The sequence below is a fragment of the Flavobacterium frigoris PS1 genome (assembly GCF_000252125.1).
GTDB classification, from domain to species: Bacteria; Bacteroidota; Bacteroidia; order Flavobacteriales; family Flavobacteriaceae; genus Flavobacterium; species Flavobacterium frigoris_A.
Genome location: NZ_AHKF01000018.1, coordinates 403,701 through 461,371, shown reverse-complemented (window position 1 = coordinate 461,371; position 57,671 = coordinate 403,701). Strand labels below are relative to the sequence as shown.

Here is a 57,671-nt window from a genome sequence, read left to right as displayed (position 1 = left end):
CGTGTAGATATTGGGTTAGTGCCCGAACACGATCCGGAGCCAGCAACAGTTAATATAGCAGTGAAACTACCTGATGAGGTTGTTGGTGTAAATGTAGCCAAAGCAGGGTTGGCATTTTGTGACCACGCGCCTGAACCAACGCCACCACTCCAAGTGTTACCACTATAGGTTCCTCCAGCTGTAGCTCCTGTCATTGTAATAGCATTTAATCCAGTACAAGTTGAAATAGCATTTCCTGCAGTCGAAGTAGGTGTTGTTCCCCAGGTAATAGTTCGTGTAGATGTTGGGTTGGTACCCGTACACGATCCAGAGCCTTCAACCGTTAATAAAGCAGTAAAACTACCTGATGAGGTTGTTGGTGTAAATGTTGCCAAAGCAGGGTTGGCATTTTGTGACCATGCGCCTGAACCACCGCCACCACTCCAAGTGTTGCCATTATTGATTCCTCCAGCCGTAGCCCCTGTCATAGCAATAGAAGTTAATCCAGTACAAGTTGAAATAGCACTTCCTGCAGTCGAAGTAGGTACAGCATTTACAGCTGCTACTACTGCTGTTCGTGTTGCTGTAGTACAGCCATTATTTGTAGCATCAACATAATAAGTTGTGGTAGCTGAAATAGAAGGTGTCATATAACTGTTTCCTGTTGCAAGCGAAGCCCCTCCTGTTAAATCTGCATACCAATTAATTATTCCTGCAGAAGCAGTTGCACCAAGCGTTACCATTCCTGTACCGCACCTTGTTGCAGCCGTAATTCCTGTAATCGTGGGTACGGTATTTACAGTGGCGATAACTACCGTTCTAGAGCTGGTAGTAAAACCTTTATAAGTAGCATCTACCCAATAAGAAGTTGTATTAGTCAAATAACCGGTTTTAAAGGAAGTCCCAGAAGCGAGCGAAGTGTCTCCGTATGGAGCTGAATACCAATTAGTTAAGCTATTTAATGTACCCGCTGCACCAAGAGTAACTTGACCAGTTCCACAACGGGAATTAGAAGTAACTCCTGTAATTATTGGTACAACATTCAATGTGTAATCTTCCGCTTCTCCATATGGAGTAGTACCACAGGGAGTAAGAGTCGATGTATAAATAATCTTGATTCTCATTCGCGCAGAACCCAAACTAGCGCCCACGGGAGCAACTATGTTCGCCGAAAACTTATCGGCTACCCTGGTAGTCGTAAAATTTTCTCCACTATCGGTAAAATTTCCATTTTGATTCCAATCAACCCAAACACCTACCTGACTATCTACATCCGTGATTCCATTCGTCACAATTATTGGGTAAGAATTTCCTATGTCGACATTGGTAGATAAATTTGAATAGTCGCCATATCCTCCTGAACTAACTCCTGAACTATTATTTATAGCTCCAATTTGAACGTTAATGATTCGTTCATACCTAGTATCACTCGACGCAGAAACACAACTCACGGCGGCAATTACAGCTATTCTTGTACTTGAGTCACAACCATTAGATGTTGCCTCTGCATAGTAGGTAGTTGTTGAAGAAATAGATGGAGTTATAAAACTTGTTCCTGTTCCAATTATAGTTCCACCAATAGAGCTTGTGTACCAGTTAATTGTTCCTGCAGATGCAGAAGCACCTAAATTGACAGTTCCTGAACCTACCCTGGATCCAGGAGTTGTTTCAATAATAGTTGGAATTTCTTTAATTGTTGCTAGCACGGCGGTTCTGGATGCAGAGGTGCATCCATTATTTGTCGCATCAACATAATAAGTTGTAGTTGTTGAAATAATAGGAGTAGTAAAACTTGCTCCAGTTCCCAACGGCAGTCCATCAGTTGCTGTAGCATACCATTTAATAGTACCAGCAGATGCTTTAGCGTTAAGCACTAAAGTGCCTGATCCACATCTTGACGAAGGAGTTGTTTTAATAATATATGGGCATTTTGACAATCCTATAAAATCAATTATTTGTATTTCATGAAGCATGGTGTTTCCACTTCTGTGGGACCAGTGAGCCGCCTGATTAAGAGAATTAAAATAATAATTCCTCCACCCTCTACCATATGCAGTTCCTCCACCAGTTGAGGTCGAACTTCCCAAAATAAGAGATTGTCCCAGATCAGTTAAGTCTGCAGTAGATATATCTATAACCGATTCATTTTCTGAATTCTGCGAATCTAAAAACCGAGTTACATTCATGTTGGAATTTACTAATACATGGACAAAATGTCGTTCCGATGCACCAGCGTGGCCATTAGCAAAACTCCAATTAACTTTAGTGGTTCCATTGGGTGTATACACTGGGTAGTTATCAACTATAGACTCATTGCTCCCGCTGCCACTATCACCTTTATAGGTATGCCAAATGAACGCATTGCTATAGGAACCTACGTCAAATATATTTCCCCCTGTTCCTGTGGCCGAGCTGTTCAGAGTAATTGTTCCTGAATCACTTCCACCAGTTCCAGAGTCTCCATGACCCACAGACCAATTACTACCGGTAAATTCTACAACTTCAACTCTAGCACTTACAGTATTAGTAGCTCCGCCCCTATGATAGTTGAGTGTATTCGTTCCTGAACAATACAACATCAGACTATTGGCTGCTCCTCCATTTTGGGTATCTGTTGTTTGAACAGAATAAAAAGGAATACATTTATTAATATTACCCGGTATCGTACTCATTATTAGTGACTGAACGGCTGTTCCAGCAACCGGAGTAACAGCATTTCTGTATCTTACAATAATTTCATTGGGTCCTCCAACAGAACCAAGATATTCAACAATCATAATATTAACTCTTGTTATAATATTCGCACCGGTACCTCTAGAAAATACAATGGTGTTTGCGTTTGAAAAATAAACAGAACAGGACATTCCACGAGCTTCAATACTGGCACTTGATCCAATAGGACCAGCCCCATTACGCCTATTGTTGCTAACTATTATAAAACTTTTGCTAAGATCATTTACAGCTGAAAAGTTTTTAGGAGCTGTTATTGTAAGTCCAGAACCAGGAACATCAAATTGTAAATGTTGTATCTTAAAATCAGGAGTTTGTGAATAAGAATAACCTGTTATTAAATAAGTTACTATAAAGAACAGTAATTTTTTTACCATAAGGATCGGAGCTTGATTACATCGCGTTCTAGAGAATAACGAATTAAAAGGTTTTGTTTTTAATAAATTAAGGAAGTGCTTTTAACAGTCGTAAGTATTTCAACTCCTTTTTAAAAGTGTTTAATCTGATAAAACCAATTGATTAATTCAAGCTAAACATTCTAAAACCCTAATAAATTAATACTACCAGAATAGACTCTTAAATAAGACTAAAAATAATTTTCATTATTTTAAGAATTTTTATACAAATATATAAATAAAAGCCTATTATGCTTGACTTTACAACGAGAATTGCTTTAGGATGTTGATTTTGCGCTTTTAAACCACTATTCACCTCAACTTTATTTTGAACTATCATGCCCAAGCGGTATATAACTAAAATTGCAACTGTAGCCTTCTTCAAACAAATACAAGCCCCTCCCTTAAAAAAAATAAAGCCACTCCGATTAATTTATAAATGCAAAAGCATTTAAAAACCAGAATGACTTTATGTGATTTCAATTAAGAATAACGCGAGGCTATAGACCTTCTAGATTATTTATTTCTACTATTAATTCTTCTGGAACAGGAATTTTATTTTGGGTTTTGTAATCAAAAGGAATTACCTCCTGTGTTTTTATGGCTACCAACTTTCCCTTATTCTCACTATAATAAAAGGATTTCAGTACTAATCTATCATCCTTAATTTCTTCCATTTTAGTACCAATGTGAATCGTATCTGGATAGACTACAGGAACAATATATTTAACCGACTGAAATCCCAAAATGGGAGCAAATGTACTTTGCTTTTTTTCAAGTGAAAATACACCAAGCCTTGTAAAATAGTCAATCCGAGCCATTTCACCCCATTTGACATAGACCACATTATTCACATGTTGCATCGCATCCATATCTCCCCATTGTACTTTAGCAGTTGATATGACTTTATATTCTTTCAGTTGTTCTTTCAATAAATCTTTCATTATTTTAAAATGTCTTTAAAAAGTCCGCGTGCTATTAGTATTTTCATGATTTCATTGGTTCCGGCGTAGATTCGCGCCACACGATTATCGGCATACATACGAGCAATTGGGTAATCCCACATATAGCCATAACCACCAAATAGTTGTAAGCATTCATCTACCACACTTCCGCACATATCAGTTGCCGAGTATTTAATCATCGAAGCACTTTCAGATGTTAGTTTATGATCCACTAACAATTCGATGCAGCGATCCAGAAAAGTCTGGTGTATTTGCATTTGCGTGCTACACTCTGCCAATTTAAATTGTGTATTTTGAAATTCGGCGATAGGGGTATTAAAAGCAGTACGTTGCGTTGTATATTGAACAGTACTTTCAATGGCACCCTCTGCAGTTGCTACTGCAAAAATACCGACTGTCAATCGTTCTCGGGCCAACTCCTTCATCATGATTTTAAATCCCATTTTTTCGTCACCAAGTCGACTTTCCTTAGGTACTTTTACATTGTCAAAAAACAATTCACAAGTATCTTGAGCTTTCATTCCGATTTTTTTAAATGGAATTCCTTTAGTAAATCCTTCCATTGAAGATTCCATAATAAGTAATGTCACTCCTTCCTCTTCAGTATTTGGATTTGTTTTTACCGCCACAATCGCCATATCACACATAAACCCGTTGGTGATAAAGGTTTTTTGACCATTTACTAAATAATGATCCCCTTTATCAACTGCAGTTGTACGAAGTGCTTTCAAATCACTACCGCAATTAGGCTCAGTCATTCCAATCGCAGTAATAAATTCCCCTTTGGCCATTAATGGTAGGTACTTTTGTTTTTGGGCTTCGGTTCCATAATTCAATAAATAAGGAGCTACAATGTCAGAATGTAATGAAAAACCAGGACCACTTATTCCTTTTTTTGCAAATTCTTCAATGAATAAAGCATTGAATGTAAAGTCCAAGCCTCCACCTCCATAAATTTCCGGCATATCCATACACAACAAGCCCAATTCTCCGGCACGCTTCCATATTTCCCGGCTTACCATACCCTTTTTCTCCCATTCATCTACTTGATCCAAAACTTCATTTGCAATGAATTCCTGAATCATGGCTTTCATCATTTTATGTTCTTCTGATGCATAAATTTTTCGTACTAATAATATGTTCTGTAGCATGTTATTTTATTTTATAAATTTATATTCATTTAATTATTGTAGAAAACGCGACCGCTGCCTACTTTTTCAATTCGTTCTTTTAAGCTCTCAGGTAAAGTAAATCGTTCTCCGTATTTAAGCTGTAATTTTTCACTGTATACAGCAAATGCCTTTGCTCCAACATAATCAATGTAAGACATTACACCTCCTGTATGAATGGGAAAACCTAGTCCTAAAATAGAGCCCACATCCGCATCTTTTGGCTCTCTGATAACACCTGAATCTAAACATTTATAAGAATCGATAACCATCGAAAATAATAATCGTTTCCCAATTTCCTCTTCGTTATAATCTGTATGAGTGGGATAAATTGTAGCCCATTCTTTCCAAATTGCTTTTCTACCGTCTTTGGGATAATCATAAAAACCTTTTCCTTCTTTTTTACCCGTTCTTCCATTAACTTCTATAATCGAAACTAATTTGCTCTTTAGTTGGATTTCATGAGACGTTAAATTTGGGTCTTCACTCATAATGTCCACTATCAATTTTAGGTTTATCTCATCCGAAACTGCCAAAGGTCCTACGGGCATCCCAATTTTTTTAGCCACATTTTCAATTACAGCCGGCGGAACCCCTTCAGTGAGCATTGTAATTCCTTCATTTATATATTTTCCGAAAACTCTTGATGTAAAAAATCCACGACCATCATTTACAATGATTGGAACTTTTCTAATAGCGATCACATAATCTATGGCTGCCGCCAAAGTTTTTTCGCTTGTTTCTTTGCCAACAATTACTTCGACTAAAGGCATTTTTTCGACGGGCGAAAAGAAATGCAAGCCTATAAATTTATCTGCTTTGATAGATGCTTTCGCAAGTTGCGATATGGGGATCGTTGAAGTATTGGACGCATAAATTACATCCTCAGGAATCACTTTTTCAGTTGCAATAGTCACTTGGTTTTTAAGTTTTTCATTTTCAAAAACAGCTTCAATAATCAAATCACAGTTGGCCAAATCAGTATCTGAATCTGAAGCCTGAATTTTCTGAACCAAAGCCTCTATTTTAACTTCAGTTGTCAATCCCCCTTCAAGTTTTTTCCGCTCTTGTGCTTTTACATAGTCTTTGCCACTTTCTGCTTTTGAGAGACTCACATCCTTCAAAACGACATCTAGTCCGGCTTTAGCATTAACATAGGCAATACCCGCCCCCATCATTCCAGCACCTATGACTCCTATTTTTTTAAAAGAGGTGGTCTCGTATCCCTTAGGCTTCGATTTGCCTTTTGACGCATCATTAATAAAGAGAAAGGAAGCCCGAATTATATTTTTGGTTTCCTTACTAAATAAGGTATCCACAAAATACCTTGCCTCTATTTCTAGCGCCCTATCAATGTGACAAGGAGCGCCATAATAAATAGCACTCAATACATTTTTAATATGCGGTAAATTCCCATGCGTTGTTTTATAAGCCGTGGCATTAGCAACACTAAAAAACTCACTTACACCTGATACTTGTCCTACTCCAAATGGAGTTCCTGTAACTTTAAATTTTTTATTATCCCAAAGCTGCTCGCATGTCCCTTTGGTTAAAATCCAATTTTTAGCTAACAAAATAATATCCTCTTCTGTTGTACAAACTGCATCTACTATCCCGTCCTTTAAGGCTTGTTGTGCAGTTAATTTTTTGGATTGCGTGATATATTCAACAGTTTTTTGGGACCCCATCATTCTTAAAAAACGCTGCGTGCCTCCAGCTCCCGGAAACAAACCCACAGAACACTCAACCAATCCTATCTGGCTTTTGGGATGATTACTCATAATCCTATAATGACAAGCTAATGCAACTTCGCAACCGCCTCCAAGTGCTAAACCATTTATAGCAGCTACAATAGGTTTTCCACAAGTTTCCATTTTCCTTAAATAATTATTGGTTTGCATCAACATCTCAAAACATTCTTCTTTGGACTTATCATAATTTAAAAACCATTTTAAATCGCCACCTGCAATGAAATCCTTTTTGGCGGAAGCAACAACAATCCCTTTTACGGCATTATCTTCTATAGCTTGATTTATAGTTAAGAAGAATTCCGCCATTGTGTTTTCATTCATGATATTTACTGGAGAATCTGCCACATTCCAAGTGACTATTGCAATACCTTCTTTATCAACGCTATATTTTATATGTTTACTTTTATTCATAATCTAAAGGATAATCAGTTTTTAAATGCGTTCAATAATTGTTGCTATTCCCATTCCACCTCCAACACATAAAGTTGCTAAAGCCGTACTTTTGTTTTGCCGTTCCAGTTCGTCTAAAGCCGTCCCCAAAATCATACAACCAGTTGCTCCTAAAGGATGTCCCATGGCAATAGCACCACCATTGACGTTTACTATAGAGTGATCTACTTTCAAATGATCCATCAAGCGTAAGGGAACCACTGCAAAAGCTTCATTTATCTCAAAAATGTCGATATCACCAACACTCATAGTGGCTTTTTGCAGCACTTTTTTGGTGGCGGGAATTGGTCCTTCAAGCATGATTAGCGGTTCGCTGCCAATGACAGCTCCCATTTTTATTACAGCTCTTGGTTTCAAGCCTAATTTTTCTCCAACTTCTTTAGAACCAATTAGCATTAATGATGCCCCATCAACAATTCCCGACGAGTTACCGGCATGATGCACATGATTAATTCTTTCAATTTCTAAATATTTATCTACAGCAGTTTGATCAAATAACATTTCGCCCATTTTTTTGAAAGCTGGAGATAAATCAGATAATATTTGTAAAGTGGTATTGGCTCGAATATATTCATCGTTAGCTAAATGAACCAAACCATTGATGTCTTTTACAGGAATTATAGATTTATCAAAAAATCCGTTTTTCTGGGCCATTGCTGCCCTTTTTTGGGAAGCTAAAGCAAAAGAATCTACATCGTTTCTAGAAAAACCATACTTAGTTGCTATCAAATCAGCTGAAATTCCTTGAGGTACAAATTTTCCAAAAGCAGCTTCTGGTTCCATCAGCCAAGCAGAACCATCAATTCCCATGGGAACGCGTGACATCGATTCAACACCACCAGCTATAATCAAATCAGACCACCCCGCCTTCACCATCGCTGCAGCTTGATTAATGGCCTCTAAACCTGATGCACAATATCTATTTAAAGTTACCGCAGATAACTGATCTCCATAATTAGAACATTGCGCAGCCACCTTGGCTATATTCCCTCCTTGTTCACCAGTTTGAGTTACACAACCTAGGATTAAATCCTCAACCAAGCTGGTATCTAAATTATTTCTTTCTTTTAAAGCATCTAGTAAAGTCGTTACTAATTGAACTGGACTAACGGACGCCAATGAACCGTTGTTTTTTCCAATTCCCCTTGGCGTTCTTACTGAATCATAGATATATGCTTCCATTTTCATGTATTAAAGTTACCGCATGGTAACATTAATTAAAAAATGTAACCGTACGGTAACAAATATAGTTTTATTTCTTTAATTTTGAAAAATTAAATCCTACTATTGCAAATAACCTTCAAGGTAACTATTTGAAAATCTATATGAAACAATACACCGACGAGACATTTCATTTCGATTTGTCAAATGAAAAAATACAGAGCGCAGTTACTTTTCTAAATAACAAAGGTCAATTAACGCACAAAGAGTTTGCTATAAAAGCCTATCTGTATGTACGAGATAACTGGCCTTATTACCCTTATCGATTTAGTTTAATCAATGAAGATTGGAAAGCATCGGAATTAATGGGACACAAAAGAGGTCACTGTATAGACAAAGTAGTAATTCTAATTGCAATTCTAAGAGCAGCCCATATTCCAGCGCGATTAGGATTAGCAAAAGTAAAAAACCACATCGCCGTCGATCAGATAGTAGAAAAATTTGGCTCAGATGTTTTGGTTCCGCACGGATATATAGAAATATATTTAGACTCCAAATGGATTAAAGCAACACCCGCTTTTAATAAAGAATTATGCAAACTACTTAATGTACACCCTCTTGAATTTGATGGAAAAACCGACTCGGTATTCCAAGAATTTGACCAAACTGGAAACCAAGTTTTCATGGAGTATCTCGAAGATTACGGAACTTTCAATGAAGTACCACTTCCACTGATGTTGGAATTAATGAGAGAACATTATCCCAAGATAAAAGAAAGCGGAATCACTTTGGGAAGTGTCATAAACTTAGCCACTTTATAATGAAGAAAGACAGAGCTGCAACAGAAGAAAAAATCTACAAAGCCTTTTTGAATATCCTCAAGGAAAAGGGACCACAAGGCGTTGGAATTAATGCGATTGCTAAAGAGGCTAGTGTATCAAAAGCTCTTATATACCGTTATTTTGGAGGTATGAAAGGTTTACTATTGACTTTTGCTCAAAAAGGAGATTTTTTTAAATCCCTCTTAGCAATTGACGAAAAAAAAGATAATCTGGAAAATTTAAAAAGTTTCATCAAAGAAGGAACCAAAGAGCTACGCGAAAACGTCTTAACACAAGAAATTTTGCGCTGGCAACTAATTGAAAATAATGAGGATACGAAAAGTCTATTTAAGTATTTCAATGCGCAAGTAGGAAAAACATTTGCAATAGACGAAAAAGATAAAACACTTAATGCCGCTTTTCAGCTGCAGTTAGGTGGTTATGTTTATTTTACATTACTATCAAAGTTCAACAAAACATTTATCGCCACTGATTTGACATCAGAAACTACTTGGGACAATTTTGACGAAGCCATTGCAAAAACAATAGAAATGTTCAGTAAACCATGAGCTGTTGATAAATTTGAAGAGAAAAGCAAACCAAGCATCAAAACATTTAATACCGGAAAATCCTTCCAAAGTCATTCACATGTGCAGTAATTAAACAAAAAAACATTCGGTGGGGATGTACATATCGCAAAAAAAAAGGATTCAACTTCAGAACTACATCTATAACAGAAAGGAATGGCCCGCTATTTGCATTTGCTTTTAAATATTCTAACTTAAAACATAGAAGATCACAAAGTAGACATAGAAAGATATGAATTGAATTCTTTTGTACTTTTGAGACTTCAAATCATGTTAAGACATAAACAACTACTCCCCTTTTATAAATGAAAACCTATTACCTACATAACGGAAACGAAAACGAAGGTCCTTTTGACCTTGAAGAGCTTAAATCCAAAAAAATAAGCAGAACAACTCCCGTTTGGTGCGCAGGCATGGACGATTGGAAAACAGCGTGGGAAGTAGAAGAATTAAAAAGTCTTTTACAAACAGTACCGCCTCCCATAAAACCTTTCATAACATTTCCTTCAAATACAGAAGAGGAAGAAAAACAAATGAGTCAAAAAATTTGGGGCCTAAGTATAACTAACTTCTTTATGGCTGCCGGAGTATTCGTTTTAGTTATTGTAATACTCATTACGAATAATTTGCAGGAAAATAGAAAAACCAACTTAGAGCAAAAAAATAATCAAACCGAAAGAAATAACCAACAATACAAGCTGCAACAAAAAGAAATTCAGGAGCAAAAGAACCGTATTGCCGAGCAAGAGAGTCTCGAATTAGAAAGGGCTGCGAAAGAGGAAAAGGAAGCTATATCTAACAGGATATTAGAAATTAAAAGTTTACTTTCTTCTAATTATTCAAAATTAAAGGAACTAAAAACTGAATTAAATGACGCTGCTGACTTTCAATTTTTAAGAACTAGCGAAAAAAGAATTGAAGATATCGATTCGGCACAAAATAATATTGATGATTTGACAAATGAAATTGCAGAACTAAAAAGAGAAATAGATCTTCTCTATTTGAAATTAGAAAAAATCCGCTAATTACTTAAGCTCTTTTTCGGTTGTAAAAAATACTTTAAAGCTTTCGTTAGCAAAATTCATAACCTAAAATTTCCGTTTTTAAAGTAAACCATAAAATTATAATACGTAAACCATCACTTTCCCGTGCTGGTTTTTTTTTGATTTTTTTTGAAAAAAAATAATTTTGGGCAAATAAAAAATAACCTTCCTTTTTTCTAAAAACTCAAACTACCCAAAACAAAATAAACCTAACATTTGCAACTTAAATAGTATTTAACCCCAATATAAATAGGGTCAATGCGTCACTATATTACTTTAAAAACACAAAAACCCTAAATTAAAAAGGGGTTATGTGTAAATACAGCATTATGAATATTGTCTTTTTTTTAAATAGAAATTACTATATCCATATTATAACTCTACATTTTTTGTTTATTGATAATTCCGCACCATTTTTGACAAAAAGTCTAATTATATTTATTTTTCTTAAATAAAAGTTAATAAATTCGCCATTATAAACAACAAAATACGATTTAAACGCAAGAATAGTGAGAATATTTTTGTTTTTCATCCTATATCAGTTTTATAGAAAAACCAATTAAAAAACCACTAAAAATGAGCGAGGACAACAACAAACTAACAACCGAAACCAATCAATTAACCAAAACTACATTAAGTATGAAAAAAGTAATATTAAGTTTAGCATTGGCGCTAACAGCCACTGCGACATTTGCACAAGACACACCATTAGAAATTTCAGGTTCTGGTGACCTTTATTACAAATATGATTTTTCTAAAACGGCGAACATCCCTACAAGTTTCGCTTCTGACCAAAATTCTGTTTCTTTAGGGATGATCGATATTGCATTGAAAAAAACTACGGGTAAAGCCTCTTTTGTAGGTGAAATTTCTTTTGGACCTAGAGGTCAATTTCAATCCATTTTAAATTCAGATGGAACTTACGATGAATTAGGAGCTAACTCATTCCACATTCAAAACCTATATGCTACTTATGCAGCAACTGAAAAATTAAGCTTTACAGCTGGTTTTATGGGAACATTTATAGGATATGAAGTGATCTCTCCGCTAGCGAATTTTCACTACTCGACTTCTTATTTATTTACCAATGGGCCATTTCAAAATGCAGGTATAAAAGCAAATTATGCTATATCTGATAAAGTAGGTTTAATGGTGGGAGCATTTAATGATACTTGGAACTCATATACAGCAGATGCATTTAAAGGTTTAAATGCCGTTGGTGCTCAATTGTCATTAACTCCAACTGAAAACATAAGTGCTTATATCAACTTTATGGATGGTTCAGTAAGCGGTACAATTATCGACTTAACAGCTACATTCCAACTTACTGACAAATTTTTATTAGGATTGAATGCTGCAGATTATTCAAACGAAGGTGATGTAGGGTACTCAGGTGTTGCCGTATACCCATCATATGCCGTAAACGATCACTTTGGTTTAGGTTTACGTGGTGAGTATTTTGATTACAAAGCAGGTTCTGGAGACAATTCAGTTACTGCATTAACATTCTCTGCGAATTTAAAATCTGGAGGTTTAACATTTATTCCTGAGTTTAGATTAGATAATGGTTCTGATGAAAATTTTGTTAACTCTAATGGAGCTCCAACTAAATCTGCGTCGCAAATGTCTTTAGCATTAGTTTACGGTTTCTAGTCCATCCAAAAATACAAGGGACTGTACTAAGTCAGTCCCTTACTTATTATCCAATTTTGAATAGGTTATTCCCCCTTTTAGTTTCTATAAAAAACCAAATCTTATTTAACCCTTAAAAATTAGGGGAGAGTAAACCCTATTCTCCTGAAATCAAGTTTAAAAAACAATTTTATTATGAAAAAAATCGAAGCTGTTATTCGAAAATCAAAATTTGATGATGTTAAAAAAGCATTACATCAAATCGAAGTGAATTTCTTTAGCTATTGGGATGTTACCGGAGTAGGAAATGAAAAAGAAGGTCATGTATACAGAGGAATAACCTACAGTACCACAGACATCCAAAGAAGATATATATCTGTAGTAGTTTCAGATCCGTTTTTAGAAAAAACCATTGATGCAATCTTAGAATCCGCTTATACCGGAATGGTAGGCGACGGTAAAATATTTGTTTCTGACATACAAGAAACTTATAGAATCAGGACTAAAGAAAAGGGAACAGATGCTGTAAGCTAATTCACTTTATAAACTAATAAATAAAAAAAATATTATGGATACGAATGCTGTATTAGACTTAATGTGGGTAGTAATCTGCGGAATTTTAGTGTTTTTCATGCAAGCTGGGTTCACGCTTGTGGAAACTGGTTTTGCTAGATCAAAAAACACTGGAAATATAATAATGAAAAACCTGATGGACTTTTGCATCGGTACCGTAGGATTTTGGGCTATTGGTTACACCATCATGTATGGAGATTCTATTGGGTCTTTTATAGGAAATCCAAGCTTGTTTTTTGATAGTGTCAAAGATATGCACAGTTTATTTTTTCAAACTGTATTTGCAGCTACTGCCGCAACAATTGTATCAGGGGCAATTGCTGAGAGAACAAAATTCTCAACATATCTTATCTTTTCTTTAATGATGACTGTTTTCATCTATCCAATATCTGGTCACTGGGTTTGGCAAGGAGATGGCTGGTTAACTAAGTTAGGATTTATTGACTTTGCAGGATCAACAGTTGTACACTCTGTAGGAGGATGGGCTTCATTAGTAGCTGCAATCATGGTTGGACCAAGAATAGGAAAATATACTGAAGGAAAATCAAATGCGATTCCAGGTCACAACCTTATGTTAGGATCCCTAGGTGTTTTCATCCTTTGGTTGGGTTGGTTTGGTTTTAATGCTGGTTCTCAACTAGCAATCTCAGGCGATAATGCTACAGCGGTTGCAGGTATAATTATCACTACAAATATTGCCGCTGCGACAGGAGCATTGGCTGCCATGTTTGTAACTTGGTCCGTATATGGAAAACCAGACATTTCAATGACATTAAACGGAGTATTAGCAGGTCTTGTAGGTGTAACAGCTGGTTGTGCCGCCGTTAGTCCAGTTGGAGCAGCTTTAATTGGACTTATTTGCGGGACTGTAGTAGTTTTTGCAATTGAGTTTATTGATAAAAAACTAAAGGTAGATGATCCTGTTGGAGCAGTTTCTGTACACGGAGTATGTGGTGCTTTAGGAACTTTATTAGTTGGTGTTTTTGCAACTGATGGTGGTTTACTTTATGGCGGTGGTTTCGAACAATTAGGAGTTCAAGCAATTGGTGTTTTTGCTATTGGTGCTTGGGCAATCGTAACTTCTTTCATCGTATTGTTTATATTAAAGAAAACAATGGGATTGAGAGTAACTAAAGAAGAAGAGATTGATGGTTTAGATATACATGAGCACGGTACAAATGTTTACAATAACTAAGCTTAAAACTTACTTAATTTTAATGACTAAAACCTGTAACATCTTATTTGTTGCGGGTTTTGGTTTTTATAACTCTACTAATTTTGCTACTTTTGATCAAACTAGATCTTCTAAAAGAAGATTTGAAATCACAGATTTATCTTGTCGCAAAATATCATTATCTATTGCAAACTGGTCATTTTTTTTGATTAGTAACCAAGCATTTTCCTGTTTTCCCTTCAATTTTAGCAACGTAAATTCACCTACCAGTTTATGCCCGCGCAGAGTAAAACCTAGATGTCCTTGAATTAACCCCTCTTTGAAACTGTCTTCAATATTTTCAGAGTCACCATCCAAAGTATAAGTCCCACTATCCCAAACAATAACTCTTCCTGCTCCATAATTTCCCTCAGGAATAATACCTTCAAAGTCTTTATAACTATAAGGATGATCCTCAACCATTATTGCTAGTCTCTTATCAGCGGGATTCATAGACGGTCCTTTGGGTATAGCCCAGCTTTTTAAGACTCCTTCCATTTCCATACGAAAATCATAATGTAAATGAGATGCTGCATGTTTTTGAACTACAAAAATCAATTCGCTAATGGATTTTTCAATCTCAGGTTGCGGCTCATTAGTGAAACTAAAATTACGCTTTTGTGTGTATTTATTCAATGACATAACTCTTTAGTTTAATGTTGAAACATTCATAAAAGTTACGGCTTTTATTTTATTCAGTATCTCCAAATTTAGTTTTAATCAGATTCAACAATCTTTAATAGTACGAGCATATAAACTTCACCAATTTTATGTTTGCTATCAAAACCTAGAGGATTGGTGCTATCTTGAGCTGATTTTAGCCTGTACAATATCGTTTTAATAGTTAATTAAAGAATAAATATCAAGCCAAAGCTCTAAAAACAGTTTTAAAGTTTAATAGATTTACAGCCTTAAACTGATTCATAATAGCCCATGTCAAAAGATAAATTACGTATAGATAAAAATTGCCTTAACTGCGATCATGTGGTCGAAGAACGGTATTGCCCTAACTGCGGGCAGGAAAATACACCTAGTCGTAAAACTTTCCACCATTTATTTATACATTTTTTTGAAGACCTAACTCACTATGACAACTCTTTTTGGAGAACAATATTTTACTTATTCTTTAAACCAGCCGCACTGACAAAAGCATATATGGCAGGGAAACGCATGTCTTATTTAGGTCCTGTAAGACTCTATATTTTTATCAGTTTTGTGACATTCTTGACCATATCACTATTTCCTGCGGAAACGATAAACAAAAAGGAATCTTCAAAGACCAACAAAAACACTAAAGAGCTTATAATCCCAACAATTGATTCATTGCATATTGAGGAGAAAAGTGTCAACGGTTTGACTAAGGTGGGGATTCTTTCTCAAAAAAATAATGACACCATAATAAAAATATTACAACAAACCACCGAAATTGACCGTGGAAAGTCCAACAATAAAGAGGTAGCTGATTTTGGTTACAAATCCGTAAATCAACTGGATTCCATCCAAAAACATGGAGACAAAAAAATAAAAGTAAGTAAAACCGAATATTGGTTTCTTAAGAAATGGCTCGCAGTAAAAGAAGAAAACACAAACGAGCAAATTATTGAAAAATTCATGTATTCATTTAGTAGTAACATTCCAAAGGTATTGTTTTTATATATGCCCTTTTTTGCATTTACACTTTGGCTATTTCATGACAAGAAAAAATGGTACTATTTTGATCACGGAATTTTTACATTACATTATTTTTCCTTTTTACTTTTATTAATCCTGACTCTTTTTCTGATTGATAAAACAACCCTCCTATTTGCCCCTACTCTGGTTATGGAATGGATTCGTTTTAGCATAAAATCAATTGGAATTTTCTGGATGATCTATTATTTTTTCCCAGCGCATCGTCGCTACTACAGGCATAATTTTTTAAAATCATTGTACAAAAGCAGTTTGATAATTCTGGTTAACTTGGCGATTCTTTTTATTCTTGTAGTTCTGTTTGCATTATACACATTTAATGAAATTCACTAGTGTGTGTTTCTTTATAAATTACTAAAAATATACCTTTCGAATAATTATGTCAGCCAAAAGCAGCTAAACGTGCATCCAACTATAGATAGCCGTTGACCAACGAAAATCAAATTATCCCAATACCTGATAAACTACCTTTACACCAGAAGTTAAGAAATAAGTAACAGTAAAAAGGACTCACTAACTATATCCCCATAAAAAGAGAATCTCATACTAGATTTTACAACGTTGATAATTTTATGTGTACACCATAAACCATCACAATGTTCTTATAAATATCGAAAAGAAACATGTTTTAAAAAAGACATAAAAAACACCTCTAATTGAATAATCCAGATTACAAGACAAACTCAATATCAGGCATTCTTTAGTTCTTCGTTTTCAGAACTAAAAAAACTTTGTATATTTGCACATACTTAAAATATACTAAGATGGTACAATTAACGGAAAAACAGAAAGAATTAATTGAAAAATTTGGTGTAATTCAAGAGCAAATGGGTTTAGCTCCTGCTCCTTCCAGAGTCAATTCATTATTAACTATATCTGATGAAAACGAACTGACCTTTGATGACATCAGAGAGACATTAAATTTAAGTAAAAGCGCTACTAGCAACGCGTTACACGTTTTAATTGCACTCGATAGAATTGGATACAAAACAAAATCAGGAGATAGAAAAAAATATTTTTATTCTAAATTAGACCAATGGAAATCTAAGTTTAAAAATGATATTTTAGCTTTGAACGGTTATATAGAAATGATGAAAGAAATTGCTATTAATAGAAATCCCGAAACGATAGAATACAATCAAAAACTGGATGAATTAACTAATTTTATGGAATATTTCATTGAAGAAACCGTTAAAATAATTGATAAATGGGGTCATAAATAACCCTTTTTTTCTATACCAGGTTCTTTTAATACAGAACAAACTAATAAAAACATAACAAAGAGAAATGAAAAAACTAATCTTAATTTTAAGCATAATGTCCTATATAACTTCTCATGGACAGAGCGTAAAGCAAAAATTTACCGTAAGGGAGGCTGTTGAATATGCTTTATTAAACAACTTAAACCTCAGTAAAACTGAGATTGAAAAGAAAATTGTTCAAGCACAAATTGCAGAGATAAAAGGGCAAGCCTTGCCTCAAATAAATTTGAATACCCGACTAACAGATAACTTTTCCCTTGCTGAACAACAATTACCTGCAGAGATTGTAGGAGGAACTCCCGGAACAACTGTTGGAGTAAAATTTGGAAACCGATATGCCCTTACTGGTGGACTAGATGTACAACAACAGCTGCTAAATTTTACACTTTTTAATAGTATAAAAAGTGTAAAAGCACTACAAGAGCTACAAGAATTACAAACTCTTCAAACAAAAGAAGATCTGATAATCAACGTTGTTCAAGTTTACACTCAAATTCAAATTAGAGAAAAAAAAATTGAATTGTTACAAGAAAATGACCACAGATCTTCCAATTTAATTGAGCTCTCAGAGTTAAAATTAAAAGAAGGAATTATGAGAAAATTAGATGTGAATCAATTAAAAGTTAGCCAATCTAATTTGAATACTGAAATTGAAGATACACAATACACGCAAAGAGAAAATATCAGAATGTTGAAAATCTTGCTAAATCTTCCTGAGGATCAAGAAATCGAGCTCTCTGAAAAATTAGAAGGTTCCAATAAAATCACGATACAGGATGAATTGACAATTGAAACAAATGTCGATTTAATGCAGACAGAAAAGCAAATTGAGCTGGCAAATATTGATGAAAAACTAGTTAAAGCAGAGTTCTATCCTAAACTAAATGCATTCTTTACTTACAATTATCAAGGAAACGCTAATGAATTTAAATTTTCAGGTCCCAATTATACGGACCAATTCAACGGAACTTGGGGGCTAGCAGCTTCAGTCCCTCTATTTGATGGTTTTCAAAAAAGAAAAAGACTTCTTCAAAAAGAATTGGCTACTGAAAAACTAATAACTGACAAAAAGCTATTAGAGAAGAACATCAAAAAAGAATATAAAGATGCTAGAGAACAAATAGCCGTCAGCGAAATTCAAGTAAAAAACCAAAAAGAAAATATGGCTTTGGCTGACGAAAACTATAACGGAGTAAAACTATCTTTTACCGAAGGAATTGCTGCAATTACTGAATTGCTAGACTCTGAATATGCTTTGCGCCAGGCACAATCGAATTATTTAAATGCCCAATTGCAATTGAGAGTTTCGGAACTACAATTAATTAAAGCTAGTGGCCAACTTTCAAAACTAATTACTCAAAACTAATATACTTAAAAATGAAAACCAAACAAATAATCACTGTCGTAATAGCGCTATTTATTGCATTTGTTGGATATAAATTGTACTCCAACAAAAAAGAAATTAACGACCAATCAAATCAAAAAGAAGCCGTTTTTAAAATGCCTGTGCAAGTGGCAAAAGTACAAACTAAATCTTTAACAACTGCATTAACTGCAACTGGAGAATTTGAAGGTTTTGAAGAGGTTTTCTTAGTTGCTGAATCGCAAGGTAGTATTACATCATTGTTCTTCAAAGAAGGGGATATTATAAAAAAGGGGCAGATTTTCGCAAAAATCGATGCTTCTTCCTTGAGTGCTCAGTTGACTTCAGCTAAATTCAATTATGCAAAAGCACAAAAAGACGTAGAACGTTACCAGAGACTTGAAAAAGCTGGTGCAGTGAGCAAAACACAATTAGAAAGCATGAAAATACAGTTAGAAAGCACTCGCTCTTCTATTGCCCAAATCAACCAACAATTAGGCTTTTCGACTGTGAAAGCAACAATTTCCGGGGTTGTAAATGAAATTATGGTGGAGCCTACAAGTTTTGTACAAGCAGGAAATAACATGGCAGAAATTGTTCAAATTGATAAACTTAAAATCATCATCAATGTTTCAGAAGTTGACTTGGTAAACATTAAAAATAACCAAAAAGTAATCATAAAAACCGATGTTTATCCTTTAGTAGATTTTGAAGGAACAGTTTCTAATATCAGTGTAAAAGCAGATGAAGCAGGAAAATTTAAAATCACGATTGTTACGACAAACTCAAAAAAAGAACAGTTACGTGCCGGAATGTTTGGTGAAGTTCATTTTGAAACCTTAAAAAATAATACTCAAGAAGCTTTGACAATTCCTCGTGAAGCTATTGTAAACAGTTTACAGGATCCAAAAGTATATGTTGTAGAAAACAATAAAGCCGTTTTAAAAAGCATCAAAATAGGCAAAGTAATCAGCAATGATGTAATAGTCTTAGAAGGTTTAAGTGTCAATGAACTTGTTATTTACCAAGGAATTATCAACCTAAAAAACAATACCCTAGTAAAGATAACTAATTCTAAATAATCAACAGATGTCAATAACAGAATTATCAGTAAAAAGACCCACACTTGCCGTCGTAGTTTTCACAATAATAGCGTTATTAGGAATTATTAGCTACAGTAGTTTAGGGTATGAATTATTACCAAAAATAACATCACCCGTTTTATCTATCAGTACAACATATCCAGGAGCTTCACCCTCAGAGGTAGAAAACTCAGTGACTAAAAAAATTGAAGATGCCGTTTCTGGATTAGAAGGAATTGACAAGTTAACTTCAGTTTCGCAAGAAGGTATTTCCATTGTAAACGTGGAATTAAACTATAATGCAGATGTGGATGCCGTTTTGCAAGACGCACAACGCAAAGTCACTAATATTGTTGGGGCGCTGCCAGACCAAGTAAACCAACCTAGTGTAGAAAAGTTTTCATTTGATGACATGCCTATTATGCGCTTGGGAGTTTCTTCTGATATGGATCCCGTTGCTTTTAATGATTTAGTTGAAAAAGACATTAAAGAAACACTTTCTCGTGTAGAAGGAGTTGCTCGTGTAAACGTAATAGGAGGTAATGAAAGAGAAATTAGGATTAACGTCGATAGAGATAAATTAAAACAATACGGGTTGAGTGTTTTACAAGTAACACAAGCCATTGCAACTGCCAACTTAGATTTTCCTACAGGTAATCTCAAAGACAATTCACAGCAAGTAACAATACGTTTATCAGGAAAGTTTCAAAATACAGCTGAAATTGAAAATCTATCTGTCAAAACAAGTGCTTCTGGTACACTAATTACAGTGAAAGATGTCGCCGAAGTTATTGATACACAAAAGGAAATCACCACAATTTCACGTATCAACGGAATTAGCAGTATTGGGTTGACCATCTCTAAACAGTCAGATGGAAATACAGTACAAGTTGCCGAAGATATTAAGAAAATTGTTTCTAAAATTGAAGCTGAATTTAAAGATAAAAACATCAAAATTGACGTTGCACAAGACAGTTCTATATTCACTTTAGAAGCTGCAGATTCAGTTATTCATGATTTATTGTTAGCGGTTGGACTAGTTGCATTAATAATGCTTTTCTTTTTACACAGTTGGAAGGACGCGGTTATTGTAATGGTATCCATTCCTGTTTCAATCATTGCAACCTTTATCGCTATGAATCTTCTAGGTTATACCTTGAATTTAATGACACTACTAGGACTTTCTTTAGTTGTTGGAATTCTAGTCGATGATAGTATTGTTGTCCTTGAAAATATTCATACACATATGGAGGAAGGAAAGTCTAGAAGAGAAGCTGCCATCGCCAGTTGGAAATCCATAGGACTTTCAGTAATGTCAATTACTTTGGTTCTGCTAGCCGTTTTCTTGCCGATAACTTTTGTAACAGGATTAATTGCCGATTTACTACGTCAATTCTCTGTAGTTGTAGCATTTGCAACAGCAATAAGTTTAGTGGTCTCTTTTACACTTACTCCACTACTAGCCTCCCGTTTTTCAGAAGTAATGGTATTACAACCTAATAAAGTTTTACATAAGCCATTAATCTGGTTCGAAAATATACTAGATAAAATTAATATGTTCTACAAAGATGTTTTGCATTATACATTAGAACGAAAAAGACTTACCGCTTTAGCATTATTCATACTGATAGCAGGCTCTTTATCTCTTTTAGGGTTTGGGTTTATTGGTTCAGAGTTCGTGAAAAATGGTGACAATGGTGAATTCTTAGTAGAGTTAGAATTAGCTAAAGAAAGTACAATTGAAGACACCAATTTAGCAGCATTAAAAGTAGAAGAGTATTTATTGAAAGACAAATTAGTCAGTTCCGTTTTTACAACTGTTGGAACCGGTTCTGGAAATAGTGGAAATTCATCAAACTTAGCCCAAATTAATGCCAAAATGATTAGTCCGGATAAAAGAACTGTTACATCAGAACAGTTTGCCATTCAAGTAAAAAAGAAATTAACCGAAAGTATTACCGCTGTTAAATTTAAAACAGCTGCCGTTGGAATGGTTGGTGGAAGTACCGCCGGACCTATTCAAGTTGTCGTAACTGGAAGTGGTCAAGATAGTAAATTGATGGAAACCGCAGAACTTATAAAAAATACTATTGACTCAATACCAGGCACGTATGAAGAAGAAGTTTCTGTAAAAGGCGGAAACCCAGAAGTAGCGATTACTGTTGATCGCAACAAGATGGCAAAGCTGAACTTATCTATGAATGAAGTGGGAAACACAATGCAAAATGCTTTTGCCGGAAACACACAATATAAATTTAGATCAGGAGAAAATGAATATGATATTAATGTTCGTTTAGACCAATTTGATAGAAGGAATCAAGATGATATTAGAAAATTATCTTTCTTAAACACAACTGGAAATTTAATTGAATTACAGCAATTTGCTTCCGTAGAAAAATCTTCAGGTCCAACTCGCTTAGAACGAAATAATAAAAAATCGTCTATATCAGTAAGTTCACAAGTATTAGGTAGACCCGTGGGAACCGTTTCAACAGAAGTTGCAGATGCCATTGCAAAACTAAAACTACCAGAAGGTGTGAGTTATGAAATGGGTGGAGATTTAGAAAGTCAAACAGAAGCTTTCACGAGTTTAGGCTTAGCATTGTTGATGTCTATTGTACTAGTATATCTAATTATGGTAGCACTTTATGAATCCTATGCTTATCCATTAGTGGTAATGTTCTCTGTGCCAACTGCTATGATTGGAGCATTTTTAATCTTGGCAATTTTCAAAGAAAGTCTTGGTGTATTTACCTTTTTAGGATTGATAATGTTAGTTGGTTTAGTAATTAAAAATGCCATACTAATTGTCGATGGAGCGAATCACTATAAAGAACAAGGATTAAAAACATTAGAAGCAATTGAAAAAGCTGGAGTATCCCGTTTACGACCAATTTTGATGACTACAATTGCAATGGTCGTTGCGATGATTCCAATTGCTTTTGCTTCTGGAGCAGGAGCCGAATGGAAAAATGGTTTGGCATTGGTTTTAGTTGGAGGACTTACAAGTTCCCTTTTATTTACCATTATTATTGTTCCAGTCATGTATGTAGTGATTGATATATGGAAAGGTGACACAACACGAAATGAGGTTAAAATAAAAAATAGATAAAATGAATGCATTTTTTTTAGACAATAAAGAATCAATAGTTTACGGGTTAATTGTTGTTATGGTTGTATCTGCATTAGTAATAATTACTAACGCAGCTCACAATTGGTTAGCTAAAAAAGCGCTAAAAAAATACCCAACTGAAGAGCCTGAAACAATTCATCTAATAAAAAAAATACTTCGTACTCTTTGGATAATATTGGGCATTAGCGCCATAAGTTTTATTTTTATTGAAAAAAGTTATTACGCTCAAGCCACTCAAAATTTCTGGCTTTTGTTCTATCTAGGTTTTGTCATAATACTCACGATCATTAGCGCTTCAATAGTTCAAACATTATTTGCAAGAACGATTAAGAGGAAACTTAAAAATCAAGAAGATCCTACTAGTCATAAATTTCTGCGCTATTTAGCCATTGTAGGCATTTATTTTTTTGGAATTGTACTGGCCATTCTCGCCTTTCCTTCCTTACGAGGTATTGCACAAACAGCCTTAGGTGGCGCTGGTGTTTTAGCTGTTATTGCTGGTGTTGCTTCTCAAGAAGCTTTTGCTAATATCGTTGGTGGTATTTTCATTATCATCTTCAAACCATTTAAAATAAATGATATTATCAAAATCTCTCAAGAACTGGTAGGTAATGTCACTGAAATAACGCTGCGACATACGATCATTAAAAATTATGAAAACAAGATGATTGTTATACCTAATGCTATCATCAATAAGGAAAAAGTGGTTAATTATGATTTAGGAGATAAAAAATGTTGCCAATGGATCGAAATTGCAATTTCATATGACAGTGACATTGATTTAGCCAAAGAAATTATGCGCTCAGAATGTGAATCACATCCTAATTTAATTGAATATAGAACCCTTTTAGAAATAAAAAATAAAGATCCAAAAGTGATTGTCAGAGTGGTAAAGCTAGCAGATTCAGCAGTCGTAATAAGAGCTTGGGCATGGGCAAAAGACTATCCGTCAGCTTTTGTGATGAAATGTGAGTTATACGAAAGTATCAAAAAGAGATTTGATCGAGAAGGAATTGAAATTCCATTCCCACATCAAACAATTGTTTTTAAAACCCCATCTATCCTTAATCCCGATAATAACAATGAATAAATTTACTACAGTAGTAGCCGTTTTCTGCTTAAGCATTTCAAATTATGCCCAAGTAAAAGAACCCTCATTTAAAGATAATGCTGAAAAAATCCTGAAAGCTGAATTTCCTAGTTTTAGAATGCTAAATGTAGAGTATATGCAAATGGGAAATAGCAGTTTTAATTCCCAATTATTAGGAGAAGATTTCCAAAAAGGGAATTTAGAAAATCAAAAATCAATTTCAGTTGGAGTAAATCTCCCAGTTTATAGAAAGAAAAAACTTACCATTACAACATCTTTAAACTATAAATTCAATGAGTTTAAATTTAATAATTTGGAAAACATTAGTACAACACAAAACTTTCAACAAAATGAAATCGTTAACTTTCAAAATTTTTCTACTGCATTAAGTACCACTTATTTCTCTTCACTATTTGCAAAACCTATAATTTATAATTCCAGTATCATTGTTGACGGAAACGACCAAGGAATACAACGTCTTAAAGGAATGCTGGGTGCTTCGTTAATTCTAAAAAAAACAGAAAGAACGACTATAACCATAGGAGCTGTTGCATTTATTGACCCAACGTCACAATTCCCTTTCTTTCCAACATTTACATACAATCATAAATTAAAAAATTCAGCTTGGGATATTGATTTCATACTACCACAACGTATTTTATTAAGACGTTATCTGCATAAGAATGGCAGAATTTCTATTGGGAGTATGTTAAACAGTAATAGTTTTTATGTAAATATTGACAATCCAAATTTCCCTACTGTTTCACAATACAGTCAACTAGAAATTAATAGCGGTGTTATATATGAACACAAGGCTTCAAACAACTTTATAGTTACTTTTAAAGGAGGTATCTCAAACTTTGTCAGCTCTAGACTAACTGAAAAAGGCCAGCCAAATAAAGACTATTTCTATAAAAACGATCAGTCCTCAAAAGGATATTTTAATGTTGGTATTTCATATAATCCAGCTTTCAAAAAACAATAGATATTAAAAGCAACCTTTTTTATGATTGGTTGCTTTTATTTTTACTAGTAGAGCGTTATCGTTCTAACCATTATCTTCCTCTAAATCATTGTGGTTGTCACCACCAATACTATAATGGTTGTTTTCTTCATCTTCACTCCCTATTGCTTCTTGAGCATCATCTAACTCTGAACCGGGAATATCTAAATCCCCTCCAGACATATCGTCCTTAAAGTTCTTTTCATTCAATTGGTTGTCGGTATTAACTTCAACTGGAATCTTCTTTTTGCTAATATCGGCAGGGTTGATATCACTTTCTTTATGAAATTTACTATAAATATCTTCACTTGGGGGATACAACAGAGAATCAGGTACTTTACTTGTATCTTTTAAATCTTCCATTTGACTTTCAGGATTCAATTTAACATCTTTCTTTTTCATCTTGTTTGTATTTTTAAATTATTAATTTACAATATACTAAGTTAGTCATTTCAAAATCAAAAAGGACGTTATTAGGAAGAGATGTCATTACTTCTCTTCCTAAAAGCTCCCTTTTCTCCTGATACTATTTTTAGACACTTTATATTAGTGCTACATTTTCTTTCTAAGTCGAAAATTCCAAAGTAGAAAAAAAGTAGTTCTTTTTCAAGGTCTACCATAATAAATGCTTAATTTTAAACAGCTTAAAAACAGAAATAATCTCAAAAAAAATTAAACTATGGGTATATTAGAAAAAAACGTAATTCCAGGAAACCATGGCAAAACATTTGGAACAAATGCCAAAGAAGATGCTGAGCTATCAGAAATAAAAACCAGTATCTCAGAAATCGACGGAATAATTGATGTTATCCTAAACACCACAATTTTTCCAAGGGAATTCACCGTTCATACAAACAAAGTTGTGGCGATTGAGGATATTGAAAATAAAGTAAAAAAAGTGGGCTTTCATGCCGTGCCAAAAGATTCGTTTCCTTTATGAGATCTCTAATCTAAAAGAATCCAAATCTACTAATTTAACATCTTCAATTCCTAAAATCGTTCCAATTGAATCAAACACCAGTCTGATTCAATTGGAACTTTTGTAAATAAAATATAAAATATTTCTGTGGCAATGATTTATATCGTAATATTGCAATATAAATATATAACGATGGGAGTCACTAAAACAGAACATTTCACGGAAGAGCAAAATGAATTGGCGGTCTTGGCAAAAGCCATAGGACATCCAGCGAGAATTGCTATAATACAACATCTTATCAAGGTGAATAGTTGTGTTTGTGGTGCTATTGTAAATGAACTTCCTCTCGCACAGCCTACTGTTTCACAACATTTGAAAGAATTAAAAAATGCTGGGCTAATAAAGGGGAATTTCGAAGGAAATGCAATCTGTTATTGCCTTAACGAAGAAGGTTTTGCCAAAATCAAAGGCTTTTTCGAAAACATAAATAGCTATTTAGAAAATAAGAATAATCAATGTTGCTAATTTTTAATACTACCAATCATGAAACTATCAGAAATTAAAAAACAATTGAGCACATTAGAAAATGTTGCTTTTGTACTACCTAACGGAACTTATGTACCAGAACACTTTCATGTTACTGAAGTGGGTTTAATTACCAAGAACTTTATTGACTGCGGTGGTAAAGTAAGAACAGAAACAGTGGTGAATTTCCAATTATGGGATGCCAATGACTTTGAACATCGTTTGAAACCAACAAAATTATTGGATATCATTGAACTATCCGAAAAAGTATTGGGTATTGAAAATAATGAAATAGAAGTAGAATATCAAGCAGGAACTATCGGGAAATACGATTTAGGTTTTAATGGTAAAGAGTTTACTTTGATAAACAAACTTACTGCCTGTCTTGCAGAGGACCAATGCGGGATTCCTCAAGAAAAACAGAAAATCAAATTATCCGAAATTCCTGGTCAAAACAATAGTTGCACTCCAGGTGGAGGTTGTTGCTAATCTAAAAATTCACTACACCTAAAATGATACCATCGAAAACTAAAATATTTTCTCTGATCGAAAAGGAAGTTCTTTCTTTTCATCCAGAAGATATTACAAAAGAGCGTAGAGCAATTTTACAACCACTTATTGATTATATCCAAATAAAAGTAGGTAATCAAGAAGAGATTAGACTCAATTTTATCTGCACACATAATTCAAGGAGAAGTCATTTGTCTCAAGTATGGGCACAAACTGCGGCATCCTATTTTAATTTCAGTAATGTGTTTTGTTATTCTGGAGGAACTGAGGCTACTGCTTTGTTCCCAATGGCTGCACAAACACTTGCTAAATCAGGGTTTAAAGTAAAAACCCTTTCTGAAGGGAACAATCCTATTTACAGTATAAAGTATACGGATAACGAACATCCTATTATTGGTTTTTCTAAAACTTATGATGACGATTTTAACCCACAAGGGGAGTTTGCAGCGATTTTAACTTGTTCTAGTGCTGACAGCGGTTGCCCATTTATTGCTGGTGCCGAAAAAAGGATTCCAATCACTTTTGAAGATCCAAAAGCTTTTGATAATACACCTCAACAAGAAGAAAAGTACCACGAAAGAAGCATGCAAATTGCTACTGAGCTCTTTTATGTATTCTCACAAATTAAAAAATAAATATGTCGGCAAACAATTGTGCTCCAGTAGCGGAAAGAAAAAAATTAGGCTTCTTAGATAGTTACTTAACTCTTTGGATCTTCCTGGCTATGGCATTGGGAATTGCTATTGGAAATTTTATTCCATCTAGTGGAAATCTCATCAACTCATTCTCAAGCGGAACAACAAATATTCCGTTGGCGATAGGATTAATATTGATGATGTATCCCCCACTCGCTAAAGTAAAATACGAGCAAATGGGAGAAGTGTTTAAAAACACAAAAGTATTAGGAGCATCTCTTTTACTGAATTGGGTTATAGGTCCGATCCTTATGTTCTTGCTGGCTTTGTTTTTCCTAAACGGCTATCCTGAATACATGATAGGAGTCATTCTTATTGGACTTGCCCGTTGCATCGCTATGGTGGTGGTTTGGAATGATCTTGCTGATGGAGACAGAGAATATGCGGCAGGCTTGATCGCGTTGAACAGTATTTTTCAAGTATTACTTTATAGTGTTTATGCCTATATTTTCATTACAGTACTTCCACCCTATTTTGGCTACAGCGGTTTTGAAGTCAACATTAGTATTGGACAAATTGCAGAGAGCGTAGGAATCTATTTAGGAATTCCTTTTGCACTAGGAATAATCAGTAGATACGCTCTTATTAATTTAAAGGGAGAAAATTGGTTTCAAAATAAATACGTTCCATTTATTTCTCCAATTACCTTAATCGCTTTACTATTTACCATTGTACTTATGTTCAGTCTAAAAGGAGAACTAATCGTACAAATTCCAATGGATGTCATTCGTATCGCAATTCCACTCGTGATTTACTTTACAATCATGTTTGTCATTAGCTTTTTCACAGGGAAATATTTTGGTGCCGATTATTCTAAAAGCACCGCCATTGCCTTTACAGCAACAGGAAATAATTTTGAATTAGCGATTGCAGTAGCCATTGGCGTTTTTGGTATCAATAGCGGACAGGCATTTGCAGGAGTTATAGGACCATTAGTAGAAGTTCCCGCTTTAATTGCCTTGGTAAACGTAGCATTTTGGTTCAGAAAAAAATACTATCCTTCAGCAACATAGTTTTTATTAGATTACTATAACGTCCTTTAACATTTAAGACCGCAAATTCGAAAATTAAGTAGTATCCCCGATTTATTTAGTTTGCGAATTTGCGGTCTTTTCCATTTAGATTATTTTCGTTTTTAAATTATCACCTCTATCTTTTAAGGTCTAAAATACAACGACAAACAAATTGCTGTTTTTAATTTCGAAAGAAAGACTGAATGGTACGCTTATCAAAATGAATGTCGCATAAAATGGAAATGGTTTTATCGAGAGGAACGACGGGATTGGTTGAAAATGCAACTAAAATTACCTGCCCTATGCACAAGAAAATATTTTCACTTGTAGACGGATCAAATTTAAATGGAGAAGAATAATCCATTGCTACTTATCTCGCAAGAGTTATTGCTGAGGAAGTATTCATAGGCTTTTTAGAATAAATATGTATCTTTGAACATACACTTTACCCCATGACAAAAACACCATTTTACATAGCTAGTGAGTTAATTGATGCCGAAAATGCACAAGACCCAAACAGCGAAACATACCAATCCAAGAGCTATCCAAAAGAGTTATTATATTCGGATAGAATGTATAAAAAATTGATGGAATTTCATCCTGATGCTTCAGAGGAAGTACAAATTGCTTCTAAAGCGCAGCACATCTGCAGATGGAAAATAGCACGAGAAAGCTATCCAATGGATCGAGTGGGTTATTTAAAATGGCGTGAAGATTTAAAAAAATTTCATGCTCAAACTACCGCTGCTATTTTAGAAAAAGCGGGTTATGAATCTGATTTTATAGCTCGAGTTTCATTTTTAATCGAGAAAAAACTCCTTAAAAAAGATGAAGGAACGCAACTTTTAGAAGATGTTATTTGTTTGGTTTTTTTAGAATTTTATTTAGATCCATTCGTGCAAAAACACGACAGGGAAAAAATGAAAAATATTATTTTAAAAACCTGGAATAAAATGTCTGACAAAGGGCATCAGCAAGCCTTAAAAATCAGCTATAGCGATTCAAATCTTCAATTGATAAAAGAAGCTATTGGATTGTAATTTGATTTTTACATAAAAAAAAGATCAAGCAATCTAACGAAAATCTTAATTTCATAAAATTAAAGCAAATGTATCTTTTTGCTTTGATAACAATTGCTATAACGGTATTGCTTATTCAATTACTGATACAATCTGAATAGTCAACTTAGTGATTCAAGATTGATCAACATTTCCGAGAACCAACGAATGTTGAGTCAGAAGATAGTAAAAGAAGTGCTAATCTTAAACTTAGTTTCTGATGCACTTAAAAAAAATCAAGAAATCCCTAACATAAAGGAAACGGTTTCACTTTGGAAATCTACGTATTATGCCTAAGAAAACGGGAATGACGGTCTTAATTTTCCAAAAGTAAAAAGTCAGGAACTAATCCAGTTATTTGCAGAAATTAAAGCTAATTCTGATAGTATTGATCGTGCAACCAACTTATTATTAAAAAACAATACTAGAGAAAATAACCAAGAAATAGTCCAAAATATTCTTGATAATGAAGGAATCTTTCTTTCAAAAACGAATAAAATAGTCAGCCAATATCAAGTAGAAGCACTAAAAAAGTAACACTGCAGCGCAATACTGAATATGCGCTTTAAGGCTTTACACTTCTTGTTTTTTTAGTAGAATTTCTCTTTATTTTTAAACCTATCAACAAAAAAATCGAACTATTGATTTCTAAACTTTTAGTTTCTGAAAAAGAACAATCTTATCTTAGCAGAGCTGGACTATGTGAAAAGTGAAACTGCTTTGAAATTCTTTTTAAATACAATACTGGCTATATCTCTATGTGGTAAAAAAACTAAGCCTATTATTACCATTTTTTCATAAAAAACAATAATGCATTAAAACAAATCGCTTTGAGAAAAGAAAGAGAAGAACATAGAAGTATAGCTTCTTTTGGGTCAATAGAATCAATTGTGAGTTCTAAAAAGTACAAAGTACAAGTCGAATTCAATTAATCAATTTCGATTTATTCCAATAAAAAAGGGTGCTATCTTTCACAACAATTATGTAAAAATAGCACCCTTTATTCTTTTAAAGCACATTGAAACATCGATTTATAAAAAAATCTGTGAGTCTACGGTAAAACCTAGAATCAAGCTTTCAAGAAATACTTACTTCAACTTTGCGGTATCCACTCTTGTTGGTGTGTCTTTTCCACTGATGATTGTAGATGAACTAATCGCTATGGCTTTAATGATTTCGGTCATGTTATTCATGTCTAAAGTCCCTATCTCATCACTTGCTTTATGATAATTGGGTTCGCTATCCATTTTAGATGTCGAAATTGTATGTGCAGGAACACCTAGTCTTGCTAATGTCGCGTTATCAGATCTATAAAACAATTGTTGCTCCGTATACGGATCAGGATAGAACTTAAATTGTGATCCTTCTAAGTTTTTCTGTAAAATTTCTCCCATACTCGATTTCTCAAAACCGGTAATGTATGCCGAGTTTTTCCCCCATTTCGATTCGGTTCCTATCATTTCAAGATTGAACATCGCCATCACTTGTGCTGGGTCTAATTGTTTCGAAAAATATTTCGCTCCATAACCACCCAATTCTTCGGCTACAAAAGCCGTAAATATGATAGAACGCTCGTTATTATTCATCTTTTTAAAATACTCCGCCAGCAGCATTACAGCAGTTGTTCCCGCAGCATCATCATTGGCACCATTATAAATAGAGTCAGTAGCATCGTGTTGTTCCCCTTCTTCTGGAGAACCAACGCCAAGATGGTCATAATGTCCTGAAAAAATTACATATTCGTTGGGTTTGCTTTTCCCTTTCAAAACCCCAACCACATTATTTAATTTTTGAGCTGTAATCGTATTCGTTGCTTCAATAGAGAAATTAGTCGCTTCCGTTGGACCAAAAACAAACACCACCGTGTTTTTCCCTGGTGTCGCCGCCATTTGCCCCATGTGTTGGATATTTGGAATTACTTTTCTAAACGAATCATCCACAAGAACAAGGAGATTTTTATCGCTTTGGTAGTACTCATAAAACTTAGGTCCAAAAGGATCTCCAGCTCTAATATTCACCACTGCCACAGGACTATTCTCCGTAAAAGAAACTTGAGGTTGGTACGAGAACGAAATCATCGATCCGGCATCAATAGCCTTACCGTCAATCGTTACTTCTAGACTTTTTCTTTTGGCCTCCGTCATCTCAAATTCCTGTTTGTAATCCTTAGCGCCGTTATACGTTTGCAAGCCTATTTTCTTGAATTGCGACTCAATATAACCCGACGCTTTGTCGATTCCTGGCGTAAAAGCGCGACGCCCCTGCATATCATCTGCTGCAAGCACTGTTTCGATTTCAGTAACTTTATCAATATTTATAATTTTATTGATAGACTGTGCCTGAACCATCAATCCAGAACAAAGGACAAGACCACTTAATACAATTCTTTTCATATCTATATTTTTTAGTAACAATAGGTTCTACTATAAGACTGTAGAATCAAAAATCTGTTACAGTAAATATACTTTATTTACGGATTTTTCCGATACAGAAAATCAATCTGCTCCTTATATCGAGTCTCTTTTTTAGTTTACTTTCACCCAAGTGTTACTAATCTGATTTTTAGTTTGCATCACAATTTTCATGTATTTAAACGCTTTGTTCGGCTTCACCTTGATGTTAAACTCCTTATCTTGAATATCCGTTTCGCCTATAAGTGTGTAGGTGTCTTTTTTACCTTCTTTTTTATAATTAGTATAGCTCACAAATATTTTTGCTTTTTCAGTTTCTTTAGCTACTGTCAACCACTTTAGTTTCAAGTATTTTTCATTAAAACAAAAACCTTCCAAATCATAAATATCTACTTTTTGGGTAAGGGAAATTCCATCGAGTTCATAAGCTGTTTCTATGGGTATCTGAATATCCATAAAATCACATATTGTAGGGAATATATCCACAATGGCCACTTTATTATTTTTAAAATAGTCATTTGTAATAGGTTTATTTAAAGCTACCCATGTACTTCTTTCACGGTAGGATTGCCATCCGTGATGCTTCCCATCTGTTGGCATTCTACCATGATCTGTAGTTACAATAACTAACCACTCCTCCCCTGTTTCTTTCTCTCTTAATTTTACCGCATCGGCAATTAAACCTATCAAGGCATCTTCGTAAGCAACCGTACTATAAAATTCCTGACTGTCACCATATAGGTGTCCCATATCGTCGCTATGTTCTAAATACACCCATGACAAATCGGGACCCGTTTCATAGATATTATTTGCCGCTTCTCTGGCCACTTCGGCATCAATTCTTTTCAAGTATTTCTTTACACTATCATGAGGGTATTTCTCTGTATCTAATTCTAATCCATCAAAATGATAGTCCATTTTAATGTTATTCGTTTGTGGCAATCCTTCTCCTACTAACTTTGTTCTGTTATCCAGCCATGATGAATAGATAGCCGTTGTTTTGTTTGGATAAGCATCCTTGAACACTCTGAAAATTGTTGGATAATTATAATTGGGAGCTCCTATAGCATTGTCGAGCACATTGTGTTTGTTAGACCAAGTTCCTGTTAACATACTATTGTACCCCACAGCAGATATGGTTGGTGTTTCTGAGTAGCCGCCTTTAATTCCGCCAACATAGGCTTCCGAAAAAGCACCTGTTTTTGTCATCGCATCTATAGAACTTGTATTTGCTTTGTAGAATTGGTCTGTCGCAATACCATCTACTAAAATCATCACTACTTTTTTTACCCCTTGCTTTTTTACCATTTCTTGCGCATGCAAAGCGATGGAAATAAATACAACCGAAACCACTATTACTTTTTTCATTATTCTATATTATTACATTTTACAGCCTACTAAAAACCCACAATTAGCGGCCAATCATTAAGTCGTAAAAGTATTATCAAAAGAAAATAATCGAACATTCATTCAATTACTAAAAGTTTATTGAATGGTAAAGGAATTGTAAATCTGTTAGCGAAGCTATTAGGTGGAAATATTTGCAAACTGCGCTCTTTATTTTTAGGAGCAGAACGATTTCGCTATTGAGGAGCTAATCTTCCTGCTCTCCCCTTTATCTCTACGCTGCGCTACGAGGATATCGGCTTGATCAGGGCTAAAATAAAAATGTGTTTTTATAACTTCTAAAAAGTAACTTATTCTGGAAACTAAGAGGTTTTAAAGCTTTTTATTAATTTCAATAATGTACTAATTTCAAATGGTTTGGTAACACAATCATTCATTCCGGAATTCAAGCATTCAGCCAATTCTTTTTCACCAACATTAGCTGTCAAAGCAATAATTGGAATACTTTTTTTGGTATCGTCCGTTAGGTTTCTAACTAGTTTTGTCGCCTCAATTCCGCCCATTACTGGCATTATCACATCCATTAGCACGATGTCATATTCATGCTCTTTTATCAAGTTCAATGCTTCTAGTCCATTATAAGCAATCGTTATTTGGCTATTTTTCAAATGGTTCTTTAATTGCTTTTCTAAAACGAGTAAATTAATTTTATTATCATCCACCAAAAGTATTTTTATAATGCTATCACAGAAACTACTATCCATAGCATCCAGGTTTGCTGTAGTGTTATGTACTACAGGCAACGGAATGCTAATAAAAAAGATGGTCCCCTCATTAGGTGTCGATTGAAATGAAATTGTTCCGTGCATTAAATCAATCAGCCCTTTTGAAATTGTTAATCCTAATCCTACACTGTTTGTTGAGGTGTTTGTCGTAGCATATTTTTGAAAAAGCTTTTTCGCTAATTCTTTATCAATTCCTTTACCGGTGTCAGAAATGGTTATTTGAAGTAGAAATTCATCCTTAGAATCTGAACTATATTCGCCGTTTACCTGCATTTTAACTGTTCCTGCATTGGTGTACTCAATTGCGTTGTTTAGTAGATTTAAAACAATTTGATTGATTCTATTTTTATCTCCATAAACATAATTGGGAATATCGGTAGCCGTTTCTATTTCAAATCGCAACCCCTTTTCTAATGCTAATCTTTCATTCATTTTAAACAATGAATTTAAAGCATTAGTCAAACTGAACTCTGAGTATTGTAACGTAAAAGCGCCATCGTTTAATTTAGTAAAATCTAAAATATTGTTTACTAAAGCTAATAGATGATTAGACGAATAGTCCATTAGTTCTAACAGATATTGGTCTTCCTCACTCAGTTTATGGTTTTTTAAAATATCCGAAATTCCTTTTATAGCATTCAAGGGAGTTCTGATTTCATGACTCATTATAGCAAAAAAGGACTCTTTATTGATTTGTAACTTCTTCAACTCCAGTCGCGATTCTTCTAATTCATTATTTTTAGTTTTTAAATCTTCGATAATGTACTTTACTAAATTGGTTCGAGCAGTAAGTAATACAATCAAATAAATCATGATCATGACTACAATAAAATAAAAAAACATATTATAAATGTCTTTTTCATAATACATTTTATTCCCGTAATCAAATCCAAAGAAATCAAAATAGATAATTGTTCCAAAAGTTACTATGAGGAGTCCAATTAAATAAAACATGAACTGATGATACCGAATTATGATTAACAAAACAATGGGAATTATATATAACAGAACAATAAAATTGAATGTTTTTCCATAGAATATAAAAGCATAAGTAAAATAGCCCGTTAAAGCTAAAACAGCCACAATAGATTTTTGATTGAAACTGTATTTGTTTGAACGCGAAAAATACAAAAACAACAGAAATATAGGAATACTTCCCCAAGCAACATAGGTTAATTTTAAATAAAAAAGGAATGACGTAACAATCAAAAATTGTAACGTAAAAAAATTAAAATTAAAATTGGTAAGTGTACTAAATCTATAGATGCTTTTGATACTACTATTGGGCTTATTTCTTTCCATCTAAAAACAGTTAAAAAAAATAGTTTTGATAAGTTTATAAAAATTTAAATATATTTATTGACTAGTTGATGTTCAATACTAAAAAGTAAAATTTGAAATAATTTAATTGTATTTTAAATATTTTGTCAAAATATGATTGCTATTTCTGTTATTATTACAATATTAAATGTTAAATATATATAAAATTATGGATAATGCCTTTTTATTTTTTTGAATGTTTTCCCTCTTCTAACCAAAATCACTTTCTCTTAGCCTTCACTTCTCTTTCTCAATTATTAATTCCTACAAAGAATTCGCACCGCTGCGACATTCTATGACAAAAAATATATCACCTCAAGTACAATTCCGTTTTAAAATTTTCGGCTATACACCTTATTTCTTACTCTTTTTTCTTTAAAGTCAGTACTGATCTCACCATCATAACGATACACTCCACTTAAAAATCCAAACCAAATACTTCCATCGTTAGCATCCAAGATCACACAAAGCATTCCTATTTTATTTATTTTCCAATTCGTTTGCTTCTTATAAGGTTACGACAAACGCTCCCGCGACTTACGCAGTTTGCGACTTACGAAGACGAGTATTTTCGGCTAAACGAAAATACGAATTAAAACGGTAATTCCACTAAATTCGTAAATTGCGCAAGACTTGTGTTAGTGGTTGTTTATCTATTCAGCTTCATTATTTTGTTGTCCTAATTGTATTAATGTTTTTATAGGATCTGGCCGATCTTTGAAAAGTTTTAATGCCATCATTCCTTTTTCCATATCACTAATTGAATTATCTTTTGGCTCAATACAATGCCATAAGAAAGCGTATTCAATTCGTGCTTTTGATCTAATGTTTCTATTAGATCCTGCAACGATTGTTTTAAAAAAGAAAGTGAGTCTCCTTACGTTTTTGTTTTCTTGGCAATGGCACCAAAATATTTTATTGTAATCTTGCTATTTCATTTAAATTTTGCAAAATGAACTCATCGTTACTGCAAGCTTGCTCAGTAAACGCAGTCAACTTTGAAGGATTTCCTACCACTTCTCCTATGACAATAATGGCTGGAGAAGCCAATTCTTGTTCTTTTACCAATTCTAAAATAGAACTTATTTTTCCGCTAACCATTTTTTGTGTTGCCGTAGTTCCATTTTGAATAATAGCAATAGGCAAATCATCGGTTCTATTGCTTTGGTATAAAGTTACTATTTCATTTAGTTTATGCATCCCCATCAAGATAACAACGGTCGCAGACGATTGTGAAGCCAAGTTCACATCCTTTGACAACTTATGATCAGAAGTCGTTCCTGTAATTACCCAGAAACTCTCGGATACTTTACGTTGGGTTAAACTAATTCCATTAGAGGCCGGAACACCTAATGCCGATGAAATTCCGGGAACAATCGCGGTTTCTAAACCAAATTGTTGTGCATAGTCTATCTCTTCACTCCCACGCCCAAAAACAAATGGATCGCCACCTTTCAAACGCACTACCTGACCGTGTTTTTTAGCCATAACCACAATCAGTTCGTTTATTTGATCTTGACTGTACGCATGACAACCAAAACGCTTGCCTACAAAAATAACTTCGGCTTGCGGAGCATAGTTTAATAATTCTTCATTTACCAATGCATCATACAAAACCACAGCGGCATTTTGCAATGCTTTTACGGCTTTAATCGCTATCAAATCTACATCTCCAGGCCCCGCACCTACAACGGTTAGTTTTGGTATAATTGCATTTTTCATATTGTCTAGGGTAAATTGCATTGGTTAAATAAAATAAACTACGTAAAAATACTTAATACATCTCTTTCGCTAAAACAAAAATAAACTTTTAAAAACAACGAAATAAATTATGAGCTATTTTGCTGCTTTTAATTGTTAAAATGCCAACGTGCTCCTATTAATAAGTACAAATCCACAAAAAAAAGCCCAAGATCTATTTCTAGACCTTGGGCTTATATATGTCAATAAAAAATGATTATTCGATAGGTAAAATAATAGTAGATGTAATTTGTTCTAAAACTTGAAAAGCAGTCTCTGCCATCTTGTTTCCTTTGGTATCCAAAAGGGGATTTACTTCCACCACTTCAAAACAAACCACTTTTCTAGATTTGACAATTTGATTGATGATGTCAATTACCTCGTATTGATCAAATCCTTTAGGAACTGGTGTACCAGTACCATAAGAAATCATATCGCAATCCATAGAATCCACATCAAAGGAAATATAAATTATATCGCAATTAGATAATTTTGTCAGCGCTTCAGTAACACAATTTTGAAGTCCTCTGTAACGAACTTCATCAACCATATAGTTTCTGATTCCCAATTTTTCCATTTGATCTAATTCAGGTTTTTCGGCATCACGGACACCAAAATAAATTAGATTTTCAGGTCGAATTTTGGCACCAGGACAACCAATATTTTTCATGTCCTCCCAATGTTGAACTGTTTCCGGAGTAATTTCATTGATTTTACAATCTAAATTATCATCTGCAAGAGCTGCCGCTAAGGGCATACCATGTATATTACCCGAAGGAGACGTATAAGGTGAATGCAAATCAGCATGTGCATCAATCCAAACTACACCTAATGTTTTAGTCGGATAAACCGCTTTGATTCCACTAATTGTTCCCAATGCCGAAGAGTGATCTCCTGACAGTACAATTGGAAAATAATTAGCTTGCAAATTGTGTTTTACCGCATACGAAACCCGAGTGCATTGTTCTAATACATGTTCGATTCTTTTAGCAAACGTATTTCGGTTTTTATTGTACACCGACTCGTTATGCGTTTTTACATCTTCAAATTCAAACTGATTAAAATAATCACTATTTTGATTGATAGCGGCAATTTCAATGGCATCAACTCCCATATCAGAACCTCTTGTGCCGGCTCCGATATCAGATCGGTTTTTAATTAATTTGATAAATCGTTCCATAACAATCGGTATTATTTGAAATCGTTTAATGCCTTTTCAATAATCGCAAGACAGTCTTGGATTTGCGCTTCAGTAATAACTAAAGGCGGAGCGAAACGTATTTTATTTCCATGTGTTGGTTTTGCTAACAAGCCATAGTCTCTAAATTTTAAGCATATTTCCCAGGCTAAATCAGATTCTTCATCACAATTAATTACGATTGCGTTAAGCAAACCTTTCCCTCTTACCAGAGCAATTAATGGGTTTCTAGAAGCGATATCATTCAGGCCTTTTCTTAATATAATCCCTAAACGTTCTGCATTTTCTGATAAGTTTTCATCACGAACTACATCAAGTGCCGCAATAGCAACTGCAGCCGCAACTGGATTTCCTCCAAAAGTAGAACCGTGCTGACCTGGTTTGATTACGTTCATAATGGAATTATTAGCCAAAACAGCAGACACTGGATAAACTCCTCCAGAAATTGCTTTCCCTAAGATAAGGATATCTGGCTTCACTTCTGGTCTTTTTTCACATCCTTTTTCACATGAACAATTTCCACAAGTGGCTAAAAGTCTACCTGTACGTGCAATTCCTGTTTGCACCTCGTCCGCAATGAATAATACATTATGTGCTGCACAAAGTGCTTTGGCTTTCGCCAAATAGCCTTCTGTAGGAACATAAACTCCAGCTTCTCCTTGAATTGGTTCTACCAAGAAACCAGCTATATTTGAACTTGATTTTAAAGCTGCTTCTAACGCATCAGTATCATCATAAGGAATTTTGATAAAACCTTCTGTGAAGGGACCAAAATTCTTACGTGCATTTTCGTCATTTGAAAACGAAATGATTGTTGTCGTTCTTCCGTGGAAATTGTTTTCACAAACAATAATTTGTGCTTGATTTTCAGGAATCCCTTTTACTTCATACGACCATTTTCTACAAATTTTCAAAGCAGTTTCTACCGCTTCAGCACCTGTATTCATTGGTAATACTTTGTCAAAATCAAAATATTTTGTAACATATTCTTCAAAAACACCTAACTGGTCATTATGAAAAGCACGAGAAGTCAATGTTAAAGTCTGCGCTTGTTTAACCATCGCCCCTACTATTGTTGGGTGACAATGCCCCTGATTAACCGCTGAATAAGCTGATAGGAAATCATAATATTTTTTACCATCTACATCCCATACAAAAACACCTTCTCCTTTTTCAAGAACTACCGGTAAGGGATGATAATTATGGGCTCCATATTTATTTTCTTTTTCGATTAACGCTTCTGCTTTTAAAGAGAGTGTTGGATGTTTTTGTTCCATGATCTTATTTTATTTTTATGATTCTGAATTACAAACCTACAAATATTTTTTAATTTAGCAATCAAAAATAGCGTTTTTGACTTAATAAAATAGTTTATAAAACAAATTTAACGAATTTAAGCCTGTAAAAAAGTCATTTTTACATCGCAAAAGTTCTTTTTATAAAATATTATGATTACTTTTATACCTATAAAAATACGTTATTTTAATTTAAAATAAACTTCATGGAAACACTGGATGAATTCGACATCAACATCATAAAAGAATTAGAAAAAGATGGGCGTATGGCCTATTCAGCAATTGCTACTACATTAAAAATATCAAACACCATGGTCCACCAGCGCATTAATAGACTGATGGAGCAAGGAATTATTACTGGTATAAAGCCCATTATCAACGAGAAGAAAATAGGCTATGACTGGGGTGCATTTACAGGAATCACTCTAAATAAAGACGAAGATTCTAGTAGAGTCATTGATGAGTTAAAAAAAATTCCCGAGGTAACCGAATGTTATTTTATAACTGGCTCTTTTACCTTATACATAAAAATGATAGCTAGAGATCATGAACACATGAGAAAACTCCTTTATGAAAAAATCGATACGATTCAAGGGATTGCCAAAACAGATTCCATGATCGAATTGGGTTGTGCCTTCAAAAGAAACATTAGTCTTTAATAAATATTTTAATGTATCGCTAAACAGTTATTAAAAAAACTGTAAATTAGTACGACAAATAATATTTCTCTTTTTAATTTCGGATATTTGTGAGTAAAAACATATAGCATTATGAAAAATATAAAATACTTTATTCTGGGGCTTCTTATCTATTCAAACAGCTCTTTCGCACAGTTAAAAGCGACAACTTACAGAGACGGAAATCAGGTTTTAAATGGTTTTGAAATTACGCCAAAAAAGAAAAGCGCACAAAAACCGGGGATTTTGATTCTTCCTGCATGGCATGGAATTGACAAAGCGTCCAAAGATATTGCAGGAGATTTGGCTAAATTGGGATATTACTCCTTTATAGCGGATATTTATGGCGAAGGGAATTACCCGAAAGATAATGCGGAAGCAGGCCAAAAATCCAGTTATTACAAAACCAACTACAAGGAATATCAAACAAGAATTTCATTAGCCTTGGAACAATTGATTAAGGCTGGTGCTAATCCAGATAATATTGTAGTTATAGGGTATTGCTTTGGTGGTACAGGAGCACTTGAAGCAGCACGTGGTCATCTTAAAGTAAAAGGAGTAGTTTCATTCCATGGTGGTTTAGCCAGAAATGCAGCAAGAGCAATTGAGCCAATCACGGTTCCGGTTTTAGTATGTCATGGTGCTGACGATCCATACGAATCAAAAGAAGAAATTACCGCATTCCAACAAGAAATGCGCGATACAAAAGCCGATTGGCAAATGATTTATTATGCTAATGCAGTGCATGGGTTTACCAATCCAGAATACGGAGACGACAATTCGAAAGGGGCGGCATATAACGAAAAAGCAGCTAAACGCTCTTTCGAACATCTAAAATTATTCTTAGGTGAAGTCTTAAGAAAATAAGTAGGTTCCAAAAAACCAAATTTCTTTATCATGAGTAAAAATCCTCAAAGAAAAGATAAGACTTGCTTAAATTGCCGATATGTTGTCGAAAACAAATTCTGCTCTAACTGCGGACAGGAAAATATAGACATCAGAAAAACTTTCCATCAGCTTTTTATCCATTTCTTTGAGGATTTAACCCATTACGAAAATGCGTTCTGGAAAACCATCAAAAACCTTCTTCTCAAACCAGCTACCCTAACAAAGGAATACCTTTCCGGCAAGCGATTATCCTATCTGGCACCTATTCGCCTTTATATTTTTATCAGTTTCATTACGTTTTTTTTGATTGGTGTTTTTCCTGATAAAAGACTAGAGCTCTCCAATACAAACACAAAACAAACGAGCGACTTAAAAATCAATAAACTTATACAACCGGGCGAACTTGCAAAAGACAATTTAGACTCCATTCAGAAAACAATCAATAAATCTGTTGAACTAAACGGACAAGCCGAAAAACCTTTTAATTTTGAAATTAAAACGGTTCGAGAATTAGACTCCATTCAAGAATTTGGTAAAGTAGAAGACAAATACAGCAGTTTTGAATATTCGATTATTAAAAAGGTCTTGACAGTTACTGAGAATAACACAATAGATGAGATTATCGCAAAATTCAGAACCTCTTTTCTTCATGATTTCCCAAAAGTACTGTTTATCTATCTGCCTATTTTCGCCTTTTTTCTATGGCTTTTTCACAGTAAAAAAAAGTGGTATTATTTTGACCACGGTATCTTTACCCTTCATTATTTTTCGTTCTTGCTACTACTTATTTTAATCCTCTTTCTTACGGATAAAATCTTTTTGTTCCTTGAAAAATCTAGTAGTACAAACTTCCTAAGCGGATTAATTTATTTTACAGGCTTTGGCTGGATGCTCTACTATTTTTTTCCCGCACATCATCGCTTTTATGGAGAATCTAGATTAATTTCCTTCGTAAAAACCATATTTCTTTTTTTTATAAACTTCATCATAATAATTTTATTACTTTTATTGTTTGCCTTTTACACTTTCATAAATCTTCACTAAATCATAATGAAAAAAATAATTCCGTTAAGCTTACTACTGACTCTTTGCATCAGTTGCGCCACTACTAAGGAAGCTGTAGCTCAAGATAATTCTGACCCAACTAAATACATGGCTACTATTACGGCAAATGAATTAAAAACACATCTTTATATCGTCGCTTCAGATGGAATGGAAGGTCGCGAAACTGGTTCTGCCGGACAAAAAAGAGCTGGAGAATACCTGATCAATCAATATGTAAAAAACGGAATCTCTTTTCCAAAAGGAGCTACAAACTTTTACCAGTCCATTCCAGCCGCTTACCTCAACGCCAAACGCGATGAAGGTTTATCTGATTCAGAGAATATCTGGGCCTTTATTGAAGGTTCTGAAAAACCGGAAGAAGTAGTTGTTATATCAGCACATTATGACCATGTAGGTGTCAAAAATGGAGATGTCTACAATGGAGCTGACGATGACGGCTCAGGAACAGTTGCATTACTTGAAATTGCCCAAGCATTCGAAACAGCAAAAAAAGAAGGCCATGGTCCTAAAAGGTCTATCCTATTCCTTCACGTTACTGGTGAAGAACATGGTTTGCACGGTTCTCGCTACTATTCTGAAAACCCATTATTTCCATTAGCAAACACCATCACTGACATTAATATTGATATGATAGGTCGCCGTGATGACTTTCATCCAGACTCAAATAACTATGTATATTTAATTGGTGCTGATCGACTTTCGACTGATTTAAACAAAATTTGCTTGGCAGCAAATGAGAAATACACACATATGAATTTGGATTTCAAATACAATGACCCTATGGATCCGCAACATTTTTATGAGCGCTCTGACCATTACAATTTCGCAAAGAACGGTATTCCATCCGTCTTCATTTTTAACGGAGTCCATGCTGATTACCATAAAAAAACAGATACACCGGACAAAATTGAATACGATGCTTTGGCAAAAAGAGCACAACTAGCCTTCACCATCGCTTGGGAACTGGCTAATAGAGAAAATAGACCTGTCGTAGATAAGAAATAGTAGTGCTTTTTGGGCACATCCCGCCAAAAAAAGCGGGTCGAGCTATTCGCTACAATCTTTTTGGTCTCGCCCCAAAAAACGAGACAAAAAAGGATTTCCGCTGCTATCCCTTGTGCAAAACCCATAAAAAAAGAGCTTTGAAGTGATTCAAAGCTCTTTTTTTGTTTTGAAATTCAAGACAACATATATTGAAACAATATTATTCTTTTCCGTCTACAAAGTTTTGTAAATAACTAAATCGTGGCGTCAATTTGCCATTTTCGGTCATTTTAGCTCTTTCTAGAATTCCGTCTTTATCACCATTAAAGAACGCAGGAATCACGTGCTCCATGAACATAGTTCCAAAACCCTCGCTTGCATCTTTAGGTAGCTCACAAGGTAAATTATCAACTGCCATAACCACAATAGCGGCGGGATGAAAAACATCTACTTCCTTGTGTTCTGAAGGCAAATAGCCATACAAAGGCTCCGCAATCGTTGACGCTCTCAGTGTACATCCAATAGGACCATCAATATCGCAAGAAACGTCACCTACCACTTTTACTTTACAATCTTTGGATTGTAACATGGCTTTGGTAAGAATATCTGGCGCATCATTCCCATGAAAATGACCTGTAATGATAATATCAGCTACCTTGGTAAAACGTTCAAAGTTACCAACGTACTCTTTTGGATTAGTATAAAAATCCTTACAGTTTAATACCTGGCCATCGATACGTTTGTTATAATCCAATACGTCTATCTGGATATATACTGCTTGAGCATATTTTTTATTTAAGAAATTATCAACTGAAACTTCAGTAATTTTTATGGCATCAAGAACTTCTTTTATCCCGCTCCCTACTTTACCACTTCCAGTAACTACAAATTTAATCGGAGGAAAAATAATTCGTTTTAATTGGGAAATCAACTCTTCTCTTCCAGACAGCGTTTCTGCTTTTGGCAATTTAAACAATTCAAATTTTATCCCAAAAGCGCGAATAGTATTATATGCTCCTACAATACCTGCGTATCTCCCAAAACCAATTAATCGTCGCCCACTAGCATCAACTATAGTTTCATGATCATACATCGTAATATTTCTTTCCAGAATTGTTTGTAATAACGTTCTGTTATAGGGTTGCTTTTTTATCGTGTGTGAAAAAAAGAAATAAGATTTATTTGGAATTAAATTATATACAGGGACTTCCTTCACCCCAAATAACACATCGCAATCACTGATATCTTCGGTAACTTCAATTCCTAAATTTTTATATTGATCATCTGTGAATATTCGAATGTCAGAACTTTCCACTTTTAAAACAGCGTCAGGATAAAGCTCTTTCAATTGAACTAATGCATTTGGGGAAAAAACTACTCTTCTGTCCGGTGGACTCTTTCTTTCTTTTAAAATTCCGAATTTCATATCTTTATTGATGCTTTAGTTTTATTGTAACTTTATCTATCTGTATTGTTACAAATATAACAATTTTTATTGAATTAATTTTTCCTTCATAAAAAATATAAACTCTGGGAAATATTAAAAGCTGATGGCCAAAACGATAGAAAAATTGGTTTTTTCACTTTAATAAAATACTGTTAAGGTTTAAAAAAAAACTTAACTAAAGAGATTGATTCTATATATTTGCCCTTGATAGAACCACAAAAATGATTTTTATAAAAAAAGCAAATATACTACAAATACTCATGCTGTTATTGGTTTTGAGCTCTTGTAAGCAAAAGAATGACTCCGCCTCTAATTCCTCTGAAAAGAAAGTTATCGACTCCGTTGTTTTAATAAAAGCAAGGCCAAAACTTAGCGACCAATATATTGAGGGCAAAAATAAATCCATAGCCTCTTTTTACAGTAAAAACTGGGGGCGTCAAGGTGTAAACGGTGGTTTTCTAGTGGCACAAAATGGACAGATTATTTTCGAAAAGTACGATGGCTACGCCAACTATAAAGAAAAATCATCTATGACAAGTGCTACCCCGCTTCACATAGCATCAGTAAGCAAAGTGATTACAGCTACCGCGGTATTAAAGTTGTTAAGCGAAAAGAAACTGACTTTAGATCAAAAAGTTACCACGATTTTAAAAGACTTTCCATATCCTGATGTTACCATAAAAACATTATTGACTCATAGAACGGGGATGCGTAACTATGCCTATTTTACCGAAAAAAAGGGTGTTTGGGATAGACATAAAATTTTAACTAATCAGGACATACTGACAATTATGGCAACCAAAGGTATTGATTTGGAATTCCGCACTGATAGTCGATTTAGTTATTGTAATACTAATTATGCCATGTTGGCACTAGTTATAGAAAAAATAACGGGTATGACTTATAAAGATGCCATGGAAAAAATCATTTTCAAACCATTGGGAATGACAAACACTTATGTATTCGATTATGAGAAAGACAAGAAAACTGCAACTCCATCATATAGAGGCAATTTTTCCTTAGTTAATATGGACTACCTTGACGCGGTATATGGTGATAAAAACATCTATTCGACTCCTAGAGATTTATTGAAGTTTGACGATGGTCGTAACTCAGCAAATTTCCTTGACCCTAAGTTATTAAAGCTAGCTTATATAGGGTATAGTAATGAACATAAGGGAACAAAAAACTACGGTCTGGGAATACGCATGGTCAATTGGGACACTGGAAAAAATTTCTATTTCCATAATGGTTGGTGGCACGGCAATACATCTGCCTATATTACCATGCCTGACGAAAAAGTAACTATCATTGCATTGTCGAACAAAATGGACCGAAGAACTTACAAAGTAAAAAATTTAGCGCCGCTGTTTGGTGATTATCCATTCAAATTAGCTGACGAATAAAAAAGGAATGATTATTGAAGATAATATAAGTAATGCAAATAGGTCTATTTCTGTTAAAAAGGAATACCTTTGCACTTTCAAATTAATCCTTTGAATAGTAATAAAGGGGTCGACTGGTTTTGACAGCAAGTCGAATTGAAAAGTAAGCACGTGGAGAACTGGGACAATTCTCGTTAATAAAAGGTTCCAAAACACATACACGGCGAAGGAAACTACGCTCTTGCTGCATAATCTGAATCATAGTAAGATTAGCCTAGTTCCTATTAGATAGGAAAGCAGGATTTACCTCGAAAGCTTTGGTTTATAGCGGTCGATAAAGGTGAATCGTAAATTTAAACCTAGATTTCCATAAGCTTCGGGTGGACTTCGAAATAAAGAAGATAAGTATTGAGTGGCTGTTTCTGGCCTGGCTCACTATCGAAAATCTAATCAGGAAATAAACGTGTAGAAAGCCTTTTAGTTGCTTGTTTGGACCCGAGTTCGATTCTCGGCGACTCCACAAAAAATCTGTAATTCATTGAATTACAGATTTTTTTTTTCAACCTACACTACTTCACAACTAGCAAAATGCATAATTGGAAAATTGCAAGAATTGGCAATAAAGCAAAGTTCATTCGCTTTTGTGTGCAAGCTTAATGCTTCGTTTATTTTTTCTACTTGGGTGATAGTAACTTTAGGATAAAGCCGTACTTCAGTAAATCGACCTGAACCATTCTCTAAAACCTCAAGCGTTGCCTCAGCGGCATCAGTATAGGACACGACCTCTATTCCGTTTTGAGCACAAACATATAAATAGGACATCATATGGCAGGAAACGACACTACTTAGCAGCATGTCTTCCGGATTGTGTAATTGAGGATCTCCTTTGAAAGCTTTTGCAGCCGAAACATTTAAAATTTCTTTCCCTTCTATGGCAATCGTATGGTTTTTGGTGTAACGCCTAGTAGTTGAGACTGCCACTTTTTCATTGGAAAACCAATTCAATTTTGCTTTAAATATATGCTTGAACCCCATTTCTTTATTTTTATTTCAAAAGTAATGAAAACTGACCGTTTTGTTTCCTTATTGGTCCTTAAGCAAATCATCTAATTTTAATCTGAATGCATCACTGTTCCAATCTGCTGGGCCTATTTTTGCTATTATCACATTCTGATGCTGATCAATTACGTAAGTTGCCGGTATCGTTTCAGACTCCATATCTATAGGTGGATTAGAAACCGAATGAAATATAGGAAGCTGTAAATTTTCTTTAACCAAAAAAGTATTTGCTTTTTCGAAAGAATCAGTTGTCACGAATAAAAATACGATCTTGTCTTGATAATCTGCATATAGTTTATTCAAACTAGGCATTTCGGCAATACAAGGCGGGCACCATGTAGCCCAAAAATTAACGAAAATTATTTTTCCTTTATATTCATCTAGAGAAACCGTATTTCCATTGCTATCAAGCAATTGCCATTGGTATGTTGAAAGCTTCTTTTGTTCGCTTACTTCTATCGTTTTTGGCGAAAAAGACAATAAACGACTGACTTGTACTTTTAAAAACGTCCCTACTGGACTAAATAAAAGTAAGCCTAAAAAGATAATAAAAGCAATATTTTGTAGCGTTGATTTTTTAGGTGTTTTAAAGCGCATTTTTTATTTTTTAATAAAGTTGAATTAAAGATTCGTTGAGAAACTTATTAGATTTTTTAAGATAAATAGTATGGCTAAAAATTTAGACCCCTACATGTTTTGAACAGATGTGCTTATCAAAAAAACTATAAAAGCTTCTATTATATAGATTATCAATTGCCCTGCAAATTTAGACTTTCTATTGTTTGATATTGGTGATATATGTTACATAGTGTCGTTCTTCTTTACTATTTAATCATTTATTACAAAGCGAACTTACACTATTATAAATTATGTACTTTTGCTTACAAAATATCTGCAGAATAAAGTGAAAAATAAACTACTCAACATACCTCCAATACCAGCCGTACTTTTTGCAATAATAAGCGTTCAGTCTGGTGCGGCAATTGCAAAAAGTCTTTTCCCTGCTATTGGTGCGGCTGGAACCGCCTCCCTGAGAATTGGTATTTCAGCCATCATACTCTTTGCAGTTTACAGACCCAATTTATTCAAGATTACCCCTAAGCAATGGAAAGTTGTAATTCCCTATGGTTTGTGCCTGGGAGCTATGAATTTAATTTTTTACATGGCAATAGAGAGAATTCCAATTGGTCTGGCGGTCACACTAGAATTTATAGGCCCTCTACTGGTAGCTGTTTTTGGTTCAAAACGTTTTATCGATTATTTATGGGTACTTCTGGCAGCAGCAGGAATTGTTTTGATTGCACCTTGGACAAATAACGGAATAAACGTTTTAGGTGTTTTATTCGCTTTATTGGCAGGAGCCTTTTGGGCTTTTTATATCGTTTTGGGAGGGAAAGTTTCAAAAGTAATGAAAGATGGAGAGGCCGTTGCGACCGGAATGCTCTTTGCTTCGCTATTGATTGTCCCTTTTGGAATTATGGGAAACGGACTCAATAATCTTACACCCACATTTCTTTCTTTAGGAGTAGCACTTGCCTTGTTATCCAGTGCCATTCCATTTACATTAGAAATGAAAGCACTTGGCCAACTTCCTGCCCGTACATTTAGTATTTTAATGAGTTTAGAACCGGCAGCAGCTTCTATTTGCGCGCTGATATTCTTGCAGGAATATCTTGCTCTTAACGAGGTTGTAGCTGTTATATTTGTCGTAATCGCATCGGCTGGATCAACCTTGACTTCTAAAGCGTAGCTAAATCAATTGCATCGAAAATCATTATTGCAAATAGCCATTCTAGTTTAAATGGTAAAATTTATTTATCAAATAACGTAATAGTAGAAATAATAAACTGGCCACAACGGCAAATGAAATGGTAAAACTAATTAGATTGACAATAATATTGGGAATAAACTTCAATCTAGGGTGGCTATAATAAGGCTCCCGATGTAGTCTTTCAAATATTCCTTGCTTTGCTGATTTGAGTTTCTTTTTGATAATTCAATGATTTTAAAGTCAATCATAAATTCTTATACTCCGATTGGCTTATTGTTTCCTATTTATACCTCCCTAAATTAAGCAATTAATTTAATATACCCGAGTTATAGTACCGAAAAAGACTATTCAAGACAGAATACTTTTTATTAATTATTCTAAAACCGATTTTCATTAAACGGGATTTGCGCCATTGCTCTTTCGGCAATGGCAGTGATAGAAAGCGACGGATTGACCCCTGGATTTGCTGATATCATAGCACCATCTATAACGAACATGCTTTTATAACCAAAGACTTCGTTGTTCTTATTTATCACTCCTTCTGAACTATTCTTACCCATTACGGCTCCGCCTAATATATGAGCTGTCGAGGGAATTCCTGCGATGGATTCCAGCACAAAAGAAGTGGGTTTACCGCCAATAATTTCACTATATTTTTTAGTGAGTGCTATAGATGCAGGAATATCAGCACTGGGTTTAACACCCGAACTTACAGAGGAAGACAGTCCTCCGAAAATATTATTTTTAAACTTTAAAGTACTGTCGATGCTTTGCATGAATAACAAGACTGTAGTACTTTTTGACCAACTGTTTACAAAATAGATTTTGAAGTAACTCAAAGGAAACTTAACTAATTGCTTAGTCATATTTGCAAAACGCGCTATTATATTCTTCCCATTAGACAACGGCAAATGCAGTAACTTCCAGAAACCTGAACCTTCGCCATAACGTACCATTTCTAAATGACTATTTTCATCGGTATGCAGTAAACTACCGATTGCCACCCCTTTTGATAGATTTTTATTTTTATCCAAAGTAGAAACACTGATTAGCGTTTCATTATTTGTTCGAATATTATCTCCTAATTTATCAGATAACAAAGGCAAAGATTTCTCCTTTAGCTTTAGCAATAATTTTACGGTTCCCAATACTCCGCCAGAGAATATTACTCCTCGAGCAGTGAATTCCTTTTTATTTTTAAAAAAACTGGTGCTGGATTTTAAACTAACGCTATATCCGCTTTCACCATCAGTTTTGTTAATCGCTTTTACATCATACACTTCATTTTCGGCAAGAATTTCTGCACCCTTTTTCTGAGCTAAATAAAGGTAATTTTTGTCCAATGTATTTTTGGCATTATGTCTGCAACCTGTCATGCAAGCTCCGCAAAATGTACATCCAGCTCGGTCAGGACCATTTCCATCAAAATAGGGATCTTTTACACTTTTCCCTTCCTTACCAAAGAATACTGCTACATCAGGATGCTCAAATTGATCTTCACGTCCTAACTCTTTTGCCAATTCCTTTAATGCTATATCACTGTCAAATAATTTTGGATTTCTGGAAGCACCAAGCATTTTAAGTGCTGTTTGGTAAAATGGCTTTAGTTCCGTTTCCCAATCCTCGAGTTCGCTCCAGCTTCCTGATTTGTAAAAATTAGTTTTAGGAATGGGTAATGTATTTGCGTAGACCAAAGAACCTCCACCAACTCCAGCACCCGATATAACTACAATATGCCTAAAAACACTCATTTTCATGATTCCGAAAAAGCGCAAATAGGGCATCCATAACCATTTACTGAGGTTCCAATTGGTCTTGGCAAAATCATTTGCGTTATACCATTTCCCCTTTTCAATCACAACTACCTTGTACCCCTTTTCAGAAAGTCGTAAAGCACTTACCGAGCCACCAAAACCGCTCCCTATTATTATGTAGTCAAAATCGTGTTCCATTGGTTTAAATTCTATATGGAAAAGTAAACAATTAAATCGAATGTTGTATGCGTACATAATAAAATTTAGATCTCGCTCTCCTACTTCGAAAAAAGACCATTCTACTTCAACAAATAGGACGATCTTTTAAATTTGAAAAAAATCCTGTTTACTTATTCTCCATTTTGTAGTAGAAGATTTGCGGTGTACCTTCAACACCAGCTTCTGCCATCAATCTCTTCTGTTCTTCTGAGTTGATCAGTGTTTTCACTTTTTCCATATCCGAAATGGCAAATACTAGAGTCACTATATTAGGGTCATCTATACTTCGAGCTATTCCGCGATCAATAAGTCCCTCCTCCATTCTTTTGGTCAAGCCTTCGGCATCGTACACTTTTAGCCAGGCATCAAAATCTTTCACACGGTGGGTCACCATTAATCGGTTTTTAATATTGATTTTTGAATCATCAATCCGAATTACATCGTAATAAGCGAACTCGGGGGTACCGTTTACCCCTGCTTTTATCATCGCTTCTTTCAGACTTGGCATTGCAGTAAACTCTTTGGCTTTCATTACATCATCAATTTTATCTATAACAATAATTGTATTAGGATTATCCATGCCTCTTCCTATTACAAAATGACTTATACCATGTGCTTTTCTTACCGAATCATGCGCATCGTATTCTTTTCTCCATTTCTCATAATTAGCCACCTTGTGCTTCATCACAATTACTTTAAAAGACTCCTTTACATCAACAGTACTTGCTGTGTCAATGGACATTTCTTCTTCTGACTCAACTTTCTCAGTTTTAGTATTTTTACAAGATAAAAAAGAAATGGTAAAAATTAATATCAAAACTGGCACTAAACTCTTTTGTAAATTTTTCATACTACAATTTTTTTGAAATTATCATTAATACATAAATATACTGATTATTAGATAATTACACTTTATTTTGATCGCGAAATAATTTAAAGTGCTTGCTTATACCTCTTCAATTGCAAGCTTCCTAATTTTATAAACAACAATATGATTATATTCGCTAATTGTTACAGCGATTGACATTAATATTTGGGGTAATCAAATAATATCTAAAATGAAAAAAAAAATAATACAATTGTTATTTTTATTACTGCCTTTTTTATGTAACTCTCAAGAGTACATAGATCTGTTTTCTGTAAACTATGGAAAATCGCAAAAAACTACTTTTGAAAATTCAGCGATCGACACTAACATATCTACATTTCAAACAAACCTTACTTTACCAGTTGTTTTAAATGAAAAATACACCGCTATCACTGGAATAAATTTTAGCAGTTATAATTTACAACTATTTGCTGATTCTAATAACAATCATTTGTATTCAACAAATTTAAGAGCGGGTCTAAGAGTAGGCCATTCTGAACATTGGAGTGGAATATACCTTTTTCTTCCAAAAGTAGCTTCTGATTATATTAATCTAAGTACTGAGGATATATATTTAGGTGGACTAGCTTTATTAAAATACAAAAGAGACGAAAACTTTGGCTATAGTTTTGGACTTTACGCAAGCAGCGAAGCTTTTGGATTAAGTATGACTCCCCTTTTTGGCCTCTATTACCATAGCCCTGACCAACGTTTTGAGACGAGTTTTCTACTACCAAATGATGCTGATATAAATTATAGTTTGGCTGAAAAAACAAAAATAGGGCTTGATTTTCTAGGACACGGAAATAGCTATAAAGTGACAACTGATAACATGCGATCCAATTATGTGCAAAATAATTCGATCGATTTATCTTCTTATATCCAACAAGCTCTATTCAACAAAAAAATTCTTTTACGTTTAAAAATGGGGTATTCTTTAAACAACTTTAAAGTATATCCAATGGATCAGAAAATTGATTTACAAATTTTAGCGCTAAAATTTGGAGATAATCGCTCCATATTATTTGAAAACAAATCAAATACTATCCTTTTAAAGGTCGAAGCTATATATCGCTTTGATCTAAGTAAGGTCAAAAAGTAATTCCCCTACTATTTAGCTGACTAAATTGCTACGAAATCAAACTCAAACAATGATTCTATAACTAATTTAATCCCATAAAAAAAGCCGTCTCACAAATACGAGACGGCTTCTATTAAAACTATTCAATACTTACAAAATATAATCAGTATTGATAAAATTAGATTCTTTACTTTTCAATAAAGCTTGTAAAATTTCATTGTTATATTCGTTGTCTTTAGAAGCAACAAAAGTTCTAATGGAGAACGAGCGCAAAGCATCGTGAATACTTAAAGTTCCTACAGCCGAGTCTTTTCTTCCTGTAAATGGAAAAACGTCAGGTCCTCTCTGGCATGAGCTATTCAAATTGACTCTACACACAAGGTTCACTAATGCATCAATTAACGGAGCAATTGTTTTAATGTCTTTTCCAAATAAACTTACTTGTTGTCCGTAATTAGACTCAGCCATATCATTCAATGGTTCTTGAATATCCTTGAAAGAAAGAATTGGCACTATTGGACCAAACTGCTCCTCATGATACAAACGCATTTCTTTATTTATTGGATATAAAACAGCAGGAAAAATATAGTTATCAGAATGTTCCCCACCTTTTTCATTAATGACTTTAGCTCCATTACTAATTGCATCATCAATCAATTCTTGGATATAAGCTGGTTTGTCTTTTTCTGGCAATGGAGTCAAAAATACTGATTTGTCCCATGGATTACCAAAGGTTAGCGCATCTACTTTAGCAGCAAAACGCTTGTTGAATTCATCAGCTATTGATTCGTGTACATACAATACTTTTAAAGCAGTGCAACGCTGTCCGTTGAATGACAATGATCCTGCTATACATTCTTGGATAGCCAAATCTAAATCAGCATCGGCAAGGATTATCGCAGGGTTTTTTGCTTCTAATCCCAATACCAAACGCAATCTATTTTTGTTTGGATGTTGGTCTTGCAAAGCAATCGCCGACTTACTATTTCCAATCAAAGCTAAAATATCAACCTTTCCAGATTTCATAATTGGTGAAGCCACTTCGCGTCCTCTACCGTATACAATATTGATTACTCCAGCAGGAAAACTGCTTCTGAAAGCTTCCAATAAAGGGGAAATCAACAAAACTCCGTGTTTAGCTGGTTTAAAAATTACAGGATTCCCCATAATCAATGCTGGAATTAGCAAAGAAAAAGTCTCGTTTAATGGGTAATTGTAAGGCCCTAGACACAATACAACACCTAATGGACCTCTACGAATCATAGCATGAACACCTTGAACTTTAGAGAAATGAGCACTACGAGCATTCAGCTCTTTGTAGCTTTCAATAGTGTCGTAAATGTAATCTACTGTTCTATCAAATTCTTTTTCAGAATCTCCTAGTGATTTACCAATTTCCCACATCAAAAGTTTAACAACCTCTTGACGAGTCGCTTTCATTTGAATAACAAAATTTTCCATGCACTTGATACGATCCACCACTTTCATGGTTGGCCATAATCCTTGTCCTTTGTTGTAAGCAGCCGATGCAGCATCAACAGCTTCCATAGCTTCTGTTTCTCCCATAAAAGGAATAGAACCCAAAATAGTTGGTGCATATTTTTCTGTAGATGAAATAGTAGAGAAAACAGCTGAAGTTTGACCTTCCCACTTTTTTAATTCGCCATTCACTAAATACGTATCTTGATTTAATAACGTCTTAATCTGAAATTCTTCTGGTATTGTATTCATTTTTTGGTTGTTTTATTTTCTTGGTGTATCAGTACAAATTAAAATTATACTCTTTATTATTCTGGAGAAACGACTTCACCGTTCCAAGCCAAGATTCCTCCCGTCAAGTTATAGGCATTTTTAATCCCCAACTCATTCATAATTTCACAGGCTTTTGCACTTCTGGCTCCAGAACGGCAATACACATAGTAGTTTTTATTTTTATCCAAAGCTTCAATTGCTGAGACAAAAACTGGTCCTTGATGAATATCTATATTCACCGCACTGGCAATAATTCCATCATTATATTCGTCCTCTGTCCTTACGTCTAGTATTACTGAATCCCCATCTGCTTCAAGCTGGCTGATCCAATCTTCTTGTGTTAAATTCATAATAGTTCTTTTTGTAAAAATACGATGTTTTAATAGAACAACAAACCGTCTTTTTGTGAATTAAGGAATATTTCAAAGAAAACGATTTCGCGAATCGTTAAAAATCAGCAAACTAGATGTTAAGCTACTAAATCATTAAAATTAACCCTATTAAATCTATGGGAATTATCATTAATTAGCTTTTTTATCAATGTGTTCGCAATTAGCTAATCTGTCCTCCATCTCTTCAAATTACTTGGTATTTTAGCGTACTTTTACAATAGGTAATTTGGTAAATACAAGAAAAAAGCACCAATTTAGTGAGCTAAGAAAACATTTTCTAAAACACAACGTAATGCGAGATTTTGACGATTTAAAAAAAATATTCCCCTCTTTTTCAGACGAACTTATAAATGAAATTGAAACTAATTCCATAAGACAATCATATAAATCCGGTGATGTTATTATGCGAACCGGTCAGTATATTAACAATACATTATTGATCTTAAAAGGCCAAATTAAGATCTATCGTGAAGGAGAAAATGGTGGTGAATTTTTGATGTATTACCTGCAACCAGGTCAAGCTTGCGCTGTTTCCATGATATGTGCAACAAAGAGTCAAACAAGCCAGATTATGGCGAAAGTGGTTGAAGATGTGGATCTGATTATGATTCCACTTACTTTAATGGAAAAATGGATGATGGAGCACCGTAGCTGGTATGAATTTGTCATTTTTACTTACCGCACTAGATTTGAAGAAGTTTTAGAAGTCATTGATAATATTGCCTTCAGGGCAATGGACGAACGTTTAGAATTCTACCTAAAACGACATGCGGATGCTTGCGGATCTAAAGACCTTAAGCTTTCCCATCAAGAAATAGCAACTGAACTAAATACTTCAAGAGAAGTCATATCCCGCCTGCTAAAAAAAATGGAACAACGCGGAATGGTAAAATTACATCGCAATCATATGGAACTTTTGACTTAAAAAAAGTGCTAAGTGATAAATGTTACTGTTTGTAAATTAAATACGAGCAACCTTTGTGCTAAAATTTATTAGATGGAATATTTTGGTTATTTTGCTTCAATTATAATTGGTCTTTCCTTAGGGTTAATAGGCGGTGGTGGATCTATCCTTGCTGTTCCTATTTTAGTATATCTTTTTAAAGTACACCCAGAACAAGCAACTAGTTATTCCCTTTTTATAGTAGGAATAACTTCAATGATAGGTTCTTTTAGCCACTACAGACAGGGCAATTTAAAAATTAAATCTGCTTTAGTGTTTGCTTTTCCTTCCATCCTCTCTTTACTTTTGGTCCGAAAAGTTATTCTTCCTATAATTCCTGAGACAATATTTTCTATTGATGGTTTTGATATCACTAAGAATTTTTTGATCATGGTGGTCTTTGCCTTTCTAATGATTGCGACTTCTATATCCATGATCAAGAAATCAAAGAAAATCAAAGAACCAAAACAAATCAACTTTCCAGTACTTGCTTTGATTGGTTTTCTAGTTGGTCTAATAATCGGTTTTTTAGGTGCTGGTGGAGGATTTTTAATCATTCCTGCTTTATTATTTTTTGCTAATTTACCAATGAAAGAAGCTGTTGGAACTTCATTATTCATCATATTTATAAATTCTCTTATAGGTTTTAGCGGTGATTTGTTAGGTGGCGTTAAACTGGATTTCACACTGCTAATATCTATTACAGCAATGGCTATGGTGGGTCTGTTTATAGGAACCCAATTATCAAAAAAATTAGATGGGGCAAAATTAAAACCTGCTTTTGGTTGGTTTGTATTGGTGATGGGCATTTACATCATTACAAAAGAAATTCTATTTAAATAAATTCACATGTGACATAAGTCACTGACTTTCAATGACAAATTGAGTAATATTGTGTTAACCATAATACGTATCAATCATGAAAGAACATTTTCAAATTTTAATAATTGGCGGCGGTAACGCCGGACTTTCCGTTGCTGCTCAATTACTTCGCAAAAAAAGCAGCCTCAGCATTGGAATCATCGAACCTTCAGAAAGACATTATTACCAACCAGCTTGGACGTTAGTGGGTGCTGGTATATATGACATCCATAAGACGGTTCGACAGGAAAAAAACTATATTCCCAAAAACAGTACTTGGATTATTGATGCAGTAACTGAATTCATACCTTCCGAAAACAAAGTACTTTGCAAAAGCGGTAAAGAAATTAGCTATGAATATCTAGTTGTAAGTCCGGGCATTCAGCTGGATTGGGATAAAATAAAAGGCCTTAAGGAAACTTTAGGTAAAAACAATGTAAGTAGTAACTACTTATATGAATTTGCTCCTAAAACTTGGGAATTCATCCAAAACTTTAAAGGAGGGACAGCCATTTTTACAAATCCTTCTACACCAATAAAATGTGGTGGTGCTCCTCATAAAATCATGTATTTAGCCTGCGATTATTGGAAAACTAAAGGTATCTTAGACAAATGTGA

General features: G+C 34.4%; 52 protein-coding genes and 1 other RNA gene (2 of these 53 cut by a window edge). 32 read left to right on the top strand and 21 right to left on the bottom strand.

The window, feature by feature from the left end; all coding sequences use genetic code 11:
- The 5 genes from HJ01_RS17885 to HJ01_RS10755 all read right to left on the bottom strand — a co-directional run.
- Positions 1–3,086 carry the 5' end (the start) of an ice-binding family protein gene (locus HJ01_RS17885; RefSeq protein WP_007138438.1) on the bottom strand. It extends 3,865 nt beyond the left edge of the window, so the window shows 3,086 of its 6,951 coding nt (coding positions 1–3,086); it begins with the start codon at positions 3,084–3,086; the stop codon falls past the left edge of the window.
- 518 nt (positions 3,087–3,604) lie between these two features.
- Complete coding sequence (locus HJ01_RS10770) at positions 3,605–4,048, bottom strand: acyl-CoA thioesterase (RefSeq protein WP_007138437.1); 444 nt, start codon at positions 4,046–4,048, stop codon at positions 3,605–3,607.
- Positions 4,048–5,220 carry an acyl-CoA dehydrogenase family protein gene (locus HJ01_RS10765; protein WP_007138436.1) on the bottom strand — a complete coding sequence of 391 codons (1,173 nt, stop codon included), beginning with the start codon at positions 5,218–5,220 and terminating at the stop codon, positions 4,048–4,050. Before HJ01_RS10765 ends, HJ01_RS10770 begins: the two co-directional genes overlap by 1 nt.
- Before the next feature lie 29 nt (positions 5,221–5,249).
- On the bottom strand, positions 5,250–7,400 hold the full coding sequence (locus HJ01_RS10760; RefSeq protein WP_007138435.1) for a 3-hydroxyacyl-CoA dehydrogenase NAD-binding domain-containing protein: 2,151 nt from the start codon (positions 7,398–7,400) through the stop codon (positions 5,250–5,252).
- A gap of 21 nt (positions 7,401–7,421) precedes the next feature.
- On the bottom strand, positions 7,422–8,627 hold the full coding sequence (locus HJ01_RS10755; protein ID WP_040473856.1) for an acetyl-CoA C-acetyltransferase: 1,206 nt from the start codon (positions 8,625–8,627) through the stop codon (positions 7,422–7,424).
- 137 nt (positions 8,628–8,764) lie between these two features.
- Between HJ01_RS10755 and HJ01_RS10750 the strand changes: the two genes are divergently transcribed.
- The 6 genes from HJ01_RS10750 (at position 8,765) to HJ01_RS10725 (ending at position 14,451) form a co-directional block, all read left to right on the top strand.
- Positions 8,765–9,421, top strand: coding sequence for a transglutaminase-like domain-containing protein (locus HJ01_RS10750; protein ID WP_007138433.1), 657 nt, complete (start codon positions 8,765–8,767; stop codon positions 9,419–9,421).
- Positions 9,421–9,990 (top strand): TetR/AcrR family transcriptional regulator, encoded by a 570-nt coding sequence (locus tag HJ01_RS10745; protein WP_007138432.1) that lies wholly within the window; start codon positions 9,421–9,423, stop codon positions 9,988–9,990. The genes HJ01_RS10750 and HJ01_RS10745 overlap by 1 nt, the downstream gene beginning before the upstream one ends.
- A 323-nt stretch (positions 9,991–10,313) precedes the next feature.
- Positions 10,314–11,033: a DUF4339 domain-containing protein gene (locus HJ01_RS10740; protein ID WP_007138431.1), complete on the top strand. Its 720-nt coding sequence runs from the start codon at positions 10,314–10,316 to the stop codon at positions 11,031–11,033.
- 594 nt (positions 11,034–11,627) lie between these two features.
- Positions 11,628–12,704, top strand: a complete 1,077-nt coding sequence (locus HJ01_RS10735) for an outer membrane beta-barrel protein (protein WP_007138430.1) — start codon at positions 11,628–11,630, stop codon at positions 12,702–12,704.
- A gap of 174 nt (positions 12,705–12,878) precedes the next feature.
- Entirely contained in the window at positions 12,879–13,217 is a 339-nt protein-coding gene (locus HJ01_RS10730; protein WP_007138429.1) for a P-II family nitrogen regulator, read from the top strand.
- 34 nt (positions 13,218–13,251) lie between these two features.
- Positions 13,252–14,451, top strand: coding sequence for an ammonium transporter (locus tag HJ01_RS10725; protein ID WP_007138428.1), 1,200 nt, complete (start codon positions 13,252–13,254; stop codon positions 14,449–14,451).
- A gap of 96 nt (positions 14,452–14,547) precedes the next feature.
- Here HJ01_RS10725 and HJ01_RS10720 read toward each other — a convergent pair whose 3' ends face one another.
- On the bottom strand, positions 14,548–15,111 hold the full coding sequence (locus HJ01_RS10720; RefSeq protein WP_007138427.1) for a DNA polymerase ligase N-terminal domain-containing protein: 564 nt from the start codon (positions 15,109–15,111) through the stop codon (positions 14,548–14,550).
- A 291-nt stretch (positions 15,112–15,402) separates the two neighbouring features.
- Here HJ01_RS10720 and HJ01_RS10715 point away from each other — a divergent pair, with 291 nt between their 5' ends.
- The 7 genes from HJ01_RS10715 to HJ01_RS10685 all read left to right on the top strand — a co-directional run bounded on the left by HJ01_RS10715 (position 15,403) and on the right by HJ01_RS10685 (position 25,073).
- Positions 15,403–16,491 carry a DUF3667 domain-containing protein gene (locus tag HJ01_RS10715; protein ID WP_040473855.1) on the top strand — a complete coding sequence of 363 codons (1,089 nt, stop codon included), beginning with the start codon at positions 15,403–15,405 and terminating at the stop codon, positions 16,489–16,491.
- Between the two features lie 431 nt (positions 16,492–16,922).
- Positions 16,923–17,381, top strand: coding sequence for a GbsR/MarR family transcriptional regulator (locus tag HJ01_RS10710; RefSeq protein ID WP_007138424.1), 459 nt, complete (start codon positions 16,923–16,925; stop codon positions 17,379–17,381).
- Positions 17,382–17,445: 64 nt separating this feature from the next.
- Positions 17,446–18,786, top strand: a complete 1,341-nt coding sequence (locus tag HJ01_RS10705; protein WP_007138423.1) for a TolC family protein — start codon at positions 17,446–17,448, stop codon at positions 18,784–18,786.
- A gap of 11 nt (positions 18,787–18,797) precedes the next feature.
- Positions 18,798–19,865 carry an efflux RND transporter periplasmic adaptor subunit gene (locus HJ01_RS10700; protein WP_007138422.1) on the top strand — a complete coding sequence of 356 codons (1,068 nt, stop codon included), beginning with the start codon at positions 18,798–18,800 and terminating at the stop codon, positions 19,863–19,865.
- 7 nt (positions 19,866–19,872) lie between these two features.
- The gene (locus HJ01_RS10695; RefSeq protein WP_007138421.1) at positions 19,873–22,977 is read left to right on the top strand and encodes an efflux RND transporter permease subunit; all 3,105 of its coding nucleotides are present in this window, start codon (positions 19,873–19,875) and stop codon (positions 22,975–22,977) included.
- 1 nt (position 22,978) lies between these two features.
- Entirely contained in the window at positions 22,979–24,088 is a 1,110-nt protein-coding gene (locus tag HJ01_RS10690; protein ID WP_007138420.1) for a mechanosensitive ion channel family protein, read from the top strand.
- A complete protein-coding gene (locus HJ01_RS10685; RefSeq protein ID WP_007138419.1) occupies positions 24,081–25,073 on the top strand; it encodes a hypothetical protein in 993 nt (330 codons plus the stop codon). Before HJ01_RS10690 ends, HJ01_RS10685 begins: the two co-directional genes overlap by 8 nt.
- Before the next feature lie 63 nt (positions 25,074–25,136).
- Here the strand turns inward: HJ01_RS10685 and HJ01_RS10680 are convergent, their stop codons facing one another.
- Positions 25,137–25,472 carry a hypothetical protein gene (locus HJ01_RS10680; RefSeq protein ID WP_238531080.1) on the bottom strand — a complete coding sequence of 112 codons (336 nt, stop codon included), beginning with the start codon at positions 25,470–25,472 and terminating at the stop codon, positions 25,137–25,139.
- 298 nt (positions 25,473–25,770) lie between these two features.
- Between HJ01_RS10680 and HJ01_RS10675 the strand changes: the two genes are divergently transcribed.
- The 8 genes from HJ01_RS10675 (at position 25,771) to HJ01_RS18070 (ending at position 30,108) form a co-directional block, all read left to right on the top strand.
- Entirely contained in the window at positions 25,771–26,031 is a 261-nt protein-coding gene (locus HJ01_RS10675) for a hypothetical protein (protein WP_007138417.1), read from the top strand.
- 171 nt (positions 26,032–26,202) lie between these two features.
- Positions 26,203–26,535, top strand: a complete 333-nt coding sequence (locus HJ01_RS10670) for an ArsR/SmtB family transcription factor (RefSeq protein ID WP_007138416.1) — start codon at positions 26,203–26,205, stop codon at positions 26,533–26,535.
- A gap of 18 nt (positions 26,536–26,553) precedes the next feature.
- Positions 26,554–27,024 (top strand): DUF6428 family protein, encoded by a 471-nt coding sequence (locus HJ01_RS10665; RefSeq protein ID WP_007138415.1) that lies wholly within the window; start codon positions 26,554–26,556, stop codon positions 27,022–27,024.
- A 23-nt stretch (positions 27,025–27,047) separates the two neighbouring features.
- Positions 27,048–27,680 (top strand): low molecular weight phosphatase family protein, encoded by a 633-nt coding sequence (locus tag HJ01_RS10660; RefSeq protein ID WP_007138414.1) that lies wholly within the window; start codon positions 27,048–27,050, stop codon positions 27,678–27,680.
- Positions 27,681–27,682: 2 nt separating this feature from the next.
- Positions 27,683–28,753, top strand: a complete 1,071-nt coding sequence (arsB, locus tag HJ01_RS10655; protein ID WP_007138413.1) for an ACR3 family arsenite efflux transporter — start codon at positions 27,683–27,685, stop codon at positions 28,751–28,753.
- Positions 28,754–28,989: 236 nt separating this feature from the next.
- The gene (locus HJ01_RS17965) at positions 28,990–29,112 is read left to right on the top strand and encodes a hypothetical protein (protein ID WP_262487897.1); all 123 of its coding nucleotides are present in this window, start codon (positions 28,990–28,992) and stop codon (positions 29,110–29,112) included.
- Positions 29,113–29,205: 93 nt separating this feature from the next.
- Positions 29,206–29,793, top strand: coding sequence for a DUF4202 domain-containing protein (locus HJ01_RS10645; RefSeq protein ID WP_007138411.1), 588 nt, complete (start codon positions 29,206–29,208; stop codon positions 29,791–29,793).
- Between the two features lie 132 nt (positions 29,794–29,925).
- The gene (locus tag HJ01_RS18070; RefSeq protein WP_081478708.1) at positions 29,926–30,108 is read left to right on the top strand and encodes a type IV pili methyl-accepting chemotaxis transducer N-terminal domain-containing protein; all 183 of its coding nucleotides are present in this window, start codon (positions 29,926–29,928) and stop codon (positions 30,106–30,108) included.
- 791 nt (positions 30,109–30,899) lie between these two features.
- On the opposite strand, the gene HJ01_RS10640 is transcribed toward HJ01_RS18070, so the two are convergent.
- The 7 genes from HJ01_RS10640 to rocD all read right to left on the bottom strand — a co-directional run bounded on the left by HJ01_RS10640 (position 30,900) and on the right by rocD (position 39,889).
- Complete coding sequence (locus HJ01_RS10640) at positions 30,900–32,204, bottom strand: M28 family peptidase (protein WP_007138408.1); 1,305 nt, start codon at positions 32,202–32,204, stop codon at positions 30,900–30,902.
- 132 nt (positions 32,205–32,336) lie between these two features.
- On the bottom strand, positions 32,337–33,590 hold the full coding sequence (locus HJ01_RS10635; RefSeq protein ID WP_007138407.1) for an alkaline phosphatase family protein: 1,254 nt from the start codon (positions 33,588–33,590) through the stop codon (positions 32,337–32,339).
- Positions 33,591–33,931: 341 nt separating this feature from the next.
- The gene (locus HJ01_RS10630; protein ID WP_007138406.1) at positions 33,932–35,656 is read right to left on the bottom strand and encodes a hybrid sensor histidine kinase/response regulator; all 1,725 of its coding nucleotides are present in this window, start codon (positions 35,654–35,656) and stop codon (positions 33,932–33,934) included.
- 350 nt (positions 35,657–36,006) lie between these two features.
- On the bottom strand, positions 36,007–36,147 hold the full coding sequence (locus HJ01_RS17660; RefSeq protein ID WP_007138405.1) for a hypothetical protein: 141 nt from the start codon (positions 36,145–36,147) through the stop codon (positions 36,007–36,009).
- Positions 36,148–36,589: 442 nt separating this feature from the next.
- Positions 36,590–37,396: a uroporphyrinogen-III C-methyltransferase gene (gene cobA, locus HJ01_RS10625; RefSeq protein WP_040473914.1), complete on the bottom strand. Its 807-nt coding sequence runs from the start codon at positions 37,394–37,396 to the stop codon at positions 36,590–36,592.
- Positions 37,397–37,631: 235 nt separating this feature from the next.
- Entirely contained in the window at positions 37,632–38,594 is a 963-nt protein-coding gene (locus tag HJ01_RS10620) for an arginase (RefSeq protein WP_007138403.1), read from the bottom strand.
- Between the two features lie 11 nt (positions 38,595–38,605).
- Positions 38,606–39,889, bottom strand: a complete 1,284-nt coding sequence (gene rocD, locus HJ01_RS10615) for an ornithine--oxo-acid transaminase (protein WP_007138402.1) — start codon at positions 39,887–39,889, stop codon at positions 38,606–38,608.
- A gap of 224 nt (positions 39,890–40,113) precedes the next feature.
- Here rocD and HJ01_RS10610 point away from each other — a divergent pair, with 224 nt between their 5' ends.
- The 4 genes from HJ01_RS10610 (at position 40,114) to HJ01_RS10595 (ending at position 43,542) form a co-directional block, all read left to right on the top strand.
- Entirely contained in the window at positions 40,114–40,566 is a 453-nt protein-coding gene (locus HJ01_RS10610; RefSeq protein ID WP_007138401.1) for an Lrp/AsnC family transcriptional regulator, read from the top strand.
- Between the two features lie 111 nt (positions 40,567–40,677).
- Positions 40,678–41,451: a dienelactone hydrolase family protein gene (locus HJ01_RS10605; protein ID WP_007138400.1), complete on the top strand. Its 774-nt coding sequence runs from the start codon at positions 40,678–40,680 to the stop codon at positions 41,449–41,451.
- Positions 41,452–41,481: 30 nt separating this feature from the next.
- Positions 41,482–42,516, top strand: a complete 1,035-nt coding sequence (locus tag HJ01_RS10600) for a DUF3667 domain-containing protein (RefSeq protein ID WP_007138399.1) — start codon at positions 41,482–41,484, stop codon at positions 42,514–42,516.
- Between the two features lie 6 nt (positions 42,517–42,522).
- On the top strand, positions 42,523–43,542 hold the full coding sequence (locus HJ01_RS10595; protein WP_007138398.1) for a M28 family peptidase: 1,020 nt from the start codon (positions 42,523–42,525) through the stop codon (positions 43,540–43,542).
- 199 nt (positions 43,543–43,741) lie between these two features.
- On the opposite strand, the gene HJ01_RS10590 is transcribed toward HJ01_RS10595, so the two are convergent.
- Positions 43,742–44,947: an NAD(P)-dependent oxidoreductase gene (locus HJ01_RS10590; RefSeq protein ID WP_007138397.1), complete on the bottom strand. Its 1,206-nt coding sequence runs from the start codon at positions 44,945–44,947 to the stop codon at positions 43,742–43,744.
- Between the two features lie 242 nt (positions 44,948–45,189).
- Here HJ01_RS10590 and HJ01_RS10585 point away from each other — a divergent pair, with 242 nt between their 5' ends.
- Together HJ01_RS10585 and ssrA are read left to right on the top strand one after the other, a co-directional pair.
- Positions 45,190–46,374: a serine hydrolase domain-containing protein gene (locus HJ01_RS10585; RefSeq protein ID WP_040473854.1), complete on the top strand. Its 1,185-nt coding sequence runs from the start codon at positions 45,190–45,192 to the stop codon at positions 46,372–46,374.
- Positions 46,375–46,479: 105 nt separating this feature from the next.
- Positions 46,480–46,876: a transfer-messenger RNA gene (gene ssrA / locus HJ01_RS17345) on the top strand.
- A 41-nt stretch (positions 46,877–46,917) separates the two neighbouring features.
- Here the strand turns inward: ssrA and HJ01_RS10580 are convergent.
- Both HJ01_RS10580 and HJ01_RS10575 read right to left on the bottom strand, forming a co-directional pair.
- Positions 46,918–47,388 carry an OsmC family protein gene (locus tag HJ01_RS10580; RefSeq protein ID WP_007138395.1) on the bottom strand — a complete coding sequence of 157 codons (471 nt, stop codon included), beginning with the start codon at positions 47,386–47,388 and terminating at the stop codon, positions 46,918–46,920.
- Positions 47,389–47,436: 48 nt separating this feature from the next.
- On the bottom strand, positions 47,437–48,009 hold the full coding sequence (locus HJ01_RS10575) for a TlpA disulfide reductase family protein (protein ID WP_007138394.1): 573 nt from the start codon (positions 48,007–48,009) through the stop codon (positions 47,437–47,439).
- A gap of 307 nt (positions 48,010–48,316) precedes the next feature.
- Here HJ01_RS10575 and HJ01_RS10570 point away from each other — a divergent pair, with 307 nt between their 5' ends.
- A complete protein-coding gene (locus tag HJ01_RS10570; RefSeq protein ID WP_040473853.1) occupies positions 48,317–49,162 on the top strand; it encodes an EamA family transporter in 846 nt (281 codons plus the stop codon).
- A gap of 398 nt (positions 49,163–49,560) precedes the next feature.
- On the opposite strand, the gene HJ01_RS10565 is transcribed toward HJ01_RS10570, so the two are convergent.
- Positions 49,561–51,135, bottom strand: coding sequence for a GMC oxidoreductase (locus HJ01_RS10565; RefSeq protein ID WP_007138392.1), 1,575 nt, complete (start codon positions 51,133–51,135; stop codon positions 49,561–49,563).
- Between the two features lie 148 nt (positions 51,136–51,283).
- On the bottom strand, positions 51,284–52,006 hold the full coding sequence (locus HJ01_RS17140; protein WP_007138391.1) for a hypothetical protein: 723 nt from the start codon (positions 52,004–52,006) through the stop codon (positions 51,284–51,286).
- A gap of 208 nt (positions 52,007–52,214) precedes the next feature.
- Between HJ01_RS17140 and HJ01_RS10555 the strand changes: the two genes are divergently transcribed.
- A complete protein-coding gene (locus HJ01_RS10555) occupies positions 52,215–53,126 on the top strand; it encodes a DUF6268 family outer membrane beta-barrel protein (protein WP_007138390.1) in 912 nt (303 codons plus the stop codon).
- Between the two features lie 129 nt (positions 53,127–53,255).
- Here the strand turns inward: HJ01_RS10555 and HJ01_RS10550 are convergent, their stop codons facing one another.
- Both HJ01_RS10550 and HJ01_RS10545 read right to left on the bottom strand, forming a co-directional pair.
- Positions 53,256–54,836 carry an NADP-dependent glyceraldehyde-3-phosphate dehydrogenase gene (locus HJ01_RS10550; protein WP_007138389.1) on the bottom strand — a complete coding sequence of 527 codons (1,581 nt, stop codon included), beginning with the start codon at positions 54,834–54,836 and terminating at the stop codon, positions 53,256–53,258.
- Between the two features lie 56 nt (positions 54,837–54,892).
- Complete coding sequence (locus tag HJ01_RS10545; protein ID WP_007138388.1) at positions 54,893–55,207, bottom strand: rhodanese-like domain-containing protein; 315 nt, start codon at positions 55,205–55,207, stop codon at positions 54,893–54,895.
- 334 nt (positions 55,208–55,541) lie between these two features.
- Between HJ01_RS10545 and HJ01_RS10540 the strand changes: the two genes are divergently transcribed.
- The 3 genes from HJ01_RS10540 to HJ01_RS10530 form a co-directional block, all read left to right on the top strand.
- On the top strand, positions 55,542–56,174 hold the full coding sequence (locus tag HJ01_RS10540) for a Crp/Fnr family transcriptional regulator (protein ID WP_007138387.1): 633 nt from the start codon (positions 55,542–55,544) through the stop codon (positions 56,172–56,174).
- Between the two features lie 72 nt (positions 56,175–56,246).
- On the top strand, positions 56,247–57,035 hold the full coding sequence (locus tag HJ01_RS10535; RefSeq protein WP_007138386.1) for a sulfite exporter TauE/SafE family protein: 789 nt from the start codon (positions 56,247–56,249) through the stop codon (positions 57,033–57,035).
- A gap of 76 nt (positions 57,036–57,111) precedes the next feature.
- Positions 57,112–57,671: the beginning of an FAD/NAD(P)-binding oxidoreductase gene (locus HJ01_RS10530; protein WP_007138385.1), read on the top strand. 715 nt of this gene lie beyond the right edge of the window; 560 of the gene's 1,275 nt are visible here — the first part of the coding sequence; its start codon is at positions 57,112–57,114; the stop codon falls past the right edge of the window.

Bases quoted from the DNA above. Each gene is read 5' to 3' on its own strand.
- HJ01_RS10770 (WP_007138437.1), bottom strand. From the start codon at position 4,048: ATGAAAGATTTATTGAAAGAACAACTGAAAGAATATAAAGTCATATCA.
- HJ01_RS10765 (WP_007138436.1), bottom strand. From the start codon at position 5,220: ATGCTACAGAACATATTATTAGTACGAAAAATTTATGCATCAGAAGAA.
- HJ01_RS10760 (WP_007138435.1), bottom strand. From the start codon at position 7,400: ATGAATAAAAGTAAACATATAAAATATAGCGTTGATAAAGAAGGTATT.
- HJ01_RS10755 (WP_040473856.1), bottom strand. From the start codon at position 8,627: ATGAAAATGGAAGCATATATCTATGATTCAGTAAGAACGCCAAGGGGA.
- HJ01_RS10750 (WP_007138433.1), top strand. From the start codon at position 8,765: ATGAAACAATACACCGACGAGACATTTCATTTCGATTTGTCAAATGAA.
- HJ01_RS10745 (WP_007138432.1), top strand. From the start codon at position 9,421: ATGAAGAAAGACAGAGCTGCAACAGAAGAAAAAATCTACAAAGCCTTT.
- HJ01_RS10740 (WP_007138431.1), top strand. From the start codon at position 10,314: ATGAAAACCTATTACCTACATAACGGAAACGAAAACGAAGGTCCTTTT.
- HJ01_RS10735 (WP_007138430.1), top strand. From the start codon at position 11,628: ATGAGCGAGGACAACAACAAACTAACAACCGAAACCAATCAATTAACC.
- HJ01_RS10730 (WP_007138429.1), top strand. From the start codon at position 12,879: ATGAAAAAAATCGAAGCTGTTATTCGAAAATCAAAATTTGATGATGTT.
- HJ01_RS10725 (WP_007138428.1), top strand. From the start codon at position 13,252: ATGGATACGAATGCTGTATTAGACTTAATGTGGGTAGTAATCTGCGGA.
- HJ01_RS10720 (WP_007138427.1), bottom strand. From the start codon at position 15,111: ATGTCATTGAATAAATACACACAAAAGCGTAATTTTAGTTTCACTAAT.
- HJ01_RS10715 (WP_040473855.1), top strand. From the start codon at position 15,403: ATGTCAAAAGATAAATTACGTATAGATAAAAATTGCCTTAACTGCGAT.
- HJ01_RS10710 (WP_007138424.1), top strand. From the start codon at position 16,923: ATGGTACAATTAACGGAAAAACAGAAAGAATTAATTGAAAAATTTGGT.
- HJ01_RS10705 (WP_007138423.1), top strand. From the start codon at position 17,446: ATGAAAAAACTAATCTTAATTTTAAGCATAATGTCCTATATAACTTCT.
- HJ01_RS10700 (WP_007138422.1), top strand. From the start codon at position 18,798: ATGAAAACCAAACAAATAATCACTGTCGTAATAGCGCTATTTATTGCA.
- HJ01_RS10695 (WP_007138421.1), top strand. From the start codon at position 19,873: ATGTCAATAACAGAATTATCAGTAAAAAGACCCACACTTGCCGTCGTA.
- HJ01_RS10690 (WP_007138420.1), top strand. From the start codon at position 22,979: ATGAATGCATTTTTTTTAGACAATAAAGAATCAATAGTTTACGGGTTA.
- HJ01_RS10685 (WP_007138419.1), top strand. From the start codon at position 24,081: ATGAATAAATTTACTACAGTAGTAGCCGTTTTCTGCTTAAGCATTTCA.
- HJ01_RS10675 (WP_007138417.1), top strand. From the start codon at position 25,771: ATGGGTATATTAGAAAAAAACGTAATTCCAGGAAACCATGGCAAAACA.
- HJ01_RS10670 (WP_007138416.1), top strand. From the start codon at position 26,203: ATGGGAGTCACTAAAACAGAACATTTCACGGAAGAGCAAAATGAATTG.
- HJ01_RS10665 (WP_007138415.1), top strand. From the start codon at position 26,554: ATGAAACTATCAGAAATTAAAAAACAATTGAGCACATTAGAAAATGTT.
- HJ01_RS10660 (WP_007138414.1), top strand. From the start codon at position 27,048: ATGATACCATCGAAAACTAAAATATTTTCTCTGATCGAAAAGGAAGTT.
- arsB (WP_007138413.1), top strand. From the start codon at position 27,683: ATGTCGGCAAACAATTGTGCTCCAGTAGCGGAAAGAAAAAAATTAGGC.
- HJ01_RS17965 (WP_262487897.1), top strand. From the start codon at position 28,990: ATGGAAATGGTTTTATCGAGAGGAACGACGGGATTGGTTGAAAATGCA.
- HJ01_RS10645 (WP_007138411.1), top strand. From the start codon at position 29,206: ATGACAAAAACACCATTTTACATAGCTAGTGAGTTAATTGATGCCGAA.
- HJ01_RS10640 (WP_007138408.1), bottom strand. From the start codon at position 32,204: ATGAAAAGAATTGTATTAAGTGGTCTTGTCCTTTGTTCTGGATTGATG.
- HJ01_RS10635 (WP_007138407.1), bottom strand. From the start codon at position 33,590: ATGAAAAAAGTAATAGTGGTTTCGGTTGTATTTATTTCCATCGCTTTG.
- HJ01_RS10630 (WP_007138406.1), bottom strand. From the start codon at position 35,656: ATGGAAAGAAATAAGCCCAATAGTAGTATCAAAAGCATCTATAGATTT.
- HJ01_RS17660 (WP_007138405.1), bottom strand. From the start codon at position 36,147: ATGCTTTGTGTGATCTTGGATGCTAACGATGGAAGTATTTGGTTTGGA.
- cobA (WP_040473914.1), bottom strand. From the start codon at position 37,396: ATGAAAAATGCAATTATACCAAAACTAACCGTTGTAGGTGCGGGGCCT.
- HJ01_RS10620 (WP_007138403.1), bottom strand. From the start codon at position 38,594: ATGGAACGATTTATCAAATTAATTAAAAACCGATCTGATATCGGAGCC.
- rocD (WP_007138402.1), bottom strand. From the start codon at position 39,889: ATGGAACAAAAACATCCAACACTCTCTTTAAAAGCAGAAGCGTTAATC.
- HJ01_RS10610 (WP_007138401.1), top strand. From the start codon at position 40,114: ATGGAAACACTGGATGAATTCGACATCAACATCATAAAAGAATTAGAA.
- HJ01_RS10605 (WP_007138400.1), top strand. From the start codon at position 40,678: ATGAAAAATATAAAATACTTTATTCTGGGGCTTCTTATCTATTCAAAC.
- HJ01_RS10600 (WP_007138399.1), top strand. From the start codon at position 41,482: ATGAGTAAAAATCCTCAAAGAAAAGATAAGACTTGCTTAAATTGCCGA.
- HJ01_RS10595 (WP_007138398.1), top strand. From the start codon at position 42,523: ATGAAAAAAATAATTCCGTTAAGCTTACTACTGACTCTTTGCATCAGT.
- HJ01_RS10590 (WP_007138397.1), bottom strand. From the start codon at position 44,947: ATGAAATTCGGAATTTTAAAAGAAAGAAAGAGTCCACCGGACAGAAGA.
- HJ01_RS10585 (WP_040473854.1), top strand. From the start codon at position 45,190: ATGATTTTTATAAAAAAAGCAAATATACTACAAATACTCATGCTGTTA.
- HJ01_RS10580 (WP_007138395.1), bottom strand. From the start codon at position 47,388: ATGGGGTTCAAGCATATATTTAAAGCAAAATTGAATTGGTTTTCCAAT.
- HJ01_RS10575 (WP_007138394.1), bottom strand. From the start codon at position 48,009: ATGCGCTTTAAAACACCTAAAAAATCAACGCTACAAAATATTGCTTTT.
- HJ01_RS10565 (WP_007138392.1), bottom strand. From the start codon at position 51,135: ATGGAACACGATTTTGACTACATAATAATAGGGAGCGGTTTTGGTGGC.
- HJ01_RS17140 (WP_007138391.1), bottom strand. From the start codon at position 52,006: ATGAAAAATTTACAAAAGAGTTTAGTGCCAGTTTTGATATTAATTTTT.
- HJ01_RS10555 (WP_007138390.1), top strand. From the start codon at position 52,215: ATGAAAAAAAAAATAATACAATTGTTATTTTTATTACTGCCTTTTTTA.
- HJ01_RS10550 (WP_007138389.1), bottom strand. From the start codon at position 54,836: ATGAATACAATACCAGAAGAATTTCAGATTAAGACGTTATTAAATCAA.
- HJ01_RS10545 (WP_007138388.1), bottom strand. From the start codon at position 55,207: ATGAATTTAACACAAGAAGATTGGATCAGCCAGCTTGAAGCAGATGGG.
- HJ01_RS10540 (WP_007138387.1), top strand. From the start codon at position 55,542: ATGCGAGATTTTGACGATTTAAAAAAAATATTCCCCTCTTTTTCAGAC.
- HJ01_RS10535 (WP_007138386.1), top strand. From the start codon at position 56,247: ATGGAATATTTTGGTTATTTTGCTTCAATTATAATTGGTCTTTCCTTA.